Annotated in this window: 51 protein-coding genes and 3 pseudogenes (1 of these 54 running past the window's edge); 28 read left to right on the top strand and 26 right to left on the bottom strand. The window is 62.0% G+C overall.

The genetic code is table 11. The features are described from left to right. The 9 genes from argS to B348_RS0125455 form a co-directional block, all read left to right on the top strand. Positions 1 to 1,067, top strand: the 3' portion of a protein-coding gene (gene argS / locus B348_RS0125495; protein WP_017738859.1) for an arginine--tRNA ligase. The gene continues 670 nt to the left of window position 1, outside the view; 1,067 of the gene's 1,737 nt are visible here — the last part of the coding sequence; its start codon lies off the left edge, out of view; the stop codon is at positions 1,065 to 1,067. A 1-nt stretch (position 1,068) separates the two neighbouring features. Continuing rightward, complete coding sequence (locus B348_RS0125490; protein WP_017738858.1) at positions 1,069 to 1,770, top strand: SPOR domain-containing protein; 702 nt, start codon at positions 1,069 to 1,071, stop codon at positions 1,768 to 1,770. A 247-nt stretch (positions 1,771 to 2,017) separates the two neighbouring features. Beyond that, the gene (gene hslV / locus B348_RS0125485; RefSeq protein ID WP_017738857.1) at positions 2,018 to 2,548 is read left to right on the top strand and encodes an ATP-dependent protease subunit HslV; all 531 of its coding nucleotides are present in this window, start codon (positions 2,018 to 2,020) and stop codon (positions 2,546 to 2,548) included. Between the two features lie 37 nt (positions 2,549 to 2,585). Beyond that, positions 2,586 to 3,923 (top strand): ATP-dependent protease ATPase subunit HslU, encoded by a 1,338-nt coding sequence (gene hslU / locus B348_RS0125480; protein WP_017738856.1) that lies wholly within the window; start codon positions 2,586 to 2,588, stop codon positions 3,921 to 3,923. A 163-nt stretch (positions 3,924 to 4,086) separates the two neighbouring features. After that, positions 4,087 to 4,464, top strand: coding sequence for a gamma-butyrobetaine hydroxylase-like domain-containing protein (locus B348_RS0125475; RefSeq protein WP_017738855.1), 378 nt, complete (start codon positions 4,087 to 4,089; stop codon positions 4,462 to 4,464). 249 nt (positions 4,465 to 4,713) lie between these two features. Then, a complete protein-coding gene (phaC, locus tag B348_RS0125470) occupies positions 4,714 to 6,393 on the top strand; it encodes a class II poly(R)-hydroxyalkanoic acid synthase (RefSeq protein WP_017738854.1) in 1,680 nt (559 codons plus the stop codon). Between the two features lie 165 nt (positions 6,394 to 6,558). Then, positions 6,559 to 7,404 (top strand): poly(3-hydroxyalkanoate) depolymerase, encoded by an 846-nt coding sequence (gene phaZ, locus B348_RS0125465; RefSeq protein WP_017738853.1) that lies wholly within the window; start codon positions 6,559 to 6,561, stop codon positions 7,402 to 7,404. Between the two features lie 88 nt (positions 7,405 to 7,492). Next, positions 7,493 to 9,175 (top strand): class II poly(R)-hydroxyalkanoic acid synthase, encoded by a 1,683-nt coding sequence (gene phaC / locus B348_RS0125460; RefSeq protein WP_026137061.1) that lies wholly within the window; start codon positions 7,493 to 7,495, stop codon positions 9,173 to 9,175. A gap of 27 nt (positions 9,176 to 9,202) precedes the next feature. After that, a complete protein-coding gene (locus tag B348_RS0125455; RefSeq protein WP_017738851.1) occupies positions 9,203 to 9,823 on the top strand; it encodes a TetR/AcrR family transcriptional regulator in 621 nt (206 codons plus the stop codon). A 33-nt stretch (positions 9,824 to 9,856) separates the two neighbouring features. On the opposite strand, the gene B348_RS0125450 is transcribed toward B348_RS0125455, so the two are convergent. Next, entirely contained in the window at positions 9,857 to 10,531 is a 675-nt protein-coding gene (locus B348_RS0125450) for a response regulator transcription factor (RefSeq protein WP_256204500.1), read from the bottom strand. A 366-nt stretch (positions 10,532 to 10,897) separates the two neighbouring features. Here B348_RS0125450 and B348_RS0125445 point away from each other — a divergent pair, with 366 nt between their 5' ends. From B348_RS0125445 to B348_RS0125420, 6 genes are all read left to right on the top strand, one after another. Further along, positions 10,898 to 11,479: a fimbrial protein gene (locus tag B348_RS0125445; protein WP_017738849.1), complete on the top strand. Its 582-nt coding sequence runs from the start codon at positions 10,898 to 10,900 to the stop codon at positions 11,477 to 11,479. A 68-nt stretch (positions 11,480 to 11,547) separates the two neighbouring features. Further along, positions 11,548 to 12,324: a molecular chaperone gene (locus B348_RS0125440; RefSeq protein WP_017738848.1), complete on the top strand. Its 777-nt coding sequence runs from the start codon at positions 11,548 to 11,550 to the stop codon at positions 12,322 to 12,324. 8 nt (positions 12,325 to 12,332) lie between these two features. Beyond that, a complete protein-coding gene (locus tag B348_RS0125435; RefSeq protein ID WP_026137059.1) occupies positions 12,333 to 13,088 on the top strand; it encodes a molecular chaperone in 756 nt (251 codons plus the stop codon). Between the two features lie 140 nt (positions 13,089 to 13,228). Continuing rightward, positions 13,229 to 15,784: a fimbria/pilus outer membrane usher protein gene (locus B348_RS0125430; RefSeq protein ID WP_017738846.1), complete on the top strand. Its 2,556-nt coding sequence runs from the start codon at positions 13,229 to 13,231 to the stop codon at positions 15,782 to 15,784. Positions 15,785 to 15,835: 51 nt separating this feature from the next. Next, positions 15,836 to 16,774, top strand: coding sequence for a fimbrial protein (locus B348_RS0125425; protein ID WP_017738845.1), 939 nt, complete (start codon positions 15,836 to 15,838; stop codon positions 16,772 to 16,774). A gap of 17 nt (positions 16,775 to 16,791) precedes the next feature. Continuing rightward, positions 16,792 to 17,319 (top strand): fimbrial protein, encoded by a 528-nt coding sequence (locus tag B348_RS0125420; protein WP_017738844.1) that lies wholly within the window; start codon positions 16,792 to 16,794, stop codon positions 17,317 to 17,319. A gap of 84 nt (positions 17,320 to 17,403) precedes the next feature. On the opposite strand, the gene B348_RS0125415 is transcribed toward B348_RS0125420, so the two are convergent. The 3 genes from B348_RS0125415 to B348_RS0125405 form a co-directional block, all read right to left on the bottom strand. Next, positions 17,404 to 18,354, bottom strand: a complete 951-nt coding sequence (locus B348_RS0125415; RefSeq protein ID WP_017738843.1) for a phasin family protein — start codon at positions 18,352 to 18,354, stop codon at positions 17,404 to 17,406. Between the two features lie 12 nt (positions 18,355 to 18,366). Next, positions 18,367 to 18,789: a phasin family protein gene (locus tag B348_RS0125410; RefSeq protein ID WP_017738842.1), complete on the bottom strand. Its 423-nt coding sequence runs from the start codon at positions 18,787 to 18,789 to the stop codon at positions 18,367 to 18,369. 104 nt (positions 18,790 to 18,893) lie between these two features. Next, the gene (locus tag B348_RS0125405; protein ID WP_017738841.1) at positions 18,894 to 19,169 is read right to left on the bottom strand and encodes a polyhydroxyalkanoic acid system family protein; all 276 of its coding nucleotides are present in this window, start codon (positions 19,167 to 19,169) and stop codon (positions 18,894 to 18,896) included. A 144-nt stretch (positions 19,170 to 19,313) separates the two neighbouring features. Here B348_RS0125405 and ubiE point away from each other — a divergent pair, with 144 nt between their 5' ends. The 12 genes and pseudogenes from ubiE (at position 19,314) to B348_RS0125345 (ending at position 29,475) form a co-directional block, all read left to right on the top strand. After that, positions 19,314 to 20,084 (top strand): bifunctional demethylmenaquinone methyltransferase/2-methoxy-6-polyprenyl-1,4-benzoquinol methylase UbiE, encoded by a 771-nt coding sequence (gene ubiE, locus B348_RS0125395; protein WP_017738839.1) that lies wholly within the window; start codon positions 19,314 to 19,316, stop codon positions 20,082 to 20,084. Then, positions 20,084 to 20,707, top strand: coding sequence for an SCP2 domain-containing protein (locus B348_RS0125390; protein ID WP_017738838.1), 624 nt, complete (start codon positions 20,084 to 20,086; stop codon positions 20,705 to 20,707). Before ubiE ends, B348_RS0125390 begins: the two co-directional genes overlap by 1 nt. Continuing rightward, a complete protein-coding gene (gene ubiB / locus B348_RS0125385) occupies positions 20,704 to 22,308 on the top strand; it encodes a ubiquinone biosynthesis regulatory protein kinase UbiB (protein WP_017738837.1) in 1,605 nt (534 codons plus the stop codon). Before B348_RS0125390 ends, ubiB begins: the two co-directional genes overlap by 4 nt. Positions 22,309 to 22,349: 41 nt before the next feature. Beyond that, positions 22,350 to 22,742 (top strand): phosphoribosyl-AMP cyclohydrolase, encoded by a 393-nt coding sequence (gene hisI / locus B348_RS0125380; protein ID WP_017738836.1) that lies wholly within the window; start codon positions 22,350 to 22,352, stop codon positions 22,740 to 22,742. 2 nt (positions 22,743 to 22,744) lie between these two features. After that, positions 22,745 to 23,077 carry a phosphoribosyl-ATP diphosphatase gene (locus B348_RS0125375; protein WP_003209299.1) on the top strand — a complete coding sequence of 111 codons (333 nt, stop codon included), beginning with the start codon at positions 22,745 to 22,747 and terminating at the stop codon, positions 23,075 to 23,077. A 25-nt stretch (positions 23,078 to 23,102) separates the two neighbouring features. Next, positions 23,103 to 23,381 carry a twin-arginine translocase TatA/TatE family subunit gene (locus B348_RS0125370; protein WP_017738835.1) on the top strand — a complete coding sequence of 93 codons (279 nt, stop codon included), beginning with the start codon at positions 23,103 to 23,105 and terminating at the stop codon, positions 23,379 to 23,381. 10 nt (positions 23,382 to 23,391) lie between these two features. Continuing rightward, complete coding sequence (gene tatB, locus B348_RS0125365) at positions 23,392 to 23,793, top strand: Sec-independent protein translocase protein TatB (RefSeq protein ID WP_017738834.1); 402 nt, start codon at positions 23,392 to 23,394, stop codon at positions 23,791 to 23,793. Continuing rightward, complete coding sequence (gene tatC, locus B348_RS0125360; RefSeq protein ID WP_017738833.1) at positions 23,790 to 24,581, top strand: twin-arginine translocase subunit TatC; 792 nt, start codon at positions 23,790 to 23,792, stop codon at positions 24,579 to 24,581. Before tatB ends, tatC begins: the two co-directional genes overlap by 4 nt. Then, entirely contained in the window at positions 24,578 to 25,285 is a 708-nt protein-coding gene (locus B348_RS0125355; protein WP_017738832.1) for a 16S rRNA (uracil(1498)-N(3))-methyltransferase, read from the top strand. The genes tatC and B348_RS0125355 overlap by 4 nt, the downstream gene beginning before the upstream one ends. Positions 25,286 to 25,548: 263 nt before the next feature. Beyond that, positions 25,549 to 26,607: pseudogene (locus B348_RS1000000132310) on the top strand (methyl-accepting chemotaxis protein); the annotation flags it as partial. Then, positions 26,593 to 27,465, top strand: a complete 873-nt coding sequence (locus B348_RS1000000132305) for a methyl-accepting chemotaxis protein (protein WP_371105915.1) — start codon at positions 26,593 to 26,595, stop codon at positions 27,463 to 27,465. The pseudogene B348_RS1000000132310 and the gene B348_RS1000000132305, both read left to right, overlap by 15 nt. Before the next feature lie 102 nt (positions 27,466 to 27,567). Beyond that, the gene (locus tag B348_RS0125345; RefSeq protein ID WP_017738830.1) at positions 27,568 to 29,475 is read left to right on the top strand and encodes a methyl-accepting chemotaxis protein; all 1,908 of its coding nucleotides are present in this window, start codon (positions 27,568 to 27,570) and stop codon (positions 29,473 to 29,475) included. On the opposite strand, the gene B348_RS0125340 is transcribed toward B348_RS0125345, so the two are convergent. The 22 genes and pseudogenes from B348_RS0125340 to hutC form a co-directional block, all read right to left on the bottom strand. Next, positions 29,470 to 30,204, bottom strand: coding sequence for an amino acid ABC transporter ATP-binding protein (locus tag B348_RS0125340; protein WP_017738829.1), 735 nt, complete (start codon positions 30,202 to 30,204; stop codon positions 29,470 to 29,472). The genes B348_RS0125345 and B348_RS0125340 overlap by 6 nt on opposite strands. Further along, on the bottom strand, positions 30,197 to 31,156 hold the full coding sequence (locus B348_RS0125335; protein ID WP_017738828.1) for an amino acid ABC transporter permease: 960 nt from the start codon (positions 31,154 to 31,156) through the stop codon (positions 30,197 to 30,199). The genes B348_RS0125340 and B348_RS0125335 overlap by 8 nt, the downstream gene beginning before the upstream one ends. Before the next feature lie 131 nt (positions 31,157 to 31,287). Beyond that, on the bottom strand, positions 31,288 to 32,085 hold the full coding sequence (locus tag B348_RS0125330) for a transporter substrate-binding domain-containing protein (protein WP_026137058.1): 798 nt from the start codon (positions 32,083 to 32,085) through the stop codon (positions 31,288 to 31,290). 219 nt (positions 32,086 to 32,304) lie between these two features. Further along, the gene (locus B348_RS0125325) at positions 32,305 to 33,105 is read right to left on the bottom strand and encodes a transporter substrate-binding domain-containing protein (protein WP_026137057.1); all 801 of its coding nucleotides are present in this window, start codon (positions 33,103 to 33,105) and stop codon (positions 32,305 to 32,307) included. A gap of 184 nt (positions 33,106 to 33,289) precedes the next feature. After that, a pseudogene (mdoH, locus tag B348_RS0125320) lies at positions 33,290 to 35,862 on the bottom strand (glucans biosynthesis glucosyltransferase MdoH); the annotation flags it as partial. Continuing rightward, positions 35,855 to 37,600, bottom strand: a complete 1,746-nt coding sequence (locus B348_RS0125315) for a glucan biosynthesis protein G (RefSeq protein ID WP_026137056.1) — start codon at positions 37,598 to 37,600, stop codon at positions 35,855 to 35,857. The pseudogene mdoH and the gene B348_RS0125315, both read right to left, overlap by 8 nt. 267 nt (positions 37,601 to 37,867) lie before the next feature. Beyond that, a complete protein-coding gene (gene dtd, locus B348_RS0125310; RefSeq protein ID WP_017738823.1) occupies positions 37,868 to 38,305 on the bottom strand; it encodes a D-aminoacyl-tRNA deacylase in 438 nt (145 codons plus the stop codon). Beyond that, positions 38,302 to 39,273: a prolyl aminopeptidase gene (gene pip, locus B348_RS0125305; protein WP_017738822.1), complete on the bottom strand. Its 972-nt coding sequence runs from the start codon at positions 39,271 to 39,273 to the stop codon at positions 38,302 to 38,304. Before pip ends, dtd begins: the two co-directional genes overlap by 4 nt. A gap of 103 nt (positions 39,274 to 39,376) precedes the next feature. Continuing rightward, a complete protein-coding gene (locus B348_RS0125300; protein WP_017738821.1) occupies positions 39,377 to 40,312 on the bottom strand; it encodes an alpha/beta hydrolase in 936 nt (311 codons plus the stop codon). A 135-nt stretch (positions 40,313 to 40,447) separates the two neighbouring features. Next, positions 40,448 to 41,383 (bottom strand): choline ABC transporter substrate-binding protein, encoded by a 936-nt coding sequence (gene choX / locus B348_RS0125295; protein WP_017738820.1) that lies wholly within the window; start codon positions 41,381 to 41,383, stop codon positions 40,448 to 40,450. A gap of 190 nt (positions 41,384 to 41,573) precedes the next feature. Beyond that, entirely contained in the window at positions 41,574 to 42,374 is an 801-nt protein-coding gene (gene hutG, locus B348_RS0125290) for an N-formylglutamate deformylase (RefSeq protein ID WP_017738819.1), read from the bottom strand. Between the two features lie 11 nt (positions 42,375 to 42,385). Then, a complete protein-coding gene (gene hutI / locus B348_RS0125285; RefSeq protein WP_026137055.1) occupies positions 42,386 to 43,591 on the bottom strand; it encodes an imidazolonepropionase in 1,206 nt (401 codons plus the stop codon). A gap of 15 nt (positions 43,592 to 43,606) precedes the next feature. Further along, positions 43,607 to 45,016: an amino acid permease gene (locus B348_RS0125280; protein ID WP_017738817.1), complete on the bottom strand. Its 1,410-nt coding sequence runs from the start codon at positions 45,014 to 45,016 to the stop codon at positions 43,607 to 43,609. A 162-nt stretch (positions 45,017 to 45,178) separates the two neighbouring features. Beyond that, positions 45,179 to 46,711: a histidine ammonia-lyase gene (gene hutH, locus B348_RS0125275; protein ID WP_017738816.1), complete on the bottom strand. Its 1,533-nt coding sequence runs from the start codon at positions 46,709 to 46,711 to the stop codon at positions 45,179 to 45,181. 33 nt (positions 46,712 to 46,744) lie between these two features. Continuing rightward, positions 46,745 to 48,253 carry a histidine ammonia-lyase gene (gene hutH / locus B348_RS0125270; protein WP_026137054.1) on the bottom strand — a complete coding sequence of 503 codons (1,509 nt, stop codon included), beginning with the start codon at positions 48,251 to 48,253 and terminating at the stop codon, positions 46,745 to 46,747. A 114-nt stretch (positions 48,254 to 48,367) separates the two neighbouring features. Next, on the bottom strand, positions 48,368 to 49,192 hold the full coding sequence (locus B348_RS01000000130315; RefSeq protein ID WP_017738814.1) for a glycine betaine/L-proline ABC transporter ATP-binding protein: 825 nt from the start codon (positions 49,190 to 49,192) through the stop codon (positions 48,368 to 48,370). Then, complete coding sequence (locus B348_RS0125260; protein ID WP_017738813.1) at positions 49,189 to 50,040, bottom strand: proline/glycine betaine ABC transporter permease; 852 nt, start codon at positions 50,038 to 50,040, stop codon at positions 49,189 to 49,191. The genes B348_RS01000000130315 and B348_RS0125260 overlap by 4 nt, the downstream gene beginning before the upstream one ends. A 72-nt stretch (positions 50,041 to 50,112) precedes the next feature. Further along, positions 50,113 to 51,078: pseudogene (locus tag B348_RS01000000130310) on the bottom strand (ABC transporter substrate-binding protein). 69 nt (positions 51,079 to 51,147) lie between these two features. Then, entirely contained in the window at positions 51,148 to 52,593 is a 1,446-nt protein-coding gene (locus B348_RS0125250; RefSeq protein WP_017738811.1) for a cytosine permease, read from the bottom strand. Between the two features lie 179 nt (positions 52,594 to 52,772). Continuing rightward, positions 52,773 to 54,443 (bottom strand): urocanate hydratase, encoded by a 1,671-nt coding sequence (gene hutU, locus B348_RS0125245; RefSeq protein ID WP_017738810.1) that lies wholly within the window; start codon positions 54,441 to 54,443, stop codon positions 52,773 to 52,775. Positions 54,444 to 54,848: 405 nt separating this feature from the next. Then, positions 54,849 to 55,409, bottom strand: a complete 561-nt coding sequence (locus B348_RS0125240) for a HutD family protein (protein WP_017738809.1) — start codon at positions 55,407 to 55,409, stop codon at positions 54,849 to 54,851. After that, positions 55,406 to 56,116 (bottom strand): histidine utilization repressor, encoded by a 711-nt coding sequence (gene hutC / locus B348_RS0125235; protein WP_017738808.1) that lies wholly within the window; start codon positions 56,114 to 56,116, stop codon positions 55,406 to 55,408. The genes B348_RS0125240 and hutC overlap by 4 nt, the downstream gene beginning before the upstream one ends. A 147-nt stretch (positions 56,117 to 56,263) precedes the next feature. On the opposite strand from hutC, the gene B348_RS0125230 reads away from it, so the two are divergent. Then, the gene (locus B348_RS0125230; RefSeq protein ID WP_017738807.1) at positions 56,264 to 57,628 is read left to right on the top strand and encodes a formimidoylglutamate deiminase; all 1,365 of its coding nucleotides are present in this window, start codon (positions 56,264 to 56,266) and stop codon (positions 57,626 to 57,628) included. Positions 57,629 to 57,671 lie beyond the last annotated feature (43 nt).

Here is a 57,671-nt window from a genome sequence, read left to right as displayed (position 1 = left end):
CGGAATGCCTGGAGCTGTGGGGCCGCTTCCGCGAGATTTCCCTGTCTCACTGCCAGGAAATCTACGAACTGCTCAACGTCAAACTGACCATGGCCGACGTGATGGGCGAAAGCGCCTACAACGACGACCTGATCAATGTGGTCAACGACCTCAAGGCCAAGGGCCTGCTGGTAGAAAGCAACGGCGCGCAGTGCGTGTTCCTCGAAGAATTCAAGACCGCCGAAGGCGAGCCGCTGCCGGTGATCATCGTCAAGGCCGATGGCGGCTACCTGTACGCCACCACCGACCTGGCGGCCGTGCGCTACCGCAGCGGTGTGCTCAAGGCCGACCGTGCGCTGTACTTCGTCGACCAGCGCCAGGCCCTGCACTTCCAGCAGGTGTTCGAAGTGGCACGTCGCGCGGGTTTCATCACCCACCCGATGCACATGGAACACATGGGCTTCGGCACCATGAACGGCGCCGACGGCCGCCCGTTCAAGACCCGCGACGGCGGCACCGTGAAGCTGATCGACCTGCTCAACGAAGCCCAGGAACGTGCCTACAACCTGGTGAAGGAAAAGAACCCGGAACTGGCCGAGGCCGACCTGCGCAACATCGCCCGCGTGGTGGGCATTGGCGCGGTGAAATACGCCGACCTGTCCAAGCACCGCACCAGCGACTACAGCTTCAACTTCGAGCTGATGCTCAACTTCGAAGGCAACACCGCGCCGTACCTGCTGTACGCCTATACCCGTGTGGCCGGCGTGTTCCGCAAGCTGGGCAAGGATTTCAGCGAAGTGGAAGGCCAGATCGTGCTGGATGCCCCGCACGAACAGGAACTCGCCGCCAAGCTGGCGCAATTCGGCGAAGTGCTGAACAGCGTCGGCGAGAAAGGCACACCGCACATCCTCTGCACCTACCTGTACGAAGTCGCCGGCCTGTTCTCCAGCTTCTACGAGAACTGCCCGATCCTCACCGCCGACGACGAAGCCCAGAAGCAAAGCCGCCTGCGCCTCGCCGCCCTGGCGGGACGTACCCTCAAGCAAGGCCTGGAACTGCTGGGCCTGGAAACCCTGGAGCGCATGTAAGTTGGCTGCCAAGAAAAAACCTGCACCCAAGCGCGGCGCCAGCCGCTACCAGGCCCCGGCGAAGAAGCCGATTCCGGGCTGGTTGTGGATGGCCATCGGTCTTACCGTGGGCGCGTTTATCGTGTTCCTGATGAAGCTGGACCCGGGCAAGGGCGACGACGTCAAACGGGTCAAGCAGGAACAGCAGAAGGCCACGAAAATGGCCGAAGCCAACAAGACTGCGCCGAGCCCGACGGCACCGGTGAAGCCGAAGTACGACTTCTACACCCTGCTGCCGGAATCGGAAGTGATCGTGCCGCCTGACGCCGTGCCGGAGAAAACCCTGCCGACGCCACAAGTGCCGACCACCCCGGTGACCCCAGCGGAAGCGGCGAAGATCGACACGGCACGTGCCCAGGCCGCCTTGGCCGGGATCACCCCACCGCCACCGCCGCCGGTTGCCGAAACCAAGGCAGCGCCGGTGACCAAGTTCTTCCTGCAAGCGGGCTCGTTCCCCAAGCAGGCGGATGCGGATCGCGTACGGGCGCAGATCATTCTGCTGGGCCAGGCGGTGACGGTGGAGTCCGGCACGGTGAAGGACGCGACCTGGTATCGCGTGCTGGTGGGGCCGTTCAGCAACCGTGAACAGCTGACCGTGGCACAGAAGCAACTGGCCGGCGCTGGGTTTAGCAACCTGTTGTTACAACAACGCCAGAGCCGCTGACACCGATCAAAATGTGGGAGCTGGCTTGCCTGCGATAGCGGTGTAACAGTCAATATTTTCAGTGACTGACACACCGCTATCGCAGGCAAGCCAGCTCCCACATTTGGTTTCTGGGTGTTCTGAAGAATGTGTCAGATCAATACACACCACTCGTCCGCACACCACCCCCACGGTTGAAATCCCCCCCACCACCCCCATATCAGTTTTCACCAGGGCATTTTCGCCCCGCTGCGTGGAGACTCTCCCCTTGACCACCATCGTTTCAGTACGTCGCCACGGCAAAGTCGTCATGGGCGGCGACGGCCAGGTTTCCCTCGGCAACACCGTGATGAAAGGCAACGCCAAGAAAGTGCGCCGCCTGTACCACGGCCAGGTGCTTGCCGGTTTTGCCGGTGCCACCGCCGACGCCTTCACCCTGTTCGAACGTTTCGAAGGCCAACTGGAAAAACACCAGGGCCACCTCGTGCGCGCGGCGGTCGAACTCGCCAAGGAATGGCGTACCGACCGTTCCCTCAGCCGCCTGGAAGCCATGCTCGCCGTGGCCAACAAAGACGCCTCCCTGATCATCACCGGCAACGGTGACGTGGTCGAGCCAGAAAACGGCTTGATCGCCATGGGTTCCGGTGGCGGCTACGCCCAGGCTGCGGCCAGCGCGCTGTTGAAGAAAACCGACCTGTCGGCCCGTGAAATCGTCGAGACCGCCTTGGGCATCGCCGGCGATATCTGCGTGTTCACCAACCACAACCTGACCATTGAGGAGCAGGACCTCGCCGAGTAAGCCGTAGGCTTATTCCCGCTTGAGGCCGCCAAACACTATGTCCATGACTCCCCGCGAAATCGTCCACGAACTCAACCGCCATATCATCGGCCAGGACGATGCCAAGCGCGCCGTTGCCATCGCGCTGCGTAACCGCTGGCGCCGGATGCAACTGCCCGAAGAACTGCGTGTTGAAGTCACGCCAAAGAACATCCTGATGATCGGTCCTACCGGCGTCGGTAAAACCGAAATCGCCCGTCGTCTGGCCAAGCTGGCCAACGCGCCGTTCATCAAGGTCGAAGCCACCAAGTTCACCGAAGTGGGCTATGTGGGCCGCGACGTCGAGTCGATCATCCGTGACCTCGCCGACGCCGCGCTGAAGCTGCTGCGCGAACAGGAAATGACCAAGGTCAGCCACCGCGCCGAAGACGCCGCCGAAGAGCGCATCCTCGACGCCCTGCTGCCACCGGCACGCATGGGTTTCAACGAAGACCCCGCGCCGAGCTCGGATAGCAACACCCGCCAACTGTTCCGCAAGCGCCTGCGTGAAGGCCAGCTGGACGACAAGGAAATCGAGATCGAAGTGGCCGAAGTCTCCGGCGTCGATATCTCTGCGCCGCCTGGCATGGAAGAAATGACCAGCCAGTTGCAGAACCTGTTCGCCAACATGGGCAAGGGCAAGAAGAAAAGCCGCAAGCTCAAGGTGAAGGAAGCGCTGAAACTGGTGCGCGACGAAGAAGCCGGGCGCCTGGTGAACGAGGAAGAACTCAAGGCCAAGGCCCTGGAAGCCGTCGAGCAGCACGGTATCGTGTTTATCGATGAGATCGACAAGGTGGCCAAGCGCGGCAACTCCGGTGGCGTCGATGTCTCCCGCGAAGGCGTACAGCGCGACCTGCTGCCGCTGATCGAAGGCTGCACGGTGAACACCAAGCTGGGCATGGTCAAGACCGACCACATCCTGTTTATTGCCTCCGGTGCATTCCACCTGAGCAAGCCAAGCGACCTGGTGCCGGAGCTGCAAGGCCGCCTGCCGATTCGCGTGGAACTCAAGGCGCTGACCCCGGGCGACTTCGAACGCATCCTCAGCGAGCCGCATGCGTCGCTCACCGAGCAGTACCGTGAGCTGCTGAAAACCGAAGGTCTGGGCATCGAGTTCCAGCCGGACGGCATCAAGCGCCTGGCGGAGATTGCCTGGCAGGTCAACGAGAAGACCGAGAACATCGGGGCGCGTCGTTTGCACACCTTGCTGGAGCGTTTGCTCGAGGAAGTGTCCTTCAGTGCCGGCGACCTGGCCGGTGCGCAGAATGGCGAAGTGATCAAGATCGACGCGGATTACGTCAACAGCCATCTGGGCGAATTGGCGCAGAACGAAGACTTGTCTCGTTATATCCTGTAAGCCCTACTTAAGTGTGGGAGCTGGCTTGTGTGGGAGCCGGGCTTGCCCGCGATGCAGGCACCTCGGTGTATCAGTGATACCGAGGTGATGCCATCGCAGGCAAGCCAGCTCCCACACAAGCCAGCTCCCACATTGTTGAGCCGGTTTCTTCAGGATTATCGCCATGACCAAATTCCCTACTGCCGTAAACCTGCACAAAACCTCCAACACCCTCGGCCTCACCTACGGTCCCGACGAGGTGTACCAACTCCCCGCCGAGCTGCTGCGCACCCACTCGCCTTCCGCCGAGGTCCAGGGCCACGGCAAGCCGATCCTGCAATTCGGCAAGCTCAACGTGCGCCTGACCAAGATCGAACCGGCCGGCCAGTACGCACTGAAATTGACCTTCGACGATGGCCATGACAGCGGACTGTTCACCTGGGACTACCTCTACCAACTGGCCGTTCGCCAGGACGCGCTGTGGGCCGATTATTTGGCTGAACTCAAAGCCGCCGGAAAAACCCGCGACCCGAGCCAGTCGGTCGTGCGGCTGATGCTCTAGCCCAAGGGTCTTGCTCTTTAGAGGGCATTTTCTAATTTCATCTGCTTGAATGCCCTGTCGCGTGGCCAATGATTGGCCCGCTTGCGAAAAAAATTAAACTCGGGTAACCAATGGAACTGGCAAGTTCCCTGCATTTGACGATGCGGTATCAACGGTCACCCGAGTCGCAGTACCTGGCTTGTGTTGTGTATCGATATTGGGTGCACAGCGGTAACGGGTACTCGTCTTTCGGACAATGGAGCGTCGTAGATGAGTAACAAGAACAACGATGACTTGAAACGCCAGGCCTCGGAAAACACCCTGGGGCTCAACCCGATCATCGCGTTACGGAAAAAGGATTTACTCGCCTCGGCGAAGATGGTGCTGACCCAAGCCATCAAGCAACCGTTGCACAGCGTCAAGCACGTCGCCCACTTTGGCGTCGAACTGAAGAACGTGATGTTCGGCAAATCCGAGCTGGTGCCCGAGAGCGATGACCGTCGCTTTCACGACCCCGCCTGGAGCCAGAACCCGCTCTACAAGCGCTATCTGCAAACCTACCTGGCGTGGCGCAAGGAACTGCACGACTGGATCGGCGACAGCAACCTGTCGGAACAGGACATCAGCCGCGGCCACTTCGTGATCAACCTGATGACCGAAGCCATGGCGCCCACCAACAGTGCGGCGAACCCGGCAGCGGTCAAACGCTTCTTTGAAACCGGCGGCAAAAGCCTGCTGGACGGTTTGTCCCACCTGGCCAAGGACATGGTGCACAACGGCGGCATGCCGAGCCAGGTCAACATGGGCGCCTTTGAAGTGGGCAAGACCCTGGGCACCAGCGAAGGCGCGGTGGTATTTCGCAACGACGTGCTGGAGCTGATCCAGTACAAGCCAATCACCGAACAGGTGCACGAGCGCCCGCTGCTGGTGGTGCCGCCGCAGATCAACAAATTCTATGTCTTCGACCTGAGCCCGGATAAGAGCCTGGCGCGCTTCTGCCTGCGCAACGGCCAGCAGACCTTTATCGTCAGCTGGCGCAACCCGACCAAGGCCCAGCGCGAGTGGGGGCTGTCGACCTATATCGAGGCGCTCAAGGAAGCGGTGGATGTGGTCACCGCGATCACCGGCAGCAAAGACATCAACATGCTCGGCGCCTGCTCCGGTGGCATCACCTGCACCGCCCTGCTCGGCCATTACGCCGCGCTGGGGGAGAAAAAGGTCAACGCCCTGACCCTGCTGGTCAGCGTGCTGGACACCACCCTGGACACCCAGGTGGCGTTGTTCGTCGATGAGCAAACCCTGGAAGCGGCCAAGCGCCACTCCTACCAGGCCGGCGTGCTCGAAGGCCGCGACATGGCCAAGGTGTTCGCCTGGATGCGCCCCAACGACCTGATCTGGAACTACTGGGTCAACAACTACCTGCTGGGCAACGAGCCACCGGTGTTCGACATCCTGTTCTGGAACAACGACACCACGCGCTTGCCGGCGGCTTTCCATGGCGACCTGATCGAGCTGTTCAAGAACAACCCGCTGGTCCGCGCCAATGCCCTGGAAGTGTGCGGCACGCCCATCGACCTCAAGCAGGTCACCGCGGATATCTACGCACTGGCCGGCACCAACGACCACATCACGCCGTGGCAGTCCTGCTACAAGTCGGCACAGCTGTTTGGCGGCAAGGTCGAGTTCGTGCTGTCCAGCAGCGGGCATATCCAGAGCATCCTCAACCCGCCGGGCAACCCCAAGGCGCGCTACCAGACCAGCGACAGCCTGACGGCGACACCGCTGGACTGGCAGGAGAATGCGACCAAGCACACCGATTCCTGGTGGTTGCATTGGCAGGCGTGGCAGGCGGAGCGGGCGGGTAAATTGAAGAAGGCTCCGACGAGTTTGGGTAACAAAACTTACGCCGCAGCGGAAGCGGCACCGGGCACCTACGTACACGAACGATAACCAGATGTATGGCTGAAATGCAGTCAGTGTGGGAGCTGGCTTGCCTGCGATAGCGGTGGGCCAGTGAGCTGATGGGCTGGCTGGAAGAATGCCATCGCAGGCAAGCCAGCTCCCACATGGACCGAGTTCCTACAGATAAACAGCACCACTTCACAGGGCTTGAGCATGCCGCAACCGTTCATCTTCCGCACCATCGACCTGGATGGCCAGACCATCCGCACGGCGGTGCGCCCGGGCAAGCCTCACTTGACGCCGCTGCTGATCTTCAATGGCATCGGCGCCAACCTTGAGTTGGTGTTTCCGTTCGTCCAGGCGCTGGACCCGGACCTGGAGGTGATCGCCTTCGACGTCCCCGGCGTCGGCGGCTCGTCGACACCCAAGCGGCCTTACCGGTTTCCCGGCCTGGCCAAGCTCACGGCGCGCATGCTCGATTACCTCGACTACGGCCAGGTGAGCGTGGTGGGCGTGTCGTGGGGCGGCGCGCTGGCGCAGCAATTCGCCTACGATTACCCCGAGCGCTGCAAGAAGCTGATTCTTGCGGCCACGGCAGCCGGCGCGGTGATGGTGCCGGGCAAGCCGAAGGTGCTGTGGCTGATGGCCAGCCCGCGCCGCTATATCCAACCGTCCCATGTGGTGCGCATCGCGCCGATGATCTATGGCGGCTCGTTCCGCCGCGACTCGAAGCTCGCCGCCGAACACGCGAGCAAAGTGCGCTCGGCCGGCAAGCTCGGTTACTACTGGCAACTGTTCGCCGGGCTGGGCTGGACCAGCATCCATTGGCTGCACAAGATCCGCCAGCCGACCCTGGTGCTGGCGGGGGACGACGACCCGCTGATCCCGCTGATCAACATGCGCATGCTCGCCTGGCGCATTCCCAATGCACAGCTGCACATCATCGATGATGGCCACCTGTTCCTGATCACCCGGGCCGAAGCCGTGGCGCCGATCATCATGAAATTTCTCGAAGAGGAGCGCATGCGTGCGGTGATTCATCCGCGCCCGGCGGTGTAAGGACCACACCGCCGCGCAACTTGCCAGGAACCGACTATGGTTCTGAATTGGCGTGCCTGTTGATGGCTTGACGAAGGAGTGTTGGCTCATGCGAGAAAGACCCGTGACGAACCCGGCGCCCACCCCGGCCGCGTTTATCAATGCGCAAAATGCGATCACCGGCCTGCGCGGTCGGGACTTGCTCTCGACCCTGCGCAGCGTGGCCGCCCACGGTTTGCGCAACCCGGTGCACACGGCCCGCCATGCCTGGGCATTGAGTGGTCAGCTGGGCCGCGTCCTGCTGGGCGAAACCGTGCACGAGCCCAACCCCAACGACAGCCGCTTCATCGACCCCACCTGGAAGCTCAACCCCCTGTACCGGCGCAGCTTGCAGGCCTACCTGAGCTGGCAGAAACAAACCCGCCACTGGATCGACGACAGCACCCTCAGCGCCGATGACCGCGCCCGTGCGCACTTCGCCTTTTCCCTGCTCAACGATGCCGTCTCCCCATCCAACACCCTGCTCAACCCGCTGGCCATCAAGGAGTTGCTCAACTCCGGCGGCAACAGCGTGGTGCGCGGCGTGACCAACCTGGTCGAAGACCTGCTGCACAACAACGGCCTGCCACGCCAGGTCAGCAAGCATGCCTTTGAAGTCGGCAAGACGGTGGCGACGACGCCCGGTTCGGTGGTGTTTCGCAATGAGCTGCTGGAGCTGATCCAGTACAAGCCCATGAGCGAAAAACAGTACGCCAAGCCACTGCTGGTGGTACCGCCGCAAATCAACAAGTACTACATCTTCGACCTGAGCCCGGCCAACAGCTTTGTGCAGTACGCCCTGAAAAACGGTTTGCAGACGTTTATGGTCAGCTGGCGCAACCCGGATGTGCGCCACCGCGAGTGGGGCCTGTCCACCTACGTCGCGGCGCTGGAAGAGGCGCTCAACGTGTGCCGGGCGATCACCGGCACGCGTGAGGTCAACCTGATGGGCGCCTGCGCCGGCGGCCTGACCATCGCCGCCCTGCAAGGCCACCTGCAAGCCAAGCGCCAGCTGCGGCGCATCTCCAGTGCCAGCTACCTGGTGAGCCTGCTGGACAGCCAGATCGACAGCCCCGCCACGCTGTTCGTCGACGAGCAAACCCTGGAGGCCGCCAAGCGCCGCTCCTATCAGCAAGGCGTGCTGGATGGCCGCGACATGGCCAAGGTGTTCGCCTGGATGCGCCCCAACGACCTGATCTGGAACTACTGGATCAACAACTACCTGTTGGGCAAGGAGCCACCGGCCTTCGATATCCTGTACTGGAACAACGACAACACGCGCCTGCCCGCCGCGCTGCACGGCGACCTGCTGGACTTCTTCAAGCACAACCCGCTGAGCCATCCCGGTGGCCTGGAGGTGTGCGGCACGCCCATCGACTTGCAGAAAGTCACGGTGGACAGCTTCAGCGTCGCCGGGATCAACGACCACATCACACCGTGGGACGCGGTGTATCGCTCCACCCAACTGCTGGGCGGCGACAAGCGCTTCGTGCTGTCCAACAGCGGGCATATCCAGAGCATCCTCAACCCGCCGGGCAACCCCAAGGCCAACTACGTCGAAAACCCCAAGCTGAGCAGCGACCCGCGCGCCTGGTACTACGACGCCAACCACGTCGAAGGCAGTTGGTGGCCGCAGTGGCTGGAGTGGATCCAGCAACGCTCGGGCGTACAGCGCGAAACCCTCACCGCCCTGGGCAACCAGAATTACCCACCGATGGAAGCGGCGCCAGGCACTTACGTGCGGGTGCGCTGAGCTCAGCGATCAGATTAAGAAGACTGGATGAAGACCCGCGACCGTATCCTTGAATGTGCCCTGCAGTTGTTCAACCAGAAGGGCGAGCCAAATGTGTCGACCATGGAGGTCGCCAATGAGATGGGGATCAGCCCCGGCAACCTCTACTACCACTTCCATGGCAAGGAGCCGCTGGTGCTCGGGCTGTTCGAGCGCTTCCAAAATGAACTGGCACCGCTGCTCGACCCGCCGGCGGAGGCACAACTGGAGCCTCAGGATTACTGGCTGTTCCTGCACCTGATCGTCGAGCGCATGGCCCACTACCGCTTTCTGTTCCAGGATTTGTCGAACCTGGCAGGACGCCTGCCGAAACTGGCCAAGGGCATTCGCAACCTGCTCACTGCGCTCAAGCGCACCCTGGCGTCATTGCTCGCCCGCCTGAAAGCGGCCGGGCAACTGGTCAGCGGCACCCAGGCGCTGGGGCAACTGGTGGAGCAGATCACCATGACCCTGCTGTTTTCCCTGGACTACCAACGGATTCTCGACCGCGAGGGCGAGGTGCAGGTGGTGGTCTACCAGATCATGATGCTGGTGGCGCCGCACCTGTTGTCGCCGGCACGGCAAGCGACCGAGCAGCTGGCACTGCGTTATCTGGACAACCCGATTTAACGGTGTGCCCCAATAGTGTTTTCAAACAGGCCATCACCCCGGCCGGCCAAACTGTTTAGTGAACATGAACAGTTCGCTGTCAGTCTTGATCCCCAGTTTTCGATAGGCTGACTGTTTTTGCGTGCTGATGGTACTCACACTGCGCGAGAACTTTACCGCAATTGAACTTACGGACATGCCCTCGAGAAAACAACGCAATACTTCCTGCTCTTTTGGCGTGAGGCGGGTATTCAAGCGCAAAGACGCCGGACGTACCACGGGCGAATTAACATCCACCCGGTCAAAAAATGAGGTCGATTCCTGAAGCGCCAATAACATGCAACGTTCCAGGTAAATCCGACCTTGGGCAACCGTTCGAATTGCCACTATCAATTCGGTGAGTTTCTGGGTCTTGCCCAGCACACCCAGACTTCCAGCCTTCAACGCCAGCGATACGGTCGCGAGCGTGTAGTGCGACGATACAACCAGCAGCCTGCAGCGCTTGAACCGCCGACTCAAGGTCTGGATCAGGCTCAGACCATCGGTGTCCGAAGGCCCCAGTGTAAAGTCCATCACCACCACATCCGCAACCCGCCGGGCAAGCGCTTCAAGCAATTCCCTGGACGTCCTGAAGGAGCCGATCACATCCAGATCGGGCTCGTTGCCCAGGCCCAACTCGATCCCTTGCCGAACCATCTCATGATCATCCAACAACATGATGGTATGCATATCAACCACCGGGAAACTCGTAAAAATAGGTACAACTTGGTACAAGTTTTTTCTTTACAGGAACACGGTATAGCGCAGCCCCATACGGTAATCAACCTGCAAAACAACAAGAATCACTCTTACATCCCAGTACTACAGACAAGACTTACACCTACTTCTTACGGACCTATTCCGGCATAAATTCTTTAACTACAAACCGTTGATTTTCGAACAATCACGAGAGCAATCTCGTGACACTTCTATAGGCCGCGTCAACTTTCCCAGACAAATTAGGAGCCCCCACCACGCTATAAAGATCCAGAACAACACCGATGTAACGCTTCAATCTGTGGTGGGTTACTCAGTTAACTCAAGATTGGAAACACTATGAAATTCAATGTTCTCTCCACCTTTGTTGCGACACTTGCCGTGGCCGCTACCGTCTCGCAAGCGGCCCATGCTGCAAATGATGGAACGATCAATTTCACCGGGCTGGTGAACGATACGACCTGCACCATCGAAGGCGCAGCGCCCGGCACCGGTGCAGTGGTCAAGGACGTGAACCTGGGCGGTGTATCCGCCGCACGCCTGGCGAAACCGGGTGATCGCGCCAACCTGACCGGTTTCACCATCCGCATTGGCGCACCCGGCGAAGGCAGTTGCACCAACGGCCGTACCGCCATGGTTGCATTCGACCCCACCAGCCCGGCCATCGATGTGGCGACCGGGCGCTTGAATATCGACGGCCACGATGATCCGTCCGACACCACAAACGCCAAGAACGTACAGGTTGAAGTGACGAACCGTGACGGCTCGCCGATTAACGTTTACACCGAAAAATCCGAAGGCGTGGTGATCGCCGACAACCAGGCTGTGATCCCACTGGCCGCGCAACTGTACGCCAGCGGCGCTGCGACGGAGGGCACGGTCAAAACCCGCGTCGGCTTCATGATCGTGTACGCCGACTAACCAAGAGAGTACGTGGGCCTGCTGCTGTCCGGCAGGCCCATCCGCCGGATTAGAAGAGAGCTTTGCGCATGAAAAAGCTGGCCTGCCTCGCGCTTGCCACCTGTGGCGTCGGATGGTTACTGCTGCACGCATTTCCCGCTCAGGCGGGGGTCATTATCTACGGCACCCGTGTGATCTATCCTGCCGACCAGCAGGAGGTTGTCGTACGGCTGGAGAACAAAGGTCACCGCCCGGCGCTGGTGCAGACCTGGCTGGATACCGGCGACATTCGCTCGACACCGGCAACGGCGCGCACACCGTTCAGCCTGTCGCCACCGATCTTCCGCATTGAGCCCCATCAGCAACAGGCGTTGCGCCTGCGCCATTCGGGGGAAGACACACCCACTGATCGCGAAAGCCTGTACTGGCTCAACGTGTTGGAAGTTCCGCCGCTGACCGCCGGGGCCGAACAGAACAATCAGATCGAACTGGCCTTCCGCACCCGCTTGCGTGTGTTTCTGCGGCCCCAGGCCTTGCCCTACCCGGTGGGCAGCGCGGCGGCAAAACTGCAATGGCAACTGGTTGCCCACGGCCAGGGCTACGCCCTGCAAGCGACCAACCCTACGCCCTACCATATCTCCCTGACCTCGGTTGACCTGCTGAGCGAAGGCAAACGGTTCAGCAAAGCGCCCAACAAAGACGCCAACGACGGCCTGCTGATGCCCGCCGGCGGGGTAAGACTGTATGCCCTGCCGTTGCTGCGCCATCGCCCGGGCGGTACGCCCAAAGTCGAATTCACCAGCGTCAGCGACTTCGGTGCCCGTGTGCGCCACTCGGCAACGCTGACCTCTTCAGTTGCCCGATGACCTCTTGCATGAACGCCACCTTCGTTTCACCGCTTGCCGCCAGGCTCATGGCATTGATCTTCGCACTGCTCGGCGCAGCCGCCGCGCACGCCAGCGTGGTCATCAACAACACCCGGATCATCTACCCGCAAGACGACAAGGAAGTAACAGTCAGGCTGGAGAGCAAGAACCGCGCCCCCGTACTGATCCAAGTCTGGCTGGACAGCGGCGACGAACACGCCACACCGGACCTGGCCAGCGTGCCGTTTATCGCCACGCCACCGATCTTCCGCATGGAGCCGGGCAAGCAACAGGTGGTGCGCCTGGCGTATACGGGCGAGGCCCAGGCGGCGAATCAGGAAAGCCTGTTCTGGTTCAACCTGCTGGAAGTGCCTGCGCATTCCCAGGAGGCCAATCAACTGCAACTGGCCTTCCGTTCCCGGATCAAGCTGTTTTTGCGACCGCCGAACCTGCCGTATGGCGTCGATGCGGCACCGGGGAAACTGCAATGGCGGCGTGAATCAACGGCGCAGGGCCAAGTCCTGGAGGTCTTCAACCCCACGCCTTACTACGTGACGTTCGAACAGATCGAGGTGCTGGAATCGGCACACCGTCACGCGCGCAAGGCCGCTGGATCAGGCGCCGGAAACATGGTGGCCCCGGGGGCGCGCCAGCGCTTTGAACTGCCCACCCTCAAGACGCCACCGGGCGCCGCCACTGTTGAGTTCCAGACACTCGACGACTACGGAGTGCGCAGCGCGCACAGCGCCAAGGTCTCGACATGAACGATGAGGCTTGCGTGGCGCCGTAACGTCCCGCCCGCGCGACTCACTCCACTGCACAGGTTCGTCTTGATGCCCATTTTTCAGGGCAGGGCTCCCCTTGGCCCGGATTCGGACAGTGCCTATTTTTGGAAAGGGTAAACATGAGTTTGAACACCCACGCCAGCGTCAGAAACGTGCCCTTTGTGCGCGCCTGTCTGGCACTGCCGGCGCGTTGCCTGTTACTGCTGAGCGGCGCCTATGCCATGGGCAGCCATGCGGTAGAAAATGTCGGGTTCAACCCCGCCTTCTTTCCGGATGGCGCGGGCGGCCAGCAGGTCGATATCACGAAGTTCAGCCAGGGCAACATCGTGCTGCCCGGCAACTACCGCACCGACGTTTACCTGAACGGCCAGTGGATAGGTCGCGAAACCTTGACCTTCGTCGCAACCGAAGGCCGGGACTCTGCGCAGATGTGCCTGGAGCAGGACGCCCTGCTCAGGTTCGGCATCGACCTGGACGCGCCAAAGGATCAACCCGGCGCGCCACCCCCCGACTATGAACGCTGCGCAGACATTGCCCGCTACCTGCCCGGCAGCACCGGCCAGTTCGATCCGGGCGAAAACCGCCTGACACTCCAGGTTCCGCAGATCTACCTGGCGCGCAAGGTTCGCGGCTTTGTCGACCCGAAGCACTGGGATGGCGGAATCGATGCCGCCTTTGTGCGCTACAACGCCAACACCTTTGCCACCCGCACCCAGGGGCGCTCGCTCGACTCGCACTACCTGGGCCTGAACAGCGGGCTCAACCTGGGCGACTGGCACTGGCGCCACAACGGCAGTTTCAGCCAGACAGACGCGGCCTCGGGCTATCAAAGCAGCAACACCTATGTGCAGCGCGAAGTGGGCCCGCTGCAATCCCAACTGATGGTCGGCGAGATCTATACCCCGGGCGCGCTGTTCGACAGTGTGCGCTTGCACGGCGCCAGCCTGTTCAGCGATGACCGCATGCTGCCCGACTCCCAGCGCGGGTTCGCGCCCATCGTGCGAGGTATCGCCGAGACCAACGCGCGGGTGACCGTGCGCCAGCGTGGCGTGTTGCTGGATGAAGTGTCGGTGGCCCCCGGCCCGTTTGTGCTCAACGACCTGTATCCGACGGGCTATGGCGGCGACTTGAGCGTCACGGTGACTGAAGCCGACGGCCGCCAGCGCGAATTCATCGTGCCGTTCGCCGCCAACGCCAACCTGCTGCGCGCCGGCTCCAGCCGCTATGGGTTGAGTGCTGGCGTGCTGGATGAAATCGGCCTGCGCCATCCACCCAGGCTGATGCAAGCCACCTATCAGCACGGTCTCAGCAACCTGTTGACCGGCTACACCGGTGCGGTGATGGGTGACGACTATCAGGCGCAGTTGGTCGGTTCCGCGTTCAATACGCCGTACGGGGCACTGTCGTTTGACCTGACCCGTTCAAGCGCACATCTGCCCGGCAACGGATCCCGCCAGGGGCAAAGTGTGCAACTGCGCTACAGCAAGAACTTCACCGACACCGGCACGCACTTTGCCCTCGGTGCCTACCGTTACTCCACCGAAGGCTACCTGAGCATCGTCGACGCAGCGCGGGTTCGCGACCTCGCCATTGATGGGCGCAACCTGAACCGCGTATCGCGCCTGCGCGACCGGATGGACATCAGCCTCAACCAAAGCGTGGGCAACGGGACGGTCTACCTGACCGGCTCCTCGCAAAACTACTGGAACCGTACCAGCGGCAACCTGACCTTCACCACAGGTTACAGCGGCAGCTGGAAAGGCCTGCACTACACCCTCAGCGCCCAGCGCACCAAGGATTTGCTCAGTGACCGGGTGGACAAGCAAGTGGAACTGACCCTGAGCCTGCCGTTGGGCAGCGATGCACGCTCGCCGACCTTGACCACCACGGCCTACCGCGGCAACCAAAGCAGCGGCGAGCGGTTGAACCTCGGCGGCACCCTGGGCGAACGCAGCGAATTTACCTACGGGGTAGGCGGCAGCCGCACGCAGGGCAGCAGCCATGCGATAAGCGCCGACGCGAAATATCAGGCGAGCCAGGGCGTGTTGTCCGCTGGCTACGGGCAAAGCGACAGCTACCGCTCGATGTCCCTCGGCATCACCGGAGGCATTGTCGCCCACCGCGACGGCGTGACCTTCGCGCCGGAATTGGGCGACACCATCGGCATCGTCCAGGCTCCGGATGCACAGGGTGCACGGATCAATGGCAACCATGGCGCCCAGGTCGGCAAGCGCGGTTTTGCCGTGGTGCCGCACCTCACGCCCTATCGCCAGAACGTTGTCGAACTGGACCCCAAGGATCTGTCCGTCGACGTGGAGCTCAAGACCGCCGCACAAAACGTCGCGCCTCGTGCCGGCTCGGTGGTGAAGCTGCACTTCGATACGGTCAACGGCCAGGCCATCCTGATCCATGCACAGCGCGAAGACGGCAGCCCGTTGCCGTTCGGCTCGGATGTATTCGATGACGCCGGGGCCAGTGTTGGCGTGGTCGGCCAGGGCGGCAGGGCCTTTGTGCGGGTGTCGCGTGCGGAAGGGCCGTTGACCGTCAAGTGGGGCGCCCATGCCGACGCCGCTTGCGTGCTGCGCTACAGGCTGGGCGCCGAGCCCTCCACGGGCAAAGCCAATCGCTTGCGCCATCTGGACGCCGGCACTTGCCAAACCCATTCAAGCGGTTGATCGCCGCGTTACGCGCGCGCTCATGCCCTGTTTATTGCTGACGGACTGAAGATGAAATACTCGACCCCACTCGCTTGCGCACTACTGGCCTTCGGCCTGCCCCTTGCCGCTGAAGCGGGGTGTGACCGATACCAGAACGATACATTCACCCTGAACCTGCCAGCGACGATCAGCGTACCGGACAGCCTGCCGGTCGGCAGTGTGATCCTTCGCCAGGCGTTCAGCGGTTCGGCGCCCGACTATTTTGCCGACTGCCGCGTTGCTGAGCGCAGTTGGATCATCGGGCGATATCAACAATTGCAGGACCCCAGTACGGGCGCCTACCTCACAGAGGTTCCAGGCATCGGCGTCACGATTTCGATGAAATGGGCCGGCGGCGGGCAAGCCAACTTTGCACTTTATAACCAGGGCCCCGAGTACATCTACGGGAAGGTTCCCAGCTTCACCTACGCCGAGGCCACCTTCTACAAGATCGGCCCCGTCACCAGCTGGACAATCCCCAGCGGGCGCTTCTGGGAAAAGAAATGGATGGATGTCCCAGACCGTTTCCTCCTGCAACTCGGCAACTCGGTCAGCTTCATCAGGGCCCCCGCCACCTGTGACCTGGAGGCAGGCGACGTCAACCGCACGATCCCCCTTCCCGAGGTGCGCGTGCGCGATTTCGACAGCGCAATCAGCGCAGGCGCCCACGATTTCGAATTGACGGCCAATTGCAGCGACGCCAGTGACGTGACGTTCCGCTTTACCGGCACACCTGCGCCAGGCAACCCCTCGCTCTTCGCCAATACCGGCTCGGCCGGCGGTGTGGCGCTCTGGCTGTACTCCCGCCTCGGCGGCACGCCACAGACCCTCAGTGCCAATGACACGCGCACGGTGGTCGTCACCGGCAATCGCGCCGTGTTGCCACTTGGCGCGGCTTATCACAAAAACGGAACAGTCAGCCAAGGCACCCTGGCCACCACTGCCACGGTCACTATCACTTACAACTGAAACGCTGGGAAAACCTGATGAACATGCGCCACCTTTCTCTGCTGCTGACAATCGCGGCAACCTTCACCCACCCTGCGGCCCAGGCCGCTACGAGCGGTACTTTGACCTTTGTCGGGCAAGTCAACGCGGGCACCTGCAACCTGGCGGCGGGTGACGAGAACCGCACCATTGCCTTGCCGCCTATCAAGATTTCCGACTTGGATTCAACACCCTACGCGGGGCAGTTGGATTTCGAGGTGTCTGCCGACTGCGAATCGGACATTCGCAACGTGATCTTCCTATTCACCGGGACCCCTTCGGCAGACAACGGGATGCTGTTCGCCAACACCGGCACTTCCGGGGGTACAGCCCTTTGGCTGACACACCGCGCCCCCGGCCTTTCGACCATCCCGGCCAATGGCACGCCCGCCGAGCGCAGCCGAACGGTGGTCACCAGCGGCAACAAGGCCGTGCTGCCACTGGCAGGGGCCTACCATAAAACCGGCGCAGCCATCACCCAAGGCAGCCTGGCCAGCGCCGTGACCGTGTCGATCACCTACAACTAGCGGTGCCTTCAGGCGCCACGTTGTGCGCCCGAAAAAAAATGCCCGACCTTCGCAGGCCGGGCATTTTCAGATGTCCCGCAAAAATCAGGACTGACTGGATGGCGTCGGGGTTGCCGGCGTTACAGTCGGGGTAGCAGCGGGCGTTGGCGCAGACACCGAGTTGGCTGTCGACGCGGTAGGCGCAGCTGCAGGCTTGGCGACCACTGCCGGCTTGGGCGCTGCGGGCTTTTTGGCGACCGCTGGTTTCTTCGCCGCAGGTTTGGCTGCTGGCTTGGCCACTGCGGGTTTGGCCGCGGGTTTGGCTGCTGCCGGCTTGGCAGCCGGTTTGGCGGCAGCCGTTTTAGCCGCAGGTTTGGCCGCCGCTTTCACGGCAGGTTTCGCCGCGGGCTTCGCAGCCGCCTTGGCGGCTACCGGTTTAGCGGCAGGCTTGGCGGCTGGTTTGGCCGCTGCGGTTTTTGCCGCGGGCTTGGCGGCCGGTTTGGCAGCGGCTTTTGCGGGGGCCTTGGCCGCAGGTTTTGCAGCGGGCTTGGCCGCGGCTTTCACCAGTGGTTTGGCGACGGTTTTAGCGGCCGGTTTGGCTGCCGCCGTTTTCGCGGCAGGCTTGGCGGCGGCGGTTTTCACTGGAGCCACTTTGGCGCCGGTGAGTTTTTCGATTTGCTTGGTCAGGGTATCGACCTTGCTGTGCAGCGCTTTCACTTCAGCTTTGCTCGGCACGCCCAGGCGCGAAATGGCGCTGTTAAGGCGCTTGTCCAAAGCCCCCTCCAGCTCCCCCCAAGTCCCCAGCACTTGTTTCTTCGCATCGCTGATGCGCGAACCGGCAGTGGCTTTGGCCGCAGTGACTTTTTTACCGACTGCGTTGTTGGCTACTTTCTCGGCCTTCTCGCCGTCTTTAACCAGCGTCTCGAAGAGTTTGCTGCCGTCACTGTCGATCTTCGAGTAAACGCCTAAACCAGCCAGCCAGATCTTGCGGGAATATTCTTCAACTTTCCCGACCCACGAGCTGCCTTCTTTCTGAGGTTTCTTTTGAACAGCCATCCCGATGTCTCCTTAGTGTTTACGCGCGACACGTTCGAGCAATGCCGTTAGCTCTTCGAGCTTAGCAGAGAGTGTCTCCACGTCATGTTTAGACGCAATGCCGATTCGATTCAAGGCACTGGCAACACGAGTATCAAAAGCTTTTTCAACTTTATCCAGCTGAACTTCTACCCGACCTTTGACAGAGGAGACATTGCTCTTTACTTGATCAATCTGACTGTTGGCCGCATCAATTTGTTCAACTGCAACTTTTTTGCCTTTACTTTCAACATGTTGACCGGCTTTAACGAGTTCCTTGAAGTACTCGCTGCCTTCGCTGCCAACCTTGGCGTAAGCCCCCAGACCCGCCAGCCAGATCTTGCGGGCGTAGGTTTTAACGTCGCTCAGGGCAGTAGTCTGGGCGTCGATTTTTTTCTTCAAGATAACTTTGGCCATGGTGCACCTCACGCAGAATAGGGTGGAGGAACGGCCCACAGGAGTTGAGGGCTTGGCCACAAAGTAGGAGGAAAAATTAGAATCGGCACCCTAGAACACTCGGATCAAGCCAGTGCTTTATCCAAGGCCTTCTCGATTTCGGACTTGATGGTGCCACTCATGGCCGACATCAACAGCCCCAGTTCCACATCAATACGCAGCGAATCATCCGCCACTACTACCGTGCCTTTAACCCCTGAACGCTTGAGGTTCAAGGTATCGCCAAACCACGACGGCTCCAGGCCATATTGCTCCTTGAGTTTATGCGCCAACTTCTCGGCCTTTGCCCGCGCGCCTTCTTTACCCAGGGAATGTGCACGCTCAACAGTAATACGGGCCATTGCAATGACTCCTCTTTATAGCGGTTTGGATACCTTCGATGCGGCAAAAGGTCTCGGTGACCACCCATCTTACCTTCAGCCTTGCCAAGACAAAGCAGGCCTTGGGGATTATCATGTGCCGCATTCTCTTTTGGTGACAGCGATATGACTGATCAGCGCAAAGGCAGCGATGCCGAACCCACCACTCACTTCGGCTTCAAGAACGTCCCGGAAAGCCAAAAGGCGGAAAAAGTCGCTGAGGTGTTCCACTCGGTTGCGGCCAAGTACGACCTGATGAACGACGTGCTCTCCGGCGGCATGCACCGCCTGTGGAAGCGCTTCACCATCGAACTGTCGGGCGTCCGCACCGGCAACCGCGTGCTGGACATCGCCGGCGGCACGGGCGACCTGGCAGCCAAGTTCTCCAAGCTTGTCGGCCCCACCGGCCAGGTGGTGCTGGCGGACATCAACGGTTCCATGCTCAAGGTCGGGCGCGACCGCCTGCTGGATAAAGGCGTGGCCGGCAATATCGAATTCGTCCAGGCCGACGCTGAAAAGCTGCCGTTCCCCGACAACCATTTCGACTGCGTGACCATCGCCTTCGGCCTGCGCAACGTCACCCATAAAGAAGACGCGATCCGCTCGATGCTGCGCGTGCTCAAGCCGGGCGGGCGCCTGTTGGTGCTGGAGTTCTCCAAGCCGACGAACGCGATCATGTCCAAGGTCTACGACACCTACTCGTTCGCCTTCATGCCGCTGATGGGCAAGCTGATCACCAATGACGCCGAGAGCTATCGCTACCTGGCCGAATCGATCCGCATGCACCCCGACCAGGAAACCCTGAAGTCGATGATGGTAGAGGCCGGTTTCGACCGCGTGACCTACCACAACATGACCTCGGGCATCGTCGCCCTGCACCGCGGCATCAAGCCCTGATGCTGTTCCAGGGCCTTCTCGCCAGCGTCGAACACGGCCTCAACCGTGTCCTGCGCCTGGACAGCACCGCCCTGGCGCGGCTCGCGCACTTGACCGGCAAGGTGATTGCCGTCGATTGCCGCAGCCCCGCCTTGCAGCTGTTTATCCTGCCCAGCGATGAAGGCCTGCTGCTCGCCAGCACCTGGGCCGCCGAGGCCGATTGCACCCTGCGTGCGCCGGCCTCGAGCCTGTTGCACCTGGCCCTGAGCCGCAACAAGACGGCGATCCTGCACAGCGCCGAAGTCGAGCTGGAAGGCGACAGTTCGGTGCTGATGGACCTGGCCGCCGTGCTGCAAGACCTGGAACTGGACTGGGAATACGAGCTGTCACGCTGGATCGGCCCGGTGGCCACCCAGCTGATCAGCGGGCACCTGCGCAGCCGTTCGCGGTGGTATCAGCAAGGGTTCGCCAGCCTTAACCAGAACCTTGCCGAATACCTGAGCGAAGAATCGCGCACCCTGGTCGGAGAACGGGAAGCGCAAGCGCGCTTTCGTGAACTCGACAAGGCCAAAATCGACCTGGAACGCCTTGAGGCCCGCTTCGAGCGCCTGAGCCGTTCCCTTGATCCAAGCGATAACGCATGAAGCTGCTCGCCGTCCGCCGTTTGTTTCGTATCCAGCGCGTCGTAATCCGCTACCAACTCGATGACCTGCTGTTCGCCCTGCCCCTGCCGTGGTTCCTGCTGGCGGTGCGCTATGTGCTGCCGTGGCGCTGGTTCCCGCGCAAGAAGCTGGAGCTGAGCCGTGGCGCGCGCCTGCGCCTGGCGTTGCAGGACCTGGGGCCGATCTTTATCAAGTTCGGGCAGATCCTCTCGACCCGCCGCGACCTGCTGCCCGAAGACATCGCCGACGAGCTGATGCTGCTGCAAGACCGCGTGCCGCCGTTCGACTCCCAGCAGTCGATGAAGCTGATCGAAGAACAGCTGGGCCAGAAGATCAGCGACGTGTTCAGCCGCTTCGACGTCGAGCCGCTGGCCTCGGCCTCGGTCGCGCAAGTGCACGCCGCACAGCTCAAGAGCGGCGAAGAAGTGGTGGTGAAAGTGATCCGCCCGGGCCTCAAGCCGATCATCGGCCAGGACCTGGCGTGGCTGTTCATCCTCGCCCGCGCCGCCGAGCGCTTCAGCGCCGACGCACGCTTGCTGCACCCGGTGGACGTGGTCGCCGACTACGAAAAAACCATCTACGACGAACTCGACCTGCTGCGCGAAGCGGCCAACGCCAGCCAGCTCAAGCGCAACTTCGAAGGCTCGGAGCTGCTGTACGTGCCGCAAGTGTACTGGGACTGGTGCCGCCCGAAAGTGCTGGTGATGGAGCGCATCTACGGCGTGCAAGTGACGGATCTTGCGACGCTGGCCGACCAACGCACCGACATGAAGATGCTCGCCGAACGCGGCGTGGAGATCTTCTTCACCCAGGTGTTCCGCGACAGCTTCTTCCATGCCGACATGCACCCCGGCAACATCTTCGTCAGCACCGTCAACCCGTGGAGCCCGCAGTACATCGCGATCGACTGCGGCATCGTCGGCAGCCTCACCCCGCAGGACCAGGACTACCTGGCACGCAACCTGTTCGCCTTCTTCAAGCGTGACTACCGCCGCGTGGCGCAGTTGCACATCGATTCGGGCTGGGTGCCGGCCGAGACCAAGCTCAACGAATTCGAAGCAGCGATCCGTACGGTGTGCGAGCCGATCTTCGAAAAACCGTTAAAGGATATTTCCTTCGGCCAGGTGCTGATGCGCCTGTTCCAGACCGCGCGGCGCTTCAATATGGAAGTGCAGCCGCAGCTGGTGCTGCTGCAAAAGACCCTGCTGAACATCGAAGGCCTGGGCCGCCAGCTGTACCCGGACCTCGACCTGTGGAACACCGCCCAACCGTTCCTCGAACGCTGGATGCGCGAGCGGGTCAGCCCGAAAACCCTGCTGGGCAACCTGCACAGCCAGGTCGAGCAACTGCCGCACCTGGCCAACATGACCCGCGACCTGCTGGAGCGCATGTCCCAGCCCCACGCCAAAGACCCCGCACCACCGTGGCACACGCGCAAGGACGACTGGTTCCTGCGCCTGCTCGGCGCCGCGCACCTGACCGGCGGCATCGTGCTCGCCCTCGGCGGGCCGTTGAATGCGCTGGGCTACTGGCCGGCGGGCATCATGGTCGCCGTCGGTGTTTATCTGATCGTGCGTCGATAGCCAATCCGGTTATACACTGTCGCAAATTGCCGGAGCCGAACATGAAAGACTGGCTGGACGAGATCAAATGGGACAGTGACGGCCTGGTGCCGGCCATTGCCCAGGACTACAAGACCGGGCGCGTGCTGATGATGGCCTGGATGAACCGCGAGGCCCTGAGCCTCACCGCCACTGAGCAGCGCGCCATTTACTGGTCACGTTCGCGTGGCAAACTGTGGCGCAAGGGCGAAGAGTCCGGGCACGTGCAGACCCTGCACGAGATGCGCATCGACTGCGACGCCGACGTGGTGATCCTCAAGGTCGAGCAGATCGGCGACATCGCCTGCCACACCGGCCGTCACAGCTGCTTCTACCGCGTGTTCGAGAACGGCGCGTGGAAGGTTGTCGAACCGGTGCTCAAAGACCCGCACGCCATCTATTCCGCAGGACACTAGACATGAGCGATACCCTGAACCGCGTGGCCCAGGTGCTGGAAGACCGCAAAGGCGCGGACGCCGACAGCTCCTACGTCGCCAGCCTCTACCACAAGGGCCTGAACAAGATTCTGGAAAAACTCGGCGAAGAATCCGTCGAGACCATCATCGCCGCCAAGGACGCGCAAATCAGCGGCGACTGCAGCGACGTGATCTACGAAACCGCCGACCTCTGGTTCCACAGCCTGGTCATGCTCGCCCAACTGGGGCAGCATCCGCAGGCCGTGCTGGATGAACTGGACCGTCGCTTCGGCTTGTCCGGGCATGCCGAAAAGGCATCGCGCCCCTCCGCCTGAATAACTTTTACTGAGGATTTGCAGCATGGGTATTTTTGACTGGAAACACTGGATCGTCATTCTGGTGGTGGTGGTATTGGTATTCGGCACCAAGAAACTCAAGAACCTCGGCACGGACGTCGGCGAATCGATCAAGGGCTTTCGCAAAGCCATGAACGACGACGAAAAACCGGCCGACCCGGCCGCCAACCCAGTGCCACCGGCGCAGCCTGTGCACCCGCAGGCCGCCCAGCCGATCACCGAGCGTCGTACCTTCGACGTGCAGGCTGAGAAAGTCGAAGAGCCGACCCGCAAAGACTCGTGAGCACTGACTAATGTTTGGTATCAGCTTCTCTGAACTGCTGCTCGTCGGCCTCGTGGCCCTGCTGGTACTGGGGCCGGAACGCCTGCCCGGTGCCGCACGCACGGCCGGCCTGTGGATCGGCCGCCTGAAACGCAGTTTCAATGCGATCAAACAGGAAGTTGAACGGGAAATCGGCGCCGACGAGATCCGCCGGCAGCTGCACAACGAACACATCCTGTCGTTGGAGCAGGAAGCCCGGAAGATTCTGTCGCCGGTGCAAGAACCGGAAAAACCGGTTACCCCCGTGGCCGAACACAGCATTGCCCCTGCGCCTGCTGTTGAAGCCACGCCCGTCGCGCCCACCGAGCCAGCACCGGCGCCCGTCGCGGCGCCTGCTCCCCATGACCCTACATTGCCGCCGCGAGCCCCATGAGCGCTGATAAACCGGAAAACGACCAGCATATGCCGCTGGTCTCGCACCTCACCGAGCTGCGTACCCGCCTGCTGCGTTGCGTAGCGGCGATCTTCATCATCTTTGCCGGGTTGTTCGCCTTTACCCAGCAGATCTACACCTTCGTCTCCACGCCCCTGCGCCAGTACCTGCCGGCCGGCGCGACGATGATCGCCACCGACGTGTCATCGCCGTTCCTCACGCCGCTGAAGCTGACGATGATGGTCTCGCTGTTCCTCGCGATCCCGGTGATCCTGCATCAGATCTGGGGCTTTATCGCGCCGGGCCTGTACAAGCATGAGAAGCGCATCGCCGTGCCGTTGCTGGTGTCGAGCATCTGCCTGTTCTACACCGGCATGGCGTTCGCCTACTTCCTGGTGTTCCCGCTGATCTTCAAGTTCTTCGCCGCTGCCACCCCGGCCGGCGTGGAAATGATGACCGACATCACCAGCTACCTCGACTTCGTGATGACGCTGTTCTTCGCCTTTGGCGTGGCCTTCGAAATCCCCGTGGCCGTGGTGCTGCTGGTGTGGATCGGCGTGGTCAACGTGGCGTACCTGAAGAAGATCCGCCCGTACGTGATCATCGGCTGCTTTGTGGTCGGCATGATCCTCACACCGCCGGACATCTTCTCCCAGACCCTGCTGGCCGTGCCGATGTGGATGCTGTTCGAGATCGGCATCCTGTTCAGCAGCCTGATCACCAAGCGTGGCGACCACCCGGATGATCAGCCCGCCGACGACGACCAGCCGCCAGCGACCCAGCCGTGAACCTGCTGCTGCTTGAGGAGGCCGACTTCATCGCGGCCGACCGCGTGGTGCTGCGTGACCGGCGCCTGGTGCACATGCAGGAAGTCCATCGCGCCGCCGTCGGCGACAGCCTGCGTGTCGGCCGTATCGGCGGGCTGATGGGCAATGCCCAGTTGCTACGCCTGGAAGCCAGTGAGGCGGAGCTGCAAGTCAGCTTCGACCAGCCGCCGCCGGCGAAACTGCCGCTGACCCTGCTGCTGGCCCTGCCCCGCCCGAAAATGCTGCGCCGGGTCCTGCAAACCGTGGCGGCCATGGGCGTGCCCAAGGTCGTGCTGCTCAACAGTTATCGCGTGGAAAAAAGCTTCTGGCAGACACCGTTCCTGGAGCCCGAGGCGATTCGCGAGCAACTGATCCTCGGCCTGGAACAGGCGCGCGACACGGTGCTGCCCGAGATCATCATCGAGAAGCGCTTCAAGCCGTTCGTCGAAGACCGCCTGCCGGCCATGGCCGCAGGGACGCTGGGTTTGATCGGCCATCCCGGCGATTACCCAGCCTGCCCACGCGGGCTGGATGAGCCGGTGACCCTGGCCATCGGCCCGGAAGGTGGCTGGATTCCCTACGAAGTGGACCTGCTGGCCAAGGCCGGCCTGCAACCGGTGCAGCTGGGCGCGCGCATTCTGCGGGTTGAAACCGCCGTGACTGCCCTGCTCGCCCGCCTCTTCTAACCCAACCCCAAACAACACCGCAGTCTCCATGTGGGAACTGGCTTGTGTGGGAGCTGACTTGCCTGCGATAGCGGTGGGTCAGCTTGCACATTGACTGCTGACACACCGCTATCGCAGGCAAGCCAGCTCCCACATTTTGATCTGTGCCAAGTTGGGAAACTGAGTACATCACCCCCCCATTTGACCTGCGTCGCTACAGAATCCCGCGCCAATGCCGATACTCTCTGAATAAGTCCAAGCCTTGTTCCAGGGGAGTTCGCAGCATGTATCGTTGGTTAGCCGAAAAGCTGGGGAATGTCAGCGTCAAATCCAAGCTGGGTGTAGGTTTTGGCCTGGTGTTACTGCTCACGCTCATGATCACCTTCACCGGCTGGAGCGGCCTCAGCGGCGTGATCAGCCGGGGTGACAAGCTGGGCTTTATCTCCAGCGTCAATGAGCTGACCAAAGACCTGCGATTGGCGCGCCTGGACTACGAAATGCGCCGTGGCGAACAAGGCCCGACAACGGTCAACACGCTGCTGGTGCAATTGGAAAGCAGCCTGAAAACCGCCGACACCCTGATCGATCAGCCCGCCGACAACCGCCTGGTGGACGACCAACTGGTCGCCGTCGACCAATACCGCCGCGCCTTCGAGGCCATGGTCCAGGCCGGCGCCAACCGCGAAAACGCGCGCAGCAAGCTGGGCGACACCGCCGACAACGCGGTGGTCAAGGTCGGCGAGATCGAGAAAGCCCTGCTGCAAGGCGACAGCGTCAGCCAGTTCAACAGCGTGGTGGACCTGAGCAAGCTGATCCAACAGGCGCGCTTCCAGGTGCGCGGCTACACCTACAGCGGCAAGGTCGAAGCCGAGCAGCCCGCGCTGGACGCCATCGATAATGCCCTGAAGAAAATCACCGGCCTGAACGGGCAAATCCCTGATCAATATTCGACCAACCTGCAACAGGCCAGCGTTTCGCTGCAAGCCTACCGCGCGGCGGTCAGCCAGTACCGCAACTCCCAGGTCGCCACCGCCGCGGCGATGAAAACCATGGCCGAGCAAGGCGACATCCTGCTCGACCGCAGCAAAAAACTCACCGCGTCGCAGACCGTGGTCCGTGACAACGAGGCCGCACAGGCCAAGCAACTGTTGGCGCTGGCCACCGTGCTCGCGCTGGTCTTCGGCCTGATCGCCGCCTGGGCCATCACCCGCCAGATCATCATCCCGCTGAACCAGACTCTCAAGGTCGCCGAGCGCGTGGCCTCCGGCGACTTGAGCCACAACCTCGACTCCGCGCGCCAGGACGAACTGGGCCAACTGCAACGGGCCATGCAAAGCATGACCGTGGGCCTGCGCGAGTTGATCGGCGGCATCAGCGACGGCGTGACCCAGATCGCCAGCGCCGCCGAGCAACTGTCGGCGGTGACCGAACAGACCAGCGCCGGGGTCAACAGCCAGAAAGTCGAAACCGACCAGGTCGCGACCGCCATGAACGAAATGGCCGCCACCGTGCAGGAAGTGGCACGCAACGCCGAGGAGGCTTCCGAAGCCGCCGTCGCCGCTGACCAGCAAGCCCGCGAAGGTGACAAAGTGGTCGGCGAAGCCATCGCCCAGATCGAACGCCTGGCCACCGAAGTCGGCAACTCCACCCTGGCCATGGGCGATCTGAAACGCGAAAGCGACAAGATCGGCAGCGTGCTCGATGTGATCAAATCCGTGGCCCAGCAAACCAACCTGCTGGCCCTCAACGCCGCAATTGAAGCCGCCCGCGCCGGTGAAGCCGGGCGTGGCTTCGCGGTGGTGGCCGATGAAGTGCGCAGCCTGGCCCAGCGCACGCAGAAGTCCACCGAAGAGATCGAAGAACTGATCGTCGGCCTGCAAAGTGGCACCCAGCAAGTGGCGACCATCATGGACAACAGCCGCGGCCTCACCGACAGCAGTGTCGAACTGACCCGCCGCGCCGGCGCTGCCCTGGGCAACATCACGCGCACGGTCTCGACGATCCAGGCGATGAACTCGCAGATCGCCACCGCCGCCGAGCAACAGAGCGCCGTGGCCGAAGAGATCAACCGCAGCGTGCTGAATGTGCGTGACGTGTCGGAGCAAACCTCTTCGGCCAGTGAGGAAACTGCCGCGTCCAGCGCAGAACTGGCGCGCCTGGGGATTTACCTGCAAACATTGGTAGGACGCTTCCGCATCTAACAGTTTGTGAAATTTCCTACGCCGTTATCAGCCCGGTAGCCGCCCAAATCGATTTAGCGTTTCCGTTACTGCGAAACGCTTTTTCGGATTTGGAGGTGCACCATGTTTCCTCGGCTGACCCGCTTGCTGGTCAACGCCAGCGTCCGCCTCAAGCTTGCCCTGGGTTTTGGGCAGGTCCTGGTGCTCAGCCTGGCCATCGCCGTGACCGGCTGGCAGGCGCTGAATGCTGTGCTTTACCGGTCAGGCAACCTGAGCGCCCTCGGGCAATTGGCCGCTGATGCCCAGGCCATGCGGGCCGACCGCATCGTGTACCGCACCCTCACCGACACGGCCAGCCTGGGCAAGATGGCAACCCACATTGAAAAAATCGAACGGCACCTGGCGTTCTTTGCCGGCCGCATGCGTGATCCTGCCGACCAACAGCGACTCCAGGAGGCCACGCGCCTGGTTGCCGCCTTCAAGGCTGCGCTGGTGGAGCTGCCCCCGCTGATCGAGCAACGCGATAACACCCGCTCGCCCCTCAGCAAAACCGCGTTGCAAGCCAGCGACACCCTTGCTCAAGTGGCCAGCGAACTGCCGGATCAGCAAGACCAGCAAGCGCTCGACAGCATCGAACAGCTGCGCCAGGCCATTGCCCAGGCCGAAGACAACGCCGTACGCCCCGCCTGGGCCGCCGTGTCGCTGCAAGCCTATGCCGAGGCCGTCGGCGCCACCCTGGACGCCCTGGACGTCGCTCAGGCCGCCGTCACTCGCCTGCCCGTTGACGCAACGCTGCTCAAGACCGACCTGGCCGACTATCGCGAGCAACTGCAACGGCTCAAGAATGCGCAGGTCACCACCGAAACCGTGCAGAACCGCTTCGAGCAGCAACTCGACCAGTTGCTGGAGCACAGTCACCAACTGAGCCAGGCCCAGACCGTCAAGCGCGACAAAGAGGCGCGGCACACCCGCACCCTGCTGGTCGCTGTGACCGCCGCGGCCTTGCTGCTCGGCGCCCTCGCCGCCTGGTGGATCGCCCGGCAGATCGTGGTGCCGCTACGCCAGGTGCTGACGGTCGCCAGCCGTATCGCCAAGGGGGACTTGAGCCACGACGTGCCGGTGGAGCGCCGTGATGAACTCGGCCAGTTGCAACGCAGCATGGGGGACATGACGGGCAACCTGCGCACGCTGATCAGTGGCATCGGTGACAGCGCCCAGCAGATTGGCAGCGCGGCCGCGCAGTTGGCGGCCGTCACCCAACAGACCCGCGACGGCATCCATCACCAGAAAGAAGAAACCGACCAGGTGGCAACGGCCATGAATGAAATGCTGGCCACCGCCCAGGAGGTGGCCCGACACGCCGAGCAAGCGTCAGTGGCGGCCCATGAGGCGGATCGACAAACCAGTATCGGTGATCAGGTGGTGACCCAGGCGGTTGAGCACATCGGTCATCTTGCCGATGAAATGTCTCGCGCCAGCCAGGCGATGCTGGCCTTGCAACAGGAAAGCCAGAAGATCGGCAGCGTGCTGGAAGTGATCAAGTCGGTGTCCCAGCAAACCAATTTGCTGGCCCTGAACGCCGCCATCGAAGCCGCACGGGCCGGCAGCGCAGGCGAAGGGTTCGCCGTGGTCGCCGATGAAGTACGCAGCCTGGCCCAACGCACCCAAGCCTCGGCCGAAGAAATCGAAGAGTTGATCCGCAGCCTTCATGCCGGCACCCAGCAAGTGGCCGATATCATGCACAGCAGCCGCACCTTGACCGACAACAGTGTCGGCCTGACCCGCAATGCCGGCGACGCGCTGGCGGCGATTGCCGACACGGTGTCGATCATCCAGGAAATGAACCCGCAGATCGCCGCTGCCGCCGAAGAACAAAGCGCGGTGGCCGAGGAAATCAATCGCAGTGTGTTGAAGGTGCGCGATGCGTCCGAACAAACCGCCGCCGCCAGTGAGGAAACGGCGGCGGCGAGTGCTCAACTGACGCGGTTGAGCCGGGACCTGCGAGCCCTGGTAGGCAGGTTCAGGTTATAGGACCTGACGCAGGAAAGCCTGGGCACGCGGGTCTTTGGGCGCGTCGAAGAACTCGGCCGGGGCCGCGTCTTCCAGCAACTTGCCATGATCAAAGAACAACACCCGATCGGCCACTTCACGGGCAAAGCCCATTTCGTGGGTGACGCAGACCATGGTCATGCCTTCCAGGGCCAGGGTCTTCATCACGTCCAGCACTTCGCCGACCATTTCCGGGTCGAGCGCCGAGGTGGGTTCATCGAACAACATGACCTTGGGCTCCATGGCCAGCGCGCGGGCAATGGCGACCCGTTGCTGCTGACCGCCGGAGAGGCGCGAGGGAAACTCATTGGCCTTCTGCGCAATGCCGACCTTTTCCAGCAACGCCAGGGCCTTGGCCTCACGCTCCTTTTTGCCGCGCTTGCGCACGACCTTTTGCGCCAGGCAGAGATTTTCCAGCACGGTCATGTGGGGGAACAGGTTGAAGTGCTGGAACACCATGCCGACTTCGCGGCGATAGGCGTTCACGTCGGTCTTCGGGTCAGCCAGTTGCAGGCCGTCGATGCTCACCGAGCCCGAGTCGAATTCTTCCAGGCCATTGAGGCAGCGCAGGAAGGTGGACTTGCCGGAACCCGACGGGCCGATCACCACCAGCACTTCACCCTTGGCCACCTGGGTGGTGACGTGGTCCACCGCGCGCACCACATGGCCACGGGTGTCGAAGACTTTTACCAGATCGCGGACTTCAATCACTTTGCGCGAGCCTCCGCTCAAGCCGGCTGGCCATTTTCGACAGCGGCAGGTTGATCAACAGGTACAAGCCTGCGACGCAGAACAGGATTTCAAACGGCGAGAACGAGGTGGTGATCACTTCGCGGCCGCTTTTGAGCAGTTCGGTGATGGCGATCACCGAGACCAGCGAGGTGTCTTTCACCAGGCTGATGAATTGTCCGGCCAGCGGCGGCAGCACGCGCTTGAAGGCCTGCGGCAACACCACGTGGCGCATCGACTGGCTGGCGCTCAGGCCCAGGGAGCGGGCGGCTTCGTTCTGGCCACGGGTGATCGACTGCACGCCCGCGCGCACGATCTCTGCCACGTAGGCACCGGTGAACAGCGACAGCGCGGCGATCCCGGCAAATTCCCGGGACAGGTTGAGCACCGTGCCGATAAAGAAATAGAAGATGAAGATCTGCACCAACAGCGGCGTTCCGCGTACCAGTTCGACGTAGATCGTCGACAGATCGCGTAAGGTCGGGTTATTCGACAGCCGGCACAGGCCGGTCGCCAAGCCGATCGCCAGCCCGAGGATGCCGGACACCACCGACAGCCACAGCGTGGTCCACAAGCCCCACATCAACGGGCCCAGCGCCCAATGCCGGGTCACGCCGATCACGTCGCCTTCGGCCACGTCATCGCCACGCGCCACTTGCAGGCTGTTGTCGGCCACGGTCAGCTTTTGCTCGGCGCCCGCGTCGTTGCGCAGGGTCACTTCGGCGACGTCGCCTTTGCGCACCAGCTCGACCACGGTGGAAATATCCGCCGCGCGCTGGGACGTTTCAGCCTGGTAGGCGAAGTACTGCGGTACGCGATTCCAGCGCCACTCGTAGGACATCAGCGAGGTGGCGTAGTACAAGGCGCCGGCCAGGCCAACCAGCACGACCACGGTCAGCAGGTGCCAGGGCCATTGGGCTTTTTTCTGTTTCATTTAACTTTCCGCGATGTGTGTTGCCTGTGAGGCCGCCATCGCGGGCAAGCCCGCTCCCACCTTTGGATGTGTGAACACGGTCAAATGTGGGAGCTGGCTTGCCTGCGATACAGGCAACTCGGTCTAGAGCCTTATTCCATGTCCTTGAGCCACTCGGAGCTCTTGAACCACTTGTCATGGATGCGATCGTAGGTGCCGTCGTTACGGATCTGGTGCAGGAAGTTGTTGATGAAGTTGATGCTGTCGTAATCGCCTTTTTTCAGGCCAAACGCCAGGGGTTCGAAGGTGAACGGTTCTTCGAGGAACACCAGCTTGCCGTTACCGACTTTCTTCTCGGCAACCACGTTGTACGGCGCGTCATACACAAAGGCATCGGCCTTGCCGTTGACCACGTCCAGCACACCTTCTTGCTCATTGTCATAGCCGTGGTACTTGGCTTTGGAGATCAGCTTCTTGGCGACCATCTCACCGGTGGTGCCCAGCTTGGAGGTCAGACGGTATTTCTCGTCGTTCAGGTCTTTGTAGGACTTGATAGTGCCTTCCAGGTCCTTGCGGATCAGCAGGGTTTGGCCGACGACGATGAAGGGTTCGCTGAAGTTCAGGCGCAGGTTGCGCTCCTGGGTCAGGGTCATGCCGCTGCCGATCATGTCGAACTTGCCGGTCAGGAAAGCCGGGATGATGCCGTCGTAACCGGTGGACACCAGCTCCAGCTTGACGCCCATGGACTTGGCCATCGCCTTGAGGATGTCCACTTCGAAGCCGATGATTTCACCGCGCTTGTCGGTCATTTCGAACGGCATGTAGGTCGGGTCCATGCCGACTTTCAGCGTGCCGCGCTTGACCGCATCGTCGATCGCACCGGCCTGGGCCGCATTGGCCGCGACCAGCGCGGTGACGCCGAGCAGCAGCATCGAAAGATACTTTTTCATCATCAAGTCCCCTGAACGATTCTTATAAGGTCGGCGCGCAAAAGGGCTGCACCATAACGGGATGCGATCCTAACCCACTCGCTGCCCGTCACAAAGGTTTCACGGGTATTTGTTGTCGACGTATGTCAGAAAAACCCCACAAAAGCCGGGGGAACCACAGGTGTAGACGCGTCAGCGCCCGTGCGTGGCAATCGACTGATATGTAAGCAGTTATGACTTTCACTCAATATCCGCCATCCAGGCCGTGTCCTTGAACCACTTGTCGTGCAGCCGATCATAGGTGCCGTCCTGGGCCACCTGGTTGAGGAAGTGATTGATCCAGTTGAGGCTGTCGTAATCGCCCTTTTTCAGGCCGAACGCCAGGGGCTCGTAGGTAAAGGGTTGTTCGAGGGCAAACAGGCTGGCGTTTTCCGCTCGGCTGATAGCGATCAGGTTGTACGGTGCGTCGTGGACGAACGCATCGGCCTTGCCTTCCACCACGTGCCGCACGCCTTCTTCCGGCGTGGTGAAACTGCTGAGCCGGGCCGCCCCCAGGAACCGTTGCGCCGCCATTTCCCCCGTGGTGCCGGCAGTGGCCGCGATCCGGTAGCCCGCTTCATCCAGGTCTTCGATGCTGGTGACCTTGCCCGCCAGGCTGGGGTGCAGCAGCACGGTCTGGCCCACCACCATGAAGGCATCACTGAAATTCAACCTGAGATTGCGTTGCTGGGTGACGGTCATGCCGCTGCCGATCAGATCGAAGCGCTTCGCCATGAGCCCCGGCAGCAGCTCGGTATAGGGCACCGCAACCAACTCCAACTCGACGTCGAGGGCACGGCTCATGGCCTGGAGCAAGTCGATTTCAAAGCCGACAATGCGCCCCTGCCGGTCGGTCATTTCAAAGGGCACATAGGTGGGCGTGGTGCCCACCTTGAGCACGCCGCGCCGCACGGCGTCATCCAGGGCGCCAGCCTGCAGCGGGCCACCGAACATCAATGCGACAGCGCCTATCAGCAATGCCGAACCATACCTTTTGAACATGAATATCCCCGTGTCGAGTCAAATTTGCGGGGCGATGCTACCCCAGCCGCAGGCACGGCAATACGCCTCGGCGAAGGGTCTTTTGTTTCGAAATAACAAGGAGTTAGCGCTAACAGGAAGAAGCGCAAAACGCTGTAGGACCAGCGTTTGAAACACCCCCGGAGTGAACCCCCGGGGGCGTCTGAATCAGGCCGGTTGGGCCTGGGAGACTTGCGGTTGCAGCGGCAGCAACGGCGCGTGCGGATCAGCCTTGATCGACTCACGCCAGGCCCCCAGCCAGTCGGCATGCCCTTCGCTCCAGACCTGCTCGTGCAGGCGGGCCAGGGCGACCGGGTCACTGAGCAAGGCCACGCGTTCGCCGTTGTTGAGGCCGGCAGGGCCGACTTTCAACGCATGGCGTACACGCTCGGCCCGCAGGTACTCGATGGGCTCGGCTTCGCGGTGACGCGAAGTCGCCAGGGCACAGGCCAGGGCGTTCTGCTGCGGGTCGACCACGGCGCGGACAAAGCCGTCGTTGAGTGCATGCCAACGGTTTTCGTGGGTGTACTTCTCGGTGGACAGCAGCGCCTGCGGCGGATTGTATTCCTCAGGAATGAGGAACAGGCTCTCGTCGCGGGACTTGAGGCCCAGCTTGACCCGGCTGGAAATCACCGACACTGGGATCGACAGCATCAGCGAACCGACAATCGGCACCAGCCACCACAGGAAGCTCGGGTTCAGCCACACCACCAACAGGGCCCACAGGAAGCCCAGCACGGTTTGCGGACCGTGGCGCTTGACCGCTTCGCTCCACGGCGTGGAATCGTCGTCACGCTGTGGCGAGTTCCAGGTTGCGGCCCAGCCAAGGAAAGCGGCCAGGACGAAACGGGTGTGGAAGATCATGCGCACCGGCGCCAGCAGCATGGAGAACAGCATCTCCAGCAGCATCGACAGGGTCACCTTGAACTTGCCACCGAACTCTTTCGCGCCCTTGGCCCAGATCAGGATGATGCTCAGCAGTTTTGGCAGGAACAGCAGCACGATGGTGGTGGAGAACAGCGCCACCGCCTTGTCGGGATGCCATTGCGGCCACAGTGGGTACAACTGGCGCGGGGCCATGAAGTACTGCGGTTCCATCAGGGTGTTCACCGCCAGCAACGCGGTAGACAGCACCAGGAACAGGAACCACAGCGGCGCCGACAGGTAGGACATCACGCCGGTGAGAAACACCGCACGGTGCACCGGGTGCATGCCCTTGACCAGGAACAGGCGGAAGTTCATCAGGTTGCCGTGGCACCAGCGACGGTCACGCTTGAGTTCGTCCAGCAGGTTCGGCGGCAGTTCTTCGTAGCTGCCCGGCAGATCGTAGGCAATCCACACGCCCCAGCCGGCACGGCGCATCAGCGCAGCTTCAACGAAGTCGTGGGACAGAATCGAACCGGCGAACGCGCCTTTGCCCGGCAACGGTGCCAGGGCGCAGTGCTCGATGAACGGTTTCATGCGGATGATCGCGTTGTGACCCCAGTAGTGGGATTCACCCAGCTGCCAGAAGTGCAGGCCGGCGGTGAACAGCGGGCCGTACACACGGGTGGCGAACTGCTGCATGCGCGCATACAGGGTGTCCATGCCCGACGCACGCGGCGCGGTCTGGATAATCCCGGCATCCGGCGTGGCTTCCATCAGGCGCACCAGGCTGGTCAGGCACTCGCCGCTCATCACGCTGTCGGCGTCGAGAACCACCATGTACTTGTAGTCACCGCCCCAGCGACGGCAGAAGTCGTCGAGGTTGCCGCTCTTGCGTTTGACGCGACGGCGACGGCGGCGATAGAAGATCTTGCCGAAACCACCGGCTTCACGGCACACGTCGAGCCAGGCTTGCTGTTCGGCGATGCAGATGTCGGCGTCGTTACTGTCGCTGAGCACGAAGAAGTCGAAGCGGTCCAGGTCGCCCGTGGCGGCCACCGATTCGAAGGTGGCGCGCAGACCGGCGAATACGCGGGGCACGTCTTCGTTGCAGATCGGCATCACCAGCGCGGTGCGGGCGTCCTTCGGAATCGGCTCGTCACCGGCACTTTTACCGGAAATGCGGTATTTATCGTGACCGGTCAGCAGTTCCAGGAAGCCCATCAGCGCGGTCCAGAAACCCGCCGACACCCAGCAGAACAAGATCCCGAACATGATCAGGATGCTGGTTTGCAGGGCGTAAGGCAGCACCTGCGTTGCGGTTTGCAGCAGGGTCTGGTTGCGGATTTCGTCGAAGTCGACGAGCGACCAGCCCTGGTACGGCATGATGCCTTTCATGTACCAGCCGGCAACGATGGTCTGGCCGAGCATCAGCACCAGCAGGATGTAGCGACGGATCGAACCCACGGTACGCCAGCGCGCAGCCGGCAATACACGTTCGTCTTTCGGCGGCTTCGGCGGGTTGGTGCGACCGGTCATCCGGCGCCAACCGCGCACCAGGATATTGGTGCGCCAAGGCTCGGGCACCACTTTGGTCCGACGGATCGGCGGCGTGGCTTTCAGGCACACGCGGCCTTCGGCGTCGAGCACGAGCATTTCGGCGTCTTGCAGCTCTTCGGCACTGTTGAGCAGCAGCCGCGAGCCCACCGACGCTTGGGCGGCGTCGGTCGGGGCGTCGAAGGTGGACGACGACAAGCGTTCGTGCAACTCGCTGAAAGACGTGCAGCCCGCCAGCTCGGCGCGCTGCTCGGCCGTCATCGGCAGGTGCGCCAGGTACTCTTGCAGAGTCTCTGGCGTGGCTTGGGAATTACTCATCGGCAGGCAACTGATAGCTCCAGGTCTCGGTCAGGACTTGTTCGGTCTTGATCGGCTCCGGTGTGGCTGGGGCAGCTTCTGGCTGCTTGTCTTTCGCGTCTTTTGCGTCTTTTGCGTCTTTCTTGGCCTGCTTCTCGTGTTGCTTGGCCAGGACTTTGTCGGCCTTGAGCACGTGGCTCGAATCCTTCTCAGGCTCAGGCTTGACGATGTCCTGCACCAGGGCCGCACGCATTTCGGTCGGCTTGCCTGCGTCCTTGATCTTCATGCGCAGGGTCAGGCGCCAGCCTTTGGTGTGCTCGTTGTAGCGCACGCTGTTTTCGACCACTTCAGCGTTGTCGCCAACACTCACCTGGCTGCGCACCGGGGCGTCCGCCGGCAGTGCCTTGAGGGACGGGCCCTCGAAGTCCACCAGGTAGGCCACGCTGCCGTCCGGCTGACGGATCAGGTTGGACTGCTTCACGTCACCGGTGGAACGCAGGGTCTGCTTGACCCAGGCGCTGTCGGCCGGGTGCAGGGATTTTTCGTCCATGGTCCAGTGCAGGCGGTAGGCGACGTCCAGCGGCTCGCCCGGTTTGGGCAGCTCGGCCGGGCTCCAGAAGGCAACGATGTTGTCGTTGGTTTCGTCGGCGGTCGGGATCTCTACCAGGTCGACGGAGCCCTTGCCCCAGTCGCCTTCAGGCTCGATCCAGGCGCTTGGGCGCTTGTCGTAGTTGTCGTCGAGGTCTTCGTAGTGGCTGAAATCGCGGCCACGTTGCAGCAGGCCGAAACCTTTCGGGTTTTCGACGGTGAAGTTGCTGACCGACAGGTGTTTAGGGTTGTTCAGTGGGCGCCAGATCCACTCGCCGTTGCCGGCATGGATCGACAGGCCGCTGGAATCGTGCAGCTCACGGCGGTAGTTGAGCACCTTGGACGGCTGGTTCGCGCCGAACAGGAACATGCTCGTCAGCGGGGCAACGCCCAGCTTGCTGACCTTGTCGCGCAGGTACATCTGGGATTTCACGTCGACAATGGTGTCGGTGCCCGGACGCAGGGTCAGGCGATATGCACCGGTGGCACGCGGGGAATCCAGCAGGGCAAAGATCACCAGCTGTTTTTCACCCGGCTTCGGACGCTCGATCCAGAACTCGGTGAAACGCGGGAATTCTTCGCCGGACGGCAACGCGGTGTCGATCGCCATGCCACGGGCGGACAAGCCATAGGCCTGGCCCTTGCCGACGACGCGGAAGTAGCTGGCGCCGAGCATGGTCATGATTTCGTCTTGCTTGTCGGCCTTGTTGATCGGGTACAGCACACGGAAGCCGGCATAACCCAGTTGTTCGGTGGCTTTCGGATCAAGCTTCATGTCGCCGAAATCGAAACGCGAGGCGTCATATTTGATTTCGTTGACGCTGTCGGCCGTGACTTCGTTGATTTTCACCGGCGTATCGAAGTGCATACCCTGGTGATAGAAGGACAGCTTGAATGGGGTGTTCTGATCGGCCCACTCCGCTTTTTCGTTGCGGAAACGAATCTTCTGGTAATCGGCGAATTTCATTTCGCGGAATTCGTTCGGCAGATTGCTGCGCGGCGCTTCGTATTTCTGCCCGGCCAGCTCTTTAGCCTTGGCCGACACATCATCCAGACTGAATGCCCACAGTTGACCCGCGCCGAACAGGCAAAACAGGGCAGAGCCCGTCACCAGTGCGTTTCGTAACCGTTTGGCAGACAATTTTGGTGCATTACAGGGACTAACAATCACGAGCAACCCTCGCCGAAAACAGATCAAAAAACCAACGGCCAGCTATCTATATGCCAGGTTGGCGAGCATTGTTCCGACTCCCCTGGGGCAAAATGATTCCCCATTGGCGATCGGACAAGTCTCTACCTAAGTCAAAAATGGACCAAACAACGCTGATCCCCGTAGCGCGCGATTATCTAGTAGCCCGCGAGACAACGCATCAGGGGCAACGAAGTATTTGTAGTGAAATACTGCGTTTTTAGGCATTAAAAGTCGTTTTTAATACATTCATGTCTGGAGCAGGAAGGTCACAGGGCCATCATTGACCAAATGCACCTGCATATCGGCGCCAAAACGCCCCGACCCCACCTTGCCATGCAATTGTTGCGCTTGTACCAGCAAATGCTCGAAAAGCGCCGCGCCCAAGGCCGGAGGGGCCGCCGTGGAGAAGCTCGGCCGCAACCCGCTCTTGGTGTCTGCCGCCAGGGTGAACTGCGACACCAGCAGCAAACCGCCGTCGATGTCTTTCAGCGACAGGTTCATCTTGCCCTCATCGTCGCTGAACACCCGATAGTTAAGCAGCTTGTGCAACAGTTTGTCGGCGCTCTCGGGCGTGTCGCCCGGTTCGACCGCCACCAGCACCAGCAAACCCTGGTCGATGGCCCCGACAATTTCCCCGGCTACCTCGACCCGGGCCCCACGCACCCGCTGCAACAGGCCCTTCATGCTTCTTCGGGCGGCAAGTCGAGCAGGCGCCGGGCCATCTCGCCGGTCGCACGCACCAACGCATCGGTAATACCGGGCTCGGATGCCGCATGCCCGGCCTCGCGAATCACCTGCAATTCACTGTTGGGCCACGCCTGATGCAGCTCCCAGGCGTTATCCAACGGGCAGATCATATCGTAGCGGCCATGGATGATTACGCCAGGCAGATGGGCGATCTTGTGCATGTCGCGAATCAGCTGGTTGGGCTCCAGGAAGGAGTTGTTGGTGAAGTAATGGCATTCGATCCGCGCAATCGACAACGCGCGCTGCGGCTCGGAAAAACGCTCCACATGCTGCGGGCTCGGGCACAGGCCGAGCATGCGCCCTTCCCAGCCGGACCAGGCCTTGGCCGCGTGCATCTGGGCGATCTGGTCGTTGCCGGTGAGGCGCTTGTGATAGGCCGCGATCATGTCGTGGCGCTCCTCCACCGGGATCGGCGCGAGGTAGTCCTGCCAGTAGTCCGGGAACAGGCGGCTGGCACCGGCCTGGTAGAACCATTCGATGTCTTGCGGGCGGGCGAGGAAAATGCCGCGCACGATCAGGCCAAGCACACGCTCGGGATGGGTTTGCGCGTAGGCCAGGGCCAGGGTCGAGCCCCAGGAGCCGCCGAACAGCACCCATTTGTCGATGCCCAGGTGTTCGCGGATGCGCTCAAGGTCAGCGACCAGGTCCCAGGTGGTGTTGTTTTCCAGGCTCGCACGCGGGGTGGAGCGCCCGCAGCCACGCTGGTCGAAGGTGACAATGTGATACAGGTTCGGATCGAAATAGCAGCGGCTGTTGGCATCGCAACCGGCGCCAGGGCCACCGTGGATGAAGACGACGGGCAAGCCTTCGGGGGAGCCACTTTCATCGACGTACAGGGTGTGCGTGTCATCGACGGCCAGATCGTGCCGGGCGTAGGGTTTGATCTGTGGAAACCAAGTCTGCATTGCGCGCTCCGTAAGGGGTCGGGTTCATCCCTGAGGGGACGTCTATTATTGTGCCGTCTGGCACTATAAACCCGAATTGTGCAATGAGCATGTCCTTGAGCGCTTAGACCTGTGTCAGCCCTTCGCTCCTCAGGTAACCCAGCAAGCAGTCGTAGAGTTGATCCACCTCCGCCACCTGCCGCCGCGCCCGCAGGCAGCCGTGCACCAGGCCTTTGCCGGGATACAGCAGCGTGTCGACGCCGGCCGCCTGCAAGCGTTCGGCGTACAGCCTGCCGTCGTCGCGCAAGGGGTCGAACTGGGCCACGGCGATGAAGGCCTTGGGTAAACCGCTGAATGTTTCAGCGAGCAACGGCAAGGCGTAGGCCGAGGATTTCCCGCCGTCTGACAGATACATGGCCAGGTAGTCGTCGGTATCGGCCGTGCTCAGCAGCGGCGCATCCGCGCAATCACGCCGGGACGGCAAATCCACCGGGCCGCCCAGCCCCGGGTAGATCAGTACTTGAGCCAAGGGCAACGGCTGCCCGTCGTCGCGCAACCCCAGGCACAACGCCGCCGCCAGATTGCCCCCCGCGCTATCGCCCGCCACCACCAGGCGCTGGCGGTTGATCGCATGCGGCCCCTGCCCCGCCTGGATCGCCTGCCACACGCTGCGGCAATCGTCGTACGCCGCCGGGAACGGGTGCTCAGGCGCCAGGCGGTAGTCGATGGCGATCACCAGCACCTGGAGCGCAGTGGCCAGTTCAAAGCAGATGAAGTCGTGGGAATCCAACCCGCCGACCACCCAGCCGCCGCCATGCATATATAGAAGACAGGGCCAGCCGTTGGAGGGGGTGGCGGTGGTGGGTCGGTAACTGCGCACGGCTACGCCGTCCAGGGAGAAATTATCGATGAGCAGGTCTTGCGGCGGTGGCGGGGTGAAGGCCTGGCACATGCGGTTGTAGTTTTGGCGCAGGCCGGCCAGGGAGGTGTCGGTGGTGGTGAAGGATTCGGTCTTGGCGACGAAGGCGCGCATCTGCGAAGAAATAGGGTATTCGGCCATGCATCAGTCTCCCTGACAATTGAGATCAACTGTGGGAGCTGGCTTGCCTGCGATAGCGGTGTATCAGTCACAAATATTTCAACTGACAGATAGCTATCGCAGGCAAGCCAGCTCCCGCATTGGTTCGATGGTGTTTCAGAGCTTGAGGCTGGCCTGTACAGCCGCCACGCCATCCCGGCCATCAAACGCCGTCACCCCCACCAGCCAGCGCTGCAAATCCTCGGGATGGTCACGCAACCACTGCCTGGCCACCTCCTGCGGTGATTGGCGCGCCATGATCGGCACCATCAACTGGCTCTCCTGGGCGGCCGTGTAGGTGAGGTTTTCCAGCAGGCGATTGGCGTTGGGGCAACGCTCGGCGAAGTCCGACGCGGTGACGGTGGACACGGTGGCGCGGCCTTCATCAGGGCCGAACACGTCCTCACTGCCGGTGAGGTAGGCCATCTGCATATTGATATTCATCGGGTGCGGGGTCCAACCGACAAACACCACGAACTCCTTGCGGTTCACCGCCCGCTGCACCGCCGCCAGCATCCCCGCCTCACCGGAGGCCACCAGCTTGAAGCCGCCAAGACCGAAGTGGTTGGTGTCGATCATTTTCTGGATATCGGTGTTCGCGCCACTGCCGGGCTCGATGCCGTAGAGCTTGCCGCCCAGCTTGTCCTTGAAGCGGGCGATATCGGCAAAGGTCTTCAAGCCCGCATCGGCCACGTATTGCGGCACGGCGAGGGTCGCCTGGGCGTCGGCGAGGCTGGGCTTGTCAAAAACCTTGACCTGTTTGGCGGCGAGGAACGGCGCGATGTTGTTGTCCATCGCCGGTTTCCAGTAGCCGAGGAAGATATCCAGGCGCTTGTCGCGGATGCCGGCAAAGATGATCTGCTGCACGGCGCTGGTCTGTTTGCTGTCGTAGCCCAGGCCATTGAGCAACACATCGGCCATGCCGGAGGTGGCGACCACGTCGGTCCAACTGACCACGCCCATGCGGATGCTTTTGCACGAGGCCGGTTCGGCGGCCATGGCGTGTGCACTGAACAGTGCGGCGCCGATCAGGCTCAACAAGGTTTTTTGCATGGAGGCGGTCTCACTCGGCTGTTGTTATTCCACAACCTTAACCAGTGGGGCCTGGGTAAACACGAACTGGGGCGACGGGCAGTTGCACTGGGGCGACTGTGGGGCCCTCATCGCGGGCAAGCCCGCTCCCACATTTGGACTTGTGAATACAGTGAAAACTGTGGGAGCTGGCTTGCCTGCGATAGCGATATCAGCCGTAACGCCGTTGCCCCCAGGCCAACACCCCTTCCAACAACTGCTTCAACACCACCCGCGTCGGCTCAGCCAGATCCGCCCGATAACGAAACGGTTCCACCTCTTCCATATAAGTGCTCTGGCACAACTCCAGCTGCACCGCATGAATATCCTGCGCCGGGTCACCGTAATGCCGGGTGATATGCCCGCCCTTGAAGCGCCCGTTCAACACATGGCTGTACTGCGGATGCCCGGCGCAGATGGCTTCCAGTTGGCTGGCCAACGCGGGATCACAGGCAGCGCCATTGAAGGTGCCAAGGTTGAAGTCCGGCAGCTTGCCGTCGAACAGGTGCGGGATCACCGAGCGGATCGAGTGCGCATCGAACAGCAAGGCGTAACCGAACTCGGCCTTGAGCCGTGCCAGCTCCTCCTGCAGCGTGCGGTGATACGGACCCCAGATCTTCTGCAAGTAACTGGCGCGCTCGGTCTCGGTCGGCTCCAGCCCCTCACGGAACAACGGCACGCCGTCGAACAGCGTCGCCGGATACAGCCCGGTGGTGGCGCCGACGTACAGCGGCTTGTCGTCGGACGGCCGGTTCAGGTCGATCACAAACCGCGAATATTCGGCCGACAAGGTGCTGGCCCCCAGCGCCTCGGCAAAGTCATACAGCGTGGGGATATGCCAGTCGGTGTCCGGCAGGCTGTGTGCCTCGGGGATCAACCCGGCCTCGACCACTGGCGTCAGGCGCAGACCCGCGTGGGGCATGCTGATCAGCAGCGGCACGCGGCCTTGTTTGAAGTTCAGAACCTTATCCACAACCCTACTCCTCAGACGGTGACATCGACGCCATGGCGCACGACGCGTTTATCCAGTTCGCCGCCCAGCCAGTAGGCCAGGTCGGCGGGACGATCAATCTGCCAGGCGACGAAATCCGCGACCTTGCCCACTTCCAGAGAGCCGTGGGTGTCGCCCATGCCCAGCGCGGTCGCCGCATGTTGCGTGGCGCCGGCCAGGGCTTCTTCCGGGGTCATGCGGAACAGGGTGCAGGCCATGTTCAGCATCAGGCGTACCGACAACGCCGGCGAGGTGCCGGGGTTGAGGTCGCTGGCGATGGCGATCTTCACGCCGTGCTTGCGCAGGGCGTCCATCGGCGGCAGCTGGGTTTCCCGCAGGAAGTAGAACGCCCCCGGCAGCAACACGGCGACGGTGCCGGAGGCGGCCATGGCGATGGCGTCTTCCTCGGTCATGAACTCCAGGTGATCCGCCGACAACGCGTGATAACGCGCCGCCAGGCTGGAGCCGTGCAGCGACGAAAGTTGCTCGGCGTGCAGCTTCACCGGCAGGCCCAAGTGCTGGGCGACCTTGAACACACGCTCGACCTGCTCGGTGGAGAACGCCAGGTATTCACAGAACGCGTCCACCGCGTCCACCAGCCCTTCTGCCGCCAGGGCGGGCAGCATTTCGCTGCAAATGTGCTCGATATAGTCGTCGGCCCGATCCTTGTACTCCGGCGGCAATGCATGGGCCGCCAGGCACGTGGCGCGCACGCTGACCGGCAGCGCTTCGCCAAGGCGCCGGGCGACCCGCAGCATCTTGCGTTCGTTGGCCAGGTCCAGGCCATAACCGGATTTGATCTCCACCGTGGTCACGCCGTCACGCAGCAAACTGCGCAGGCGCTTGTGGGCGCTGTCGAACAGTTCATCTTCGCTCGCCGCGCGGGTGGCGCGTACGGTGCTGGCAATGCCGCCGCCCTTGGCTGCGATCTCGGCATAGCTCACGCCTTCCAGGCGCTGCTCGAATTCGCCACTGCGATTGCCACCGAACACCGTGTGGGTGTGGCAGTCGATCAGCCCGGGGGTGACCCACGCGCCTTGCAGGTCATGGAGCTGTGCATAGTCACCCTGGGGCAGTTCGGCCAAGGGGCCGATCCACTCGATGAGCCGACCTGCGGTGACCAGGGCAGCATCCTCGATAATCGAGTATTTGCCACCCGCCATGGTTGCGACGTGGCAGTGTTGCCAAAGCGTTTTCATCAACGCCTCCCTAAATTAACGATGAGACAAAGCCGGGTCGTAATGGACCTTGGCCGCTTGGCCGGCAGCGGGCTTGACCCACAGCAGGTAGGCCAGCACCAGCAACACGATCCACACGGCGCCGACCAGCAAGGCGGCCTGGGTGTCCGGGAAGTAACCCAATACACCAAACACGAACAGCATGAACACGATGGCCGCCGCGGGCGCATAGGGCCAGAACGGTACCGGGAATTTCAGTTCGGCCACCTGCTCGCGGGTCATCGAGCGGCGCATGGCGACCTGGGTAAACAGGATCATCAGCCACACCCACACGGTGGCGAAGGTGGCAATCGAGGCGATCAGCAGGAACACATTTTCCGGGATCAGGTAGTTGAGCACCACGCCGCCCAGCAGCGCGGCGGCCATCACCACCACGGTCATCCACGGCACGCCCTGTTTGGACAGTTGCGCAAAGCCTTTGGGCGCCTGCCCTTGCTGGGCCAGGCCGTACATCATGCGGCCGGCGCCGAAGATGTCACTGTTGATCGCCGAGACGGCCGCCGAGATCACCACGATATTGAGGATGGTCGCCGCCGAGCCGATGCCCAGGTTGCTGAAGATCTGCACGAACGGGCTGCCCTGGCTGCCGATCTGCGGCCACGGGTAGATGGCCATCAGCACAAACAGGGTGAGCACGTAGAACAGCAGGATGCGCAGCGGCACGGCGTTGATTGCCTTGGGGATCACCCGTTGCGGGTCCTTGGCTTCACCGGCGGTGATGCCGATGATCTCGATGCCGCCGAAGGCAAACATCACCACGGCAAACGAGGCGATCAGGCCGCCGATGCCGTTGGGCATGAAGCCGCCGTGGGCCCACAGGTTGCTGAGGCCGCTGGCCTGGGTTTCACCGGCGGTGTGGATACCAAACAGCATGATGCCGAAGCCGCCGAGGATCATTGCGACGATGGCGCCGACCTTGAGCAGCGACAGCCAGAACTCCATTTCGCCAAACACTTTGACGTTGCACAGGTTCAGGCCGCCGATCAAAAACACGATGCCGAGCACCCAGACCCAACGTGCCACGTCGGGAAACCAGAAGCCCATGTAGATGCCGAACGCCGTCACATCAGCGAGACAGACAATGATCATTTCAAACGCGTAGGTCCAGCCGAGGATAAAACCGGCCATGGGCCCCAGGTAGGTGCTGGCGTACTGGCCGAACGAGCCGGACACCGGGTTGTGCACGGCCATCTCGCCAAGGGCGCGCATCACCATGAACACCGCGGCGCCGCCGATCAGGTAGGCCAGCAGCACGGCGGGGCCGGCCATTTGGATAGCCGAGGCAGAGCCGTAGAAAAGCCCGGTGCCGATCGCCGACCCCAGTGCCATGAAGCGAATATGTCGGGCGCTTAGGCCGCGTTTCAAACCTTGTTCTTGCTGGTGCATTTCTCGTCCCTAATTATTTTTATCCTGAGAAAATTCTGAATCTACTGAAGATCAAATGTGGGAGCTGGCTTGCCTGCGATGGCGGTGTGTCAGTCACCTATGTTTCAACTGATAGATTGCTATCGCAGGCAAGCCAGCTCCCACATTGATCGGTGTTGCGCCTTAGAGGCTTGGCAGTAACTTCGCCGGCACCAGCTCATTCAGGCAGCGGCTGGCAAGCAGTTCGCTGGCGGCGTTGATGTCCGGGGCGAAGAAACGGTCCTTCTCATAGAACGCCACTTTGTCGCGCAGGATGGCGCGCGCCTTTTCCAGCTTCGGCGAGGTTTTCAGGCCTTCGCGCAGGTCCAGGCCCTGGCAGGCTGCCAGCCATTCGACCGCCAACACGCCACGGGTGTTCTCGGCCATTTCCCACAGGCGCTTGCCCGCCGCCGGGGCCATCGACACGTGGTCTTCCTGGTTGGCGGAGGTGGGCAGGCTGTCCACGCTATGGGGATGGGCCAGCGCCTTGTTCTCGCTGGCGAGCGCAGCGGCGGTCACCTGGGCGATCATGAAACCGGAGTTGACCCCGCCATTGCCCACCAAAAACGGCGGCAGTTGGGACATGTGCTTGTCCATCATCAACGAGATACGGCGCTCGCTGAGGGAGCCGATTTCGGCGATGGCCAGGGCCATGTTGTCAGCGGCCATGGCCACCGGTTCGGCGTGGAAGTTGCCGCCGGAGATCACGTCGCCTTCGGCGGCAAATACCAGCGGGTTATCCGACACGGCGTTGGCTTCGACCACCAGCACTTCAGCGGCCTGGCGGAACTGGGTCAGGCAGGCGCCCATGACTTGCGGCTGGCAACGCAGGGAGTACGGGTCCTGGACCTTGTCGCAGTTCTGGTGCGACTGCGACACCTGGCTGCTTTCACCCAGCAGGTCGCGATAGGCCGTGGCGGCGTCGATCTGCCCCCGCTGGCCGCGAGCGGCGTGAATCCGCGCATCGAATGGCGAACGCGAGCCCAGCACCGCTTCCACGGTGAGCGCGCCACACGCCAGGGCACCGGCGAACAAATCTTCCCCTTCAAACAGGCCACGCAAGGCATAGGCGGTGGAGACCTGGGTGCCGTTGAGCAGCGCCAGGCCTTCTTTGGCGGCGAGGGTCAGCGGCGTGAGGCCGGCGACTTTCAGCGCGTCGGTGGCTTCCAGCCATTCGCCCTTGTAGCGCGCCTTGCCTTCGCCCAGCAGCACCAGGGACATGTGCGCCAACGGCGCCAAGTCACCGGAAGCACCCACCGAGCCTTTCAGCGGAATGTGCGGGTACACCTCGGCATTGATCAGCGCGATCAACGCGTCGATCACCTGGCGACGGATGCCGGAGAAGCCACGGCTGAGGCTGTTGACCTTGAGCACCATGACCAGCCGCACCAGCGCATCGCTGATGGGCTCACCGACGCCGGCGGCGTGGGACAGCACCAGGGAACGCTGGAGGTTTTCCAGGTCTTCGCTGGCGATGCGGGTCGAGGCCAGCAGGCCGAAACCGGTATTGATGCCGTAGGCGGTGCGATTCTCGGCGAGAATCTGCTCCACGCACGCCACGCTGGCTTCGATCTGCGCCGTGGCGCTGTCATCCAGGCTGAGTGTTACCGGCTGCTGGTAGATGGCCCGCAGTTGGGCAAGGCTCAGTTGGCCTGGAATCAGATTTAGCGCAGTCACATTCCTACTCCTTTTGAATTGTTCTTTTGACTATCAGTGCAAATTGGGTAACGCGGTGTCTTTGATCAACTGGGCAGCGGCGGCAATGTCCGGCGCCAGCCAGCGGTCTTGTTCGTAGGCCGGCACCCCTTCGCGCAGCAAGCGCCAGGCGCGGTCGGTGCCGGCGCCGAAACGCTGCTCCTTCAGGAATTCAAATGCCTGGGCCGCCAGCAAATACTCGATGGCGAGGATCTGCGTGACGTTGGCCAGCACCTGGTGCAGCTTGAGCGCGGCGTTGGTGCCCATGCTCAGGTGGTCTTCCTGCAAGCCGGAGGTGACGAAGTTGTCGAGCACGGCCGGTTGCGCCAGTTGGCGATTTTGCCCACACAGGGACGCGGCGACGTACTGCACGATCATCATCCCGGAGTTGACCCCGGGGTTGCTCACCAGGAACGCCGGCAGACCGCTGACGTGGGGGTTGATCAGGCGGTCCAGGCGGCGCTCGGCCACCGAGCCGATCTCGGCCATGGCGATGGCGAGCAGGTCTGCCGCCAGGGCCACCGACTGGCCATGCGGGTTGGCCTGGGACACCACGCGGTAGCTGTCCGGCGTGCCGAGCAGCAGCGGGTTGTCGGTGGCGCTGTTGAGTTCGGTCTCGATCTGGCGCGTGGCGTGCTCCACCTGATCGCGGGCTGCGCCGTGGATCTGCGGGATCGAGCGGATGCTCAACGCGTCCTGGGTGCGAATGCCTTTGCTGCTGGCGATCACTTCACTGCCGTCCAGCAGCGCACGCAGGTTGATACCGACGTGCTGCATGCCCGGGTGCGGCTTGAGGGCGATGATTTCTTCGTCAAACGCATCGATCTGGCCGCGCTGGGCCTCGAAACTCATGGCGCCGATCACATCGGCCCATTGCAGCAAATGGTGCGCATCGGCCAGGGCCAGGCAGCTCAGGCCGGTCATGCACGGCGTGCCGTTGACCAGGCACAGGCCGTCCTTGGCGCCGAGCACCACCGGCTGCAAACCTTCGGCGCTCAACGCTTGCTGCGCCGGAACGATCTGGCCGCGATAGCTCACATTGCCTACACCCAACAAGGCCACGCCGACGTGGGCCATATGGGTCAGGTAACCCACCGAGCCCTGGGACGGTACTTGCGGCGTGATGCCGTGGTTGAGCAGCGCCAGCAACGCGTGCACCACCTGCGGGTGCAGGCCGGATTTGCCGTGGCTGTAGTTGATGATCGTGGCGCAGATGATCGCGCGGGTCTGTTCGTCGCTGAGCACCGGGCCGACGCCGCAGGCGTGGCTCAGCAGGGTGTTGCGTGACAGCTGGCTGAGTTGCTCGCCCTTGAGCGAGACATTGCACAACGCGCCGAGGCCAGTGTTCACGCCGTAGGCGCGTTCGCCGCTGCTAACGATGCGTTGCACGATGGCCTGCGCATTGTCGATGCGCGCCCAGGCTTGCCCCGAGAGTTCGAGGACGGCGCCGTGGCGGGCGACGGCGACTACGTCCTGCCAACGTAAGGGGGTGTTGGCGATGATGATTTTGGTTGGCTGGGACATCTTCATACCTTCGTTAATTCTGGTGCAGCTTCACTGGCCTCATCGCAGGCAAGCCAGCTCCCACATTTGGAATGCATTTCCCTGTGGGAGCTGGCTTGCCTGCGATAGCGTCCGTCAGACCACCGCCGCCCGCCGCTGAACAAACCGGTCCACATATTCATCCGCCGGCGAATGCAGGATCTCGCGCGGCGTGCCGACCTGGATCAGCTTGCCGTCCTTGAGGATCGCAATGCGGTTGCCGATGCGCACCGCTTCATCCAGGTCATGGGTGATAAACACGATGGTCTTGTGCAGGGTCTTTTGCAGCTCCAGCAACTGGTCCTGCATCTCGGCGCGGATCAACGGGTCGAGGGCGCTGAACGCTTCGTCCATGAGGATGATGTCGGTGTCCGCCGCCAACGCCCGGGCCAGGCCAACGCGCTGGCGCATGCCGCCGGAGAGCTGGTGCGGGTATTTGTTCTCGTAGCCCTTGAGGCCCACGGTTTCGATCCAGTGCAGGGCGCGTTCGGCGCACACCTGCTTGCTTTCGCCGCGCACTTTGAGGCCGTAGGCGACGTTGTCGAGCACGCTCTTGTGGGGCAGCAGGCCGAAGCTCTGGAACACCATGCTGATCTTGTGCCGACGGAATTGGCGCAGGGCTTCCATGTCCAGTTGCAGGATGTCTTCGCCGTCCACCAGGATCGCGCCGCTGGTGGGGTCGATCAGGCGGTTGAAGTGGCGCACCAGGGTGGATTTGCCGGAACCCGACAAGCCCATGATCACAAAGATCTCACCGGTGCCGATGCTCAGGGACAGGTCATTCACGCCGACCACGCAGCCGGTCTCGGCCAGCACCTGGTCCTTGGTCTTGCCCTGGCCGATCAGCGCCAGCGCTTCCTTGGAGCGCGAGCCGAAGATCTTGAAGACGTTTTTAACTTCGATTTTGCTGACAGTAGTCATTTGCTCGCCTCATGCCGTGGACGACCATAGGCCTGGGTAATGCGGTCGATGACCACGGCGAGAATCACGATCGCCAGGCCGGCTTCAAGGCCGCGCCCGACGTTGAGGGTCTGGATGCCGACCAACACGTCTTCACCCAAGCCACGGGCACCGATCATCGAGGCGATCACCACCATCGACAACGCCATCATGGTGGTCTGGTTGATGCCGGCCATGATGCTCGGCAGCGCCAGCGGCAGTTGCACGCCGAACAGTTGCTGCCAGCGGTTGGCGCCAAAGGCATTGATCGCTTCCATGACTTCGCCGTCCACCTGGCGAATCCCCAGGTCGGTCAGGCGAATCAGCGGCGGCGCGGCGTAGATCACCGTGGCGAAAATCGCCGGGACCTTGCCCAGGCCAAACAGCATCAGCACCGGGATCAGGTACACGAAGCTCGGCATGGTCTGCATGATGTCCAGCAACGGCATCAGCACCGAACGCAGGCGATTGCTGCGCGCCGAGAGGATGCCCAGCGGGATGCCGATCAGCACCGAGATCACCGTGGCGACCATCATCAGCGCCAGCGTTTGCATCAGCTTGTCCCACAGGCCAACCGCGCCCACCAGGAACAGCAAACCGACGATCACCGCCGTGGTCAGCACCTTGCGGGTGGCATGCCAGGCGACGCCGCCGACGATGGCCAGCATCAGCCACCAGGGCGCCGCGCGCAGCAGCCCTTCCAGGTTGACGATGGCCCACAACAGGGTGTCGGAGATGTGCCGGAACACATCGCCGTAGTTGGTGACCAGTGAGTCCACCCAACCGTTGACCCAGTCGGCGATGGAAAACGTAAAACTCTCAGGAAACATATCGTGCTCTCGATCCAATGGGTTGTGGCCAGGCGCCCGGCCGACCCCTCAGGGTAGCCGGGCACGCTTGACCTACAAGGCCGCGTCGATTTTCTTGGCTGCGTCTTCGCTCACCCAGGCGTGCCAGACTTCAGGATGTTCCTTGAGGAAGATCTTCGCCAGCTTCGGCTACTCAATGCGCTCCTTGGCCATGCGTCCCAGGTTCTGGTTCAGCAGGTCGATGGGCAGGTTGACCTTTTCCAGCACGGCCACCAGTTCCGGGGCTTGCTCGTGGAAGGTCTTGGACAGGCCGACCTTGATGGTCACGCTCTTGTCCACACCGGCTTTTTCTTCCAGCTTGACCAGATCGACCTGGCCCATCAGCGGGGTTGGCGACCAGTAGTAGAACAGGATCGGCTCGCCACGCTTGTAGCTCGACAACACCGCCGCATCCAGCGCCGGGCCGGTGCCTGGGCGGAAGTTGGTGTAGGAACTTTCCAGGCCGTAGCTCTTGAGCATTTCGCTGTTGTCCAGCTCACAGGTCCAGCCGGCCGGGCAATTGTAGAAGCGGCCTTTGGACGGTTCTTCCTGGTCCTTGAACACGGCGGAATACTTGGCCAGGTCGGCGATAGTTTTCAGGTCCGGCGCCTTGGCTTCCAGCTTGCGCTTGGCGTCGCCTTCGATCACATAACGCGGCACGTACCAGCCTTCGATGGCACCCACCACCGGCGCACCGACGCCGACGACTTTGCCGGCCTTCTCGGCCTTGTTCCAGACCTCGCTGCGGCCGACCCACTCTTCGGCAAAGATCTGGATGTCATTGCTGCTCAGGGCGTTTTCCATGGTGATGGAATTGCCTGGCAGGCTGTCGGTTTTGCAGTCGTAGCCTTTTTCCAGCACGGTTTGCAGGATGTCGGTAAGCAACATGCCGCTTTCCCAGTTCAGGCCGGCGAACTTCACCGGTTTGCCGGACTCGCACCAGCCGGCCGCCTGGGCGCCAGCGCTGGCCAGCAAACCTGCAGAGAGCAAGGTAGCCATCAGGGTTTTATGCATTTTCATTGTTGTGACGCTCCCAATCTTGAAATGGATTACGGCAGTCAGTAGGCATCCTGCCCTGTCCACGTCCCATCAGGCTTGTGCCGCCAGCCCGGTTGTTGTTGGTACAGCGCCCTGCTCTGTTGGCAGGATCAGTTGAGCGGGCACGCTGCCGTGCCATTTTTTCGCGCACAGGTAATACAGCGCGGCGGGCAGCACCAGGCCGATGATCCAGGAAATATCCACATCACCCAGCGCCGCCACCAGTGGGCCGGTGTAGAACTTGGTGGAGATGAACGGCAACTGCACCAGCACGCCGAACACATACACGCTGATACCCAGCAGGTTCCAGCGGCCGTAACGACCGTTCGGATCGGCCAGCGCCGGCACGTCATAGCGGTCGCGGGTGATGCAGTAGTAGTCCACCAGGTTGATCGCGCTCCAGGGCGTGAAAAACGCCAGCAGAAACAGGATGAACGACTTGAACGCACCGAGGAACGAGTGCTGGCCGAGCAAGGCGATCAGGGTCGCTGTGCCGACGATGGCCAGCACGAATACCAGGCGCTGAAGGCGCGTGACTTCCATGCGCCCGCGAAAACCGCTGACGATGGTGGCGATGCACATGAAGCTGCCGTAGGAGTTCAGCGTGGAGATGGTCACCTTGCCGAACGCGATGCTGAAATACAGCAGCGCAGCCGTGGCTCCCGTGCCGCTCAAGCCGACGATGTAGGCCACTTCATGACCGGCGAATTGCCCGTTGGACATCGCCGCGGCGAACACACCGAGGACCATCGCCACCTGGGCGCCGATCCCCGAACCCGCACCCGCCGCGAGAAAGGTCTTCACCGACGACGTGCTGCTCGGCAGGTAGCGCGAATAGTCCGCCACATACGGACCGAAGGCGATCTGCCAGGACGCCGCCAGCGACACCGCCAGCAGGAAACTGCTCCAGCTGAAGTGGCGGATTTGCAGGAGCGCGCCTACATCGGTCTGGCTCATCAGGCGGCTGAACAGGTACACAAAGGCAATCACGCCGATGACGCTGGCGACACGGCCGATGAAGTGGATCACCCGGTAACCGAGCACCGTCACCAGCACGATGACACTGGCGAAGATCAGGATGCCCACGCTGTCGCTGACGCCAAACAACTGGCCCAGGGCCTGGCCGGACAACACCGTACCCGTCGCGGTGAAGCCGAGGTACATCAAGCACACCAGCACAATCGGAATGGCCGCGCCATACACCCCAAACTGCACCCGGCTGGAAATCATCTGCGGCAAGCCCAACTTGGGCCCTTGCGCCGCATGCAACGCCATGACCCCACCGCCCAGCAGTTGGCCGATGAACAGGCCGATCAACGACCAGAACACATCACCGCCCAACACCACGGCCAGGGCCCCGGTGACAATCGCGGTGATTTGCAGGTTGGCGCCCATCCACAAGGTGAACTGACTCAATAGACGACCGTGTCTTTCCGCTTCCGGGATGTAGTCGATCGAACGTTTCTCGATCAACGGGGTGGTGTCATTTGCAGCCATGTCGGTTCAACCTCTGGTGGATTGTTATGCGTACACATTGTTCTGCTGTGGAGCTGGCTTTTGTGGGAGCTGGCTTGCCTGCGATGCGGGCGACTCGGTCTGTCAGTCATACCGAGGTGATGCCATCGCAGCGATGCGGCGATCCGACAAGCCAGCTCCCACAGGAACCGAGCCAGCCGTTACTTGACCATTGGCAGGTTGAGGCCCTGCTCCTTGGCGCAGTCGATAGCGATCTGGTACCCGGCATCGGCGTGACGCATCACCCCAGTCGCCGGGTCGTTGTGCAGCACGCGGGCAATGCGCTCAGCCGCTTCGTCGGTACCGTCGCAGACGATCACCATGCCGGAGTGCTGGGAGAAGCCCATGCCGACGCCGCCACCGTGGTGCAGCGACACCCAGGTCGCACCGCTCGCGGTGTTGAGCAAGGCGTTGAGCAGTGGCCAGTCGGACACGGCATCGGAACCATCCTGCATCGCTTCGGTTTCACGGTTCGGGCTGGACACCGAGCCGGAGTCGAGGTGGTCACGGCCGATAACGACCGGTGCCGACAGCTCGCCGCTGCGCACCATTTCGTTGAACGCCAGGCCGAGCTTGGCGCGCTGGCCCAGGCCAACCCAGCAGATCCGCGCCGGCAGGCCCTGGAAGCTGATGCGCTCGCGCGCCATATCCAGCCAGTTGTGCAGGTGGGCGTCGTCGGGGATCAGCTCTTTGACTTTGGCGTCGGTCTTGTAGATGTCCTGCGGGTCGCCGGACAGCGCCGCCCAGCGGAACGGGCCGATGCCACGGCAGAACAGCGGGCGGATGTAGGCCGGGACGAAACCCGGGAAGTCGAAGGCGTTTTCCACGCCTTCTTCCTGGGCCATCTGGCGGATGTTGTTGCCGTAGTCGAAGGTCGGGATGCCTTGCTTCTGGAAGTCCAGCATGGCTTTGACGTGCACGGCCATCGACTGCTTGGCGGCCTTGATCACGGCGGCGGGCTCGGTCTTGGCGCGGGCGCGGTATTCGTCCCAGGTCCAGCCGGCGGGCAGGTAGCCGTTGAGCGGGTCGTGGGCGCTGGTCTGGTCGGTAACCATGTCCGGGCGCACGCCGCGCTTGACCAGTTCCGGCAGGATTTCTGCGGCGTTACCCAGCAGGGCGATGGAGATGGCCTTGCCTTCCTGGGTGTATTTGGCGATGCGCGCGAGGGCGTCGTCGAGGTCAGTGGCTTGCTCATCGACATAACGGCTGGCCAGGCGGAAGTCGATGCTGACTTGCTGGCACTCGATGTTCAGCGAGCATGCGCCGGCCAGGGTCGCCGCCAATGGCTGCGCGCCGCCCATGCCGCCGAGGCCGGCAGTGAGCACCCAACGGCCTTTGAGATTGCTGTCGTAATGCTGGCGACCGGCTTCGACGAAGGTTTCATAGGTGCCTTGGACGATGCCCTGGCTGCCGATGTAGATCCAGCTGCCGGCGGTCATCTGGCCGTACATGGCCAGGCCCTTGGCATCCAGCTCGTTGAAGTGTTCCCAGCTGGCCCAGTGCGGCACCAGGTTGGAGTTGGCGATCAGTACGCGCGGGGCGTTGCTGTGGGTCTTGAACACGCCGACCGGCTTGCCGGATTGCACCAGCAGGGTTTCGTCGTCATTCAGGTTGGTGAGGCTTTCGACGATCTGGTCGTAGCACTCCCAGTTGCGCGCCGCGCGGCCGATACCGCCGTACACCACCAGTTCTTTCGGGTTTTCGGCCACTTGTGGGTCGAGGTTGTTCATCAGCATGCGCAGCGGCGCTTCAGTCAGCCAGCTTTTGGCGGTGAGCTTGTTACCGTGGGCGGCGCGGATTTCTACGTCACGGTATTTAGTAGGCTTGGTCACAACTCAGACTCCTCAGCGATCGATGCGCATACTTGATTGGTGCGATGTGGACTCTTACGCACACATCTTTACTTGTACATACAAGCATATGCAATCAAGCGGCCAACTTGCTGAGGGGGCTGTTGGGATTTTTTGGGAAAGGGCGCGCAGGCCTTGGAAATTAAGGCTTCGGGGCTTGATGAAATTTCTTACAGGGAAGTTTTATCGCGAGGGATGTTTGTTGCTTCGGCATGGCTTTGCGCCATGCTGGGGCGTTCGGTAACAAGTTGGTGCGCCGGTTGGAAACAGATCGAATGAACAGTGGGAAACAACTGTGGGAGCTGGCTTGCCTGCGGTGGCGGGGTGTCAGTCAGTACATCTGCTACTGAAACACCGCTATCGCAGGCAAGCCAGCTCCCACAGTTTTTAACCGCGTGCGGTCAGTTCGATCACACAACTGCGGCCGGCTACGGAGATATCCAGCAGGCCAGTGTTACCGTCCACTTGCAGGCAGTCGTGATGGCCGAGCTTCTCGCCCAGCACCTTCACCTCATCCGCCACGCTGAACACCAACACCGTCTGCGCCGTGGTGAAAAACCGCTGCTGACCATCAATCCACTGCAACCGTGCGTGGTAGCGTTCTGGCGAATAGATCAGGTTGAAATCGCGAATCGGCCCGGTGATCAAACGACACGCCACCTGGCTGTCACCCTTGAACGCGAACGGTTGCAGCGGTAACAACCCGCGCTGTTCCTCGCCATCCACGGTCAACACCATGCCCGCGCCCTGGATCACGGTGATCACGCGCTGGTAGCCGGCAAAGGTCGAGAAGCCGCCCGACTCAGCGATATCGGCAATCGACAGGCGCCAGCCAAACCCATCCAGGCCGCTGCCGGCGTCACGGGTGATTTCTTCGGTGCTGCCGCCGCCGTTTTTCCACGGCATGCGCACGTAGTCAGTGGCGCGCCAGACTTTCACTGCACTCATTTACTGAAACGTCCTTCCAGGCTGTGACGTGAACCGGGGTGGATCAACCGCGCGGCGGTCACCGGTTGGCGACCGGACCAGGTGCGGCGGCGAATCAACAGGCACGGCTCGCTGGGCTCGATCTGCAGCAGCTTGCACTCGGCGGCGTCGGCGAGGATCGCTTCCACCACATGCTCGCCTTCGGTCAGCGGCGCAACCTGGTTCAAATAGGCATATGGGGTTTGCTGGGTGAAATCCTGTTGCAGGTATTCCGGCGCGACCAGGGCGTTGACGAAACGGTCTTCGATTTGCACGGGAATATCGTTTTCGAAGTGCACGATCAACGAATGAAATACCCGCCCGCCTTCGCGCATTTCCAGGGCGACGGCGCGTTCGGAACCGGCAGCTTCTTCGCCCAGGTGGATGACCTGGCACGTATGCCGATGACCGCGGGAGGCGATCTCATCGGCAATGTTGTGCACTTCGAACAGCGCCGACTGGCTCTTGGGCTCGGCGACAAAGGTGCCGACGCCTTGCATGCGCACCAGCAACCCTTCGGCGGTGAGCTCGCGCAGGGCGCGGTTGATGGTCATGCGGCTGAAGCCCAGTTGGCTGACCAGCTCGCTTTCCGACGGCACGCGGTAATGGGGCGGCCAGTTGCCGTTGAGAATCTGCTGGCTGATCATCTGTTTGACGCGGGCGTACAAGGGCGCCGGACTTTCGTCCATGTGGGCAGCCAGCGAAGACTTGGCAGGCGGAGTCGGCACAGGGAATCCTTGCAGGGGAAAAAGATGCATAGATTGCCGGAGTTTACCGAGCAGGCAAACGTCTGTATATGTATATACAAATAAACACACGACCGGGGTGCCTTGATCATGTCCGCTTTCTTTGCCGAACGCGCACTGCTGCCTAATGGATGGGCCAATGATGTACGTCTTGAAGTCAGCGCCGATGGCCTGCTGGCACAGGTTGCGGCCAATGCCAGTGCAGAGGGCGCCGAACGGCTGAGAGGCCCGGTGTTGGCGGGCATGCCGAACCTGCACTCCCATGCATTCCAGCGCGCCATGGCCGGTTTGGCCGAAGTGGCGGGCAACCCGAATGACAGTTTCTGGACCTGGCGCGACCTGATGTACCGCATGGTCGGCAAGATCAGCCCGGAACAATTGCAGGTGATCGCGCGCCAGCTGTATATCGAGATGCTCAAGGCCGGCTACACCTCGGTGGCCGAATTTCATTACGTGCACCACGACGTCAGCGGCCAGCCTTATGCCGATCGCACCGAGCTGTCGCGGCAGATCAGCCAGGCGGCGGCCAGCAGCGGGATCGGTTTGACGCTGTTGCCGGTGCTCTACACCCACTCGGGGTTTGGTGGGCAATCGCCCAACGAGGGCCAGCGCCGGTTTATCAACAGCACGGAAAACTACCTGGACCTGCAAGCGCGCCTCAAGCCGATCCTCGCCGCGCAACCAGCGCAAGCGCTGGGCTTGTGCTTCCACTCCCTGCGCGCGGTCACACCGCAACAGATCAGCGAAGTGCTGGCGGCCAGCGACAAGGCTTGCCCGGTGCATATCCACATCGCCGAACAGCAAAAGGAAGTCGACGACTGCCTGGCCTGGAGCGGCAAGCGCCCGCTGCAATGGCTGTATGACAATGTTGAAGTGGATGAGCGCTGGTGCCTGGTGCATGCCACCCACGCCGACGGGGATGAAGTCACGCGCATGGCCAAGAGCCGGGCGATTGCGGGGTTGTGCCTGACCACCGAGGCGAACCTGGGTGACGGGATTTTCCCGGCGGTGGATTTCCTGGCGCAGGGCGGGCGCATGGGGATTGGGTCCGACAGCCATGTGTCGTTGAGCGTGGTCGAGGAGTTGCGTTGGTTGGAATACGGGCAGCGCCTGCGGGACCAGCGGCGCAATCGTCTGTATCGCAGTGATCAACCGATGGTCGGGCGTACGCTGTTTGATGCGGCGCTGGACGGCGGCGCGCAGGCGCTGGGTCAGCCGATTGGTCGGTTGGAAGTCGGTAAACGTGCGGACTGGATTGTGCTGGATGGCAATGATCCGTACCTGGCGACGGCTAGCGAGGATGGGATTCTGAATCGCTGGTTGTTTGCCGGTGGGGATCGGCAGGTGCGGGATGTGTTGGTGAATGGGAAGGGGGGGGTGCGGGATGGGCATCATGCCGGCGAAGAAGACAGCAATCGCGCATTCACCCAAGTTCTAAAGAACTTACTCGGCTAAACCTGTGGGAGCTGGCTTGTGTGGGAGCTGGCTTGCCTGCGAT

The sequence above is a fragment of the Pseudomonas sp. CBZ-4 genome (genome assembly GCF_000346755.1).
In the GTDB taxonomy this organism is placed as follows: domain Bacteria; phylum Pseudomonadota; class Gammaproteobacteria; order Pseudomonadales; family Pseudomonadaceae; genus Aquipseudomonas.
The sequence above is the reverse complement of the archived record's forward strand: the minus strand, read 5'-3'. Positions and strand labels throughout refer to the sequence as shown.

Excerpts from the sequence above, each read along its gene's own strand:
- B348_RS0125230 (WP_017738807.1), top strand. The coding sequence starts at position 56,264 with ATGTCCGCTTTCTTTGCCGAACGCGCACTGCTGCCTAATGGATGGGCC.
- B348_RS0125325 (WP_026137057.1), bottom strand. The coding sequence starts at position 33,105 with ATGTTCAAAAGGTATGGTTCGGCATTGCTGATAGGCGCTGTCGCATTG.
- choX (WP_017738820.1), bottom strand. The coding sequence starts at position 41,383 with ATGCAAAAAACCTTGTTGAGCCTGATCGGCGCCGCACTGTTCAGTGCA.
- B348_RS0125425 (WP_017738845.1), top strand. The coding sequence starts at position 15,836 with ATGAAATACTCGACCCCACTCGCTTGCGCACTACTGGCCTTCGGCCTG.
- B348_RS0125475 (WP_017738855.1), top strand. The coding sequence starts at position 4,087 with ATGACCAAATTCCCTACTGCCGTAAACCTGCACAAAACCTCCAACACC.
- B348_RS0125450 (WP_256204500.1), bottom strand. The coding sequence starts at position 10,531 with ATGCATACCATCATGTTGTTGGATGATCATGAGATGGTTCGGCAAGGG.
- ubiB (WP_017738837.1), top strand. The coding sequence starts at position 20,704 with ATGAAGCTGCTCGCCGTCCGCCGTTTGTTTCGTATCCAGCGCGTCGTA.
- B348_RS0125300 (WP_017738821.1), bottom strand. The coding sequence starts at position 40,312 with ATGGCCGAATACCCTATTTCTTCGCAGATGCGCGCCTTCGTCGCCAAG.
- ubiE (WP_017738839.1), top strand. The coding sequence starts at position 19,314 with ATGACTGATCAGCGCAAAGGCAGCGATGCCGAACCCACCACTCACTTC.
- B348_RS0125390 (WP_017738838.1), top strand. The coding sequence starts at position 20,084 with ATGCTGTTCCAGGGCCTTCTCGCCAGCGTCGAACACGGCCTCAACCGT.
- B348_RS0125240 (WP_017738809.1), bottom strand. The coding sequence starts at position 55,409 with ATGAGTGCAGTGAAAGTCTGGCGCGCCACTGACTACGTGCGCATGCCG.
- B348_RS0125370 (WP_017738835.1), top strand. The coding sequence starts at position 23,103 with ATGGGTATTTTTGACTGGAAACACTGGATCGTCATTCTGGTGGTGGTG.
- hslU (WP_017738856.1), top strand. The coding sequence starts at position 2,586 with ATGTCCATGACTCCCCGCGAAATCGTCCACGAACTCAACCGCCATATC.
- B348_RS1000000132305 (WP_371105915.1), top strand. The coding sequence starts at position 26,593 with ATGCAAAGCATGACCGTGGGCCTGCGCGAGTTGATCGGCGGCATCAGC.
- B348_RS0125335 (WP_017738828.1), bottom strand. The coding sequence starts at position 31,156 with ATGAAACAGAAAAAAGCCCAATGGCCCTGGCACCTGCTGACCGTGGTC.
- phaC (WP_026137061.1), top strand. The coding sequence starts at position 7,493 with ATGCGAGAAAGACCCGTGACGAACCCGGCGCCCACCCCGGCCGCGTTT.
- B348_RS0125280 (WP_017738817.1), bottom strand. The coding sequence starts at position 45,016 with ATGCACCAGCAAGAACAAGGTTTGAAACGCGGCCTAAGCGCCCGACAT.
- phaC (WP_017738854.1), top strand. The coding sequence starts at position 4,714 with ATGAGTAACAAGAACAACGATGACTTGAAACGCCAGGCCTCGGAAAAC.
- B348_RS0125410 (WP_017738842.1), bottom strand. The coding sequence starts at position 18,789 with ATGGCCAAAGTTATCTTGAAGAAAAAAATCGACGCCCAGACTACTGCC.
- B348_RS01000000130315 (WP_017738814.1), bottom strand. The coding sequence starts at position 49,192 with ATGACTACTGTCAGCAAAATCGAAGTTAAAAACGTCTTCAAGATCTTC.
- B348_RS0125375 (WP_003209299.1), top strand. The coding sequence starts at position 22,745 with ATGAGCGATACCCTGAACCGCGTGGCCCAGGTGCTGGAAGACCGCAAA.
- B348_RS0125435 (WP_026137059.1), top strand. The coding sequence starts at position 12,333 with ATGAACGCCACCTTCGTTTCACCGCTTGCCGCCAGGCTCATGGCATTG.
- hisI (WP_017738836.1), top strand. The coding sequence starts at position 22,350 with ATGAAAGACTGGCTGGACGAGATCAAATGGGACAGTGACGGCCTGGTG.
- dtd (WP_017738823.1), bottom strand. The coding sequence starts at position 38,305 with ATGAAGGGCCTGTTGCAGCGGGTGCGTGGGGCCCGGGTCGAGGTAGCC.
- B348_RS0125415 (WP_017738843.1), bottom strand. The coding sequence starts at position 18,354 with ATGGCTGTTCAAAAGAAACCTCAGAAAGAAGGCAGCTCGTGGGTCGGG.
- B348_RS0125420 (WP_017738844.1), top strand. The coding sequence starts at position 16,792 with ATGAACATGCGCCACCTTTCTCTGCTGCTGACAATCGCGGCAACCTTC.
- B348_RS0125445 (WP_017738849.1), top strand. The coding sequence starts at position 10,898 with ATGAAATTCAATGTTCTCTCCACCTTTGTTGCGACACTTGCCGTGGCC.
- B348_RS0125250 (WP_017738811.1), bottom strand. The coding sequence starts at position 52,593 with ATGGCTGCAAATGACACCACCCCGTTGATCGAGAAACGTTCGATCGAC.
- pip (WP_017738822.1), bottom strand. The coding sequence starts at position 39,273 with ATGCAGACTTGGTTTCCACAGATCAAACCCTACGCCCGGCACGATCTG.
- B348_RS0125260 (WP_017738813.1), bottom strand. The coding sequence starts at position 50,040 with ATGTTTCCTGAGAGTTTTACGTTTTCCATCGCCGACTGGGTCAACGGT.
- phaZ (WP_017738853.1), top strand. The coding sequence starts at position 6,559 with ATGCCGCAACCGTTCATCTTCCGCACCATCGACCTGGATGGCCAGACC.
- tatB (WP_017738834.1), top strand. The coding sequence starts at position 23,392 with ATGTTTGGTATCAGCTTCTCTGAACTGCTGCTCGTCGGCCTCGTGGCC.
- B348_RS0125330 (WP_026137058.1), bottom strand. The coding sequence starts at position 32,085 with ATGAAAAAGTATCTTTCGATGCTGCTGCTCGGCGTCACCGCGCTGGTC.
- B348_RS0125440 (WP_017738848.1), top strand. The coding sequence starts at position 11,548 with ATGAAAAAGCTGGCCTGCCTCGCGCTTGCCACCTGTGGCGTCGGATGG.
- hutI (WP_026137055.1), bottom strand. The coding sequence starts at position 43,591 with ATGAAAACGCTTTGGCAACACTGCCACGTCGCAACCATGGCGGGTGGC.
- B348_RS0125455 (WP_017738851.1), top strand. The coding sequence starts at position 9,203 with ATGAAGACCCGCGACCGTATCCTTGAATGTGCCCTGCAGTTGTTCAAC.
- B348_RS0125405 (WP_017738841.1), bottom strand. The coding sequence starts at position 19,169 with ATGGCCCGTATTACTGTTGAGCGTGCACATTCCCTGGGTAAAGAAGGC.
- B348_RS0125345 (WP_017738830.1), top strand. The coding sequence starts at position 27,568 with ATGTTTCCTCGGCTGACCCGCTTGCTGGTCAACGCCAGCGTCCGCCTC.
- tatC (WP_017738833.1), top strand. The coding sequence starts at position 23,790 with ATGAGCGCTGATAAACCGGAAAACGACCAGCATATGCCGCTGGTCTCG.
- hutH (WP_026137054.1), bottom strand. The coding sequence starts at position 48,253 with ATGTCCCAGCCAACCAAAATCATCATCGCCAACACCCCCTTACGTTGG.
- B348_RS0125430 (WP_017738846.1), top strand. The coding sequence starts at position 13,229 with ATGAGTTTGAACACCCACGCCAGCGTCAGAAACGTGCCCTTTGTGCGC.
- hutC (WP_017738808.1), bottom strand. The coding sequence starts at position 56,116 with ATGGACGAAAGTCCGGCGCCCTTGTACGCCCGCGTCAAACAGATGATC.